48 protein-coding genes (1 of these 48 cut by a window edge) are annotated in these 57,089 nt (G+C 72.1%); 17 read left to right on the forward strand and 31 right to left on the reverse strand.

From position 1 onward, the window contains the following. Both ACF059_RS00790 and ACF059_RS00795 read left to right on the forward strand, forming a co-directional pair. A protein-coding gene (locus ACF059_RS00790) for a DUF742 domain-containing protein (RefSeq protein WP_360894639.1) crosses the window boundary here: on the forward strand, positions 1–40 show its 3' end. Its footprint begins 518 nt before the window's first position; the window shows 40 of its 558 coding nt (coding positions 519–558); its start codon lies beyond the left edge, outside the window; the stop codon is at positions 38–40. Next, positions 21–608: an ATP/GTP-binding protein gene (locus ACF059_RS00795; RefSeq protein ID WP_073911148.1), complete on the forward strand. Its 588-nt coding sequence runs from the start codon at positions 21–23 to the stop codon at positions 606–608. Before ACF059_RS00790 ends, ACF059_RS00795 begins: the two co-directional genes overlap by 20 nt. Positions 609–744: 136 nt before the next feature. Here the strand turns inward: ACF059_RS00795 and ACF059_RS00800 are convergent, their stop codons facing one another. Then, positions 745–945 (reverse strand): acyl-CoA carboxylase subunit epsilon, encoded by a 201-nt coding sequence (locus ACF059_RS00800; protein WP_360894641.1) that lies wholly within the window; start codon positions 943–945, stop codon positions 745–747. Between the two features lie 23 nt (positions 946–968). Continuing rightward, positions 969–2,552 carry an acyl-CoA carboxylase subunit beta gene (locus ACF059_RS00805; RefSeq protein ID WP_361952542.1) on the reverse strand — a complete coding sequence of 528 codons (1,584 nt, stop codon included), beginning with the start codon at positions 2,550–2,552 and terminating at the stop codon, positions 969–971. Between the two features lie 273 nt (positions 2,553–2,825). Between ACF059_RS00805 and ACF059_RS00810 the strand changes: the two genes are divergently transcribed. After that, positions 2,826–3,455 carry a YceI family protein gene (locus ACF059_RS00810; protein WP_392049711.1) on the forward strand — a complete coding sequence of 210 codons (630 nt, stop codon included), beginning with the start codon at positions 2,826–2,828 and terminating at the stop codon, positions 3,453–3,455. 47 nt (positions 3,456–3,502) lie between these two features. Here ACF059_RS00810 and ACF059_RS00815 read toward each other — a convergent pair whose 3' ends face one another. The 6 genes from ACF059_RS00815 to ureA form a co-directional block, all read right to left on the reverse strand. Then, on the reverse strand, positions 3,503–4,861 hold the full coding sequence (locus ACF059_RS00815; protein WP_392049714.1) for a hypothetical protein: 1,359 nt from the start codon (positions 4,859–4,861) through the stop codon (positions 3,503–3,505). A gap of 98 nt (positions 4,862–4,959) precedes the next feature. After that, complete coding sequence (gene cimA / locus ACF059_RS00820) at positions 4,960–6,588, reverse strand: citramalate synthase (RefSeq protein ID WP_392049717.1); 1,629 nt, start codon at positions 6,586–6,588, stop codon at positions 4,960–4,962. Between the two features lie 369 nt (positions 6,589–6,957). Continuing rightward, on the reverse strand, positions 6,958–7,578 hold the full coding sequence (locus tag ACF059_RS00825; RefSeq protein WP_392049720.1) for a TetR/AcrR family transcriptional regulator: 621 nt from the start codon (positions 7,576–7,578) through the stop codon (positions 6,958–6,960). Positions 7,579–7,607: 29 nt separating this feature from the next. Further along, positions 7,608–8,642 (reverse strand): agmatine/peptidylarginine deiminase, encoded by a 1,035-nt coding sequence (locus ACF059_RS00830; protein ID WP_392049723.1) that lies wholly within the window; start codon positions 8,640–8,642, stop codon positions 7,608–7,610. A 25-nt stretch (positions 8,643–8,667) separates the two neighbouring features. Then, positions 8,668–10,410, reverse strand: a complete 1,743-nt coding sequence (locus ACF059_RS00835; protein WP_392049725.1) for an urease subunit alpha — start codon at positions 10,408–10,410, stop codon at positions 8,668–8,670. Further along, positions 10,407–11,117, reverse strand: coding sequence for an urease subunit gamma (gene ureA, locus ACF059_RS00840; protein WP_392049728.1), 711 nt, complete (start codon positions 11,115–11,117; stop codon positions 10,407–10,409). The genes ACF059_RS00835 and ureA overlap by 4 nt, the downstream gene beginning before the upstream one ends. 158 nt (positions 11,118–11,275) lie before the next feature. Here ureA and ACF059_RS00845 point away from each other — a divergent pair, with 158 nt between their 5' ends. After that, positions 11,276–12,709 carry a cytosine permease gene (locus ACF059_RS00845; RefSeq protein ID WP_392049731.1) on the forward strand — a complete coding sequence of 478 codons (1,434 nt, stop codon included), beginning with the start codon at positions 11,276–11,278 and terminating at the stop codon, positions 12,707–12,709. 82 nt (positions 12,710–12,791) lie between these two features. On the opposite strand, the gene ACF059_RS00850 is transcribed toward ACF059_RS00845, so the two are convergent. The 4 genes from ACF059_RS00850 to ACF059_RS00865 form a co-directional block, all read right to left on the reverse strand. Beyond that, the gene (locus ACF059_RS00850; protein ID WP_392049734.1) at positions 12,792–13,877 is read right to left on the reverse strand and encodes a branched-chain amino acid aminotransferase; all 1,086 of its coding nucleotides are present in this window, start codon (positions 13,875–13,877) and stop codon (positions 12,792–12,794) included. 226 nt (positions 13,878–14,103) lie between these two features. Beyond that, positions 14,104–15,144 (reverse strand): 3-isopropylmalate dehydrogenase, encoded by a 1,041-nt coding sequence (locus tag ACF059_RS00855; protein WP_361952515.1) that lies wholly within the window; start codon positions 15,142–15,144, stop codon positions 14,104–14,106. 102 nt (positions 15,145–15,246) lie between these two features. Beyond that, a complete protein-coding gene (locus ACF059_RS00860) occupies positions 15,247–15,375 on the reverse strand; it encodes a hypothetical protein (protein ID WP_361952512.1) in 129 nt (42 codons plus the stop codon). A gap of 260 nt (positions 15,376–15,635) precedes the next feature. Next, positions 15,636–16,529: a LysR family transcriptional regulator gene (locus tag ACF059_RS00865; RefSeq protein ID WP_392049737.1), complete on the reverse strand. Its 894-nt coding sequence runs from the start codon at positions 16,527–16,529 to the stop codon at positions 15,636–15,638. A gap of 100 nt (positions 16,530–16,629) precedes the next feature. Between ACF059_RS00865 and ACF059_RS00870 the strand changes: the two genes are divergently transcribed. Beyond that, a complete protein-coding gene (locus ACF059_RS00870) occupies positions 16,630–17,643 on the forward strand; it encodes an NADP-dependent oxidoreductase (protein ID WP_392049740.1) in 1,014 nt (337 codons plus the stop codon). Between the two features lie 119 nt (positions 17,644–17,762). Next, positions 17,763–19,790 (forward strand): phosphocholine-specific phospholipase C, encoded by a 2,028-nt coding sequence (locus ACF059_RS00875; protein ID WP_392049743.1) that lies wholly within the window; start codon positions 17,763–17,765, stop codon positions 19,788–19,790. A 12-nt stretch (positions 19,791–19,802) separates the two neighbouring features. Here the strand turns inward: ACF059_RS00875 and ACF059_RS00880 are convergent, their stop codons facing one another. Further along, positions 19,803–20,345 carry a GNAT family N-acetyltransferase gene (locus ACF059_RS00880; protein WP_392049746.1) on the reverse strand — a complete coding sequence of 181 codons (543 nt, stop codon included), beginning with the start codon at positions 20,343–20,345 and terminating at the stop codon, positions 19,803–19,805. Positions 20,346–20,456: 111 nt separating this feature from the next. Between ACF059_RS00880 and ACF059_RS00885 the strand changes: the two genes are divergently transcribed. After that, complete coding sequence (locus ACF059_RS00885; RefSeq protein WP_392049749.1) at positions 20,457–21,158, forward strand: nitroreductase family protein; 702 nt, start codon at positions 20,457–20,459, stop codon at positions 21,156–21,158. Between the two features lie 73 nt (positions 21,159–21,231). Here ACF059_RS00885 and pruA read toward each other — a convergent pair whose 3' ends face one another. Together pruA and ACF059_RS00895 are read right to left on the reverse strand one after the other, a co-directional pair. Beyond that, positions 21,232–22,863 carry an L-glutamate gamma-semialdehyde dehydrogenase gene (pruA, locus tag ACF059_RS00890; protein WP_392049752.1) on the reverse strand — a complete coding sequence of 544 codons (1,632 nt, stop codon included), beginning with the start codon at positions 22,861–22,863 and terminating at the stop codon, positions 21,232–21,234. A gap of 31 nt (positions 22,864–22,894) precedes the next feature. Continuing rightward, positions 22,895–23,821, reverse strand: coding sequence for a proline dehydrogenase family protein (locus tag ACF059_RS00895; protein WP_361944978.1), 927 nt, complete (start codon positions 23,819–23,821; stop codon positions 22,895–22,897). A 159-nt stretch (positions 23,822–23,980) separates the two neighbouring features. Here ACF059_RS00895 and ACF059_RS00900 point away from each other — a divergent pair, with 159 nt between their 5' ends. Continuing rightward, positions 23,981–25,231 (forward strand): PucR family transcriptional regulator, encoded by a 1,251-nt coding sequence (locus ACF059_RS00900; RefSeq protein ID WP_392049755.1) that lies wholly within the window; start codon positions 23,981–23,983, stop codon positions 25,229–25,231. A 136-nt stretch (positions 25,232–25,367) separates the two neighbouring features. Here the strand turns inward: ACF059_RS00900 and ACF059_RS00905 are convergent, their stop codons facing one another. After that, entirely contained in the window at positions 25,368–25,949 is a 582-nt protein-coding gene (locus tag ACF059_RS00905; protein ID WP_392049758.1) for a TetR/AcrR family transcriptional regulator, read from the reverse strand. Positions 25,950–26,051: 102 nt separating this feature from the next. Between ACF059_RS00905 and ACF059_RS00910 the strand changes: the two genes are divergently transcribed. Beyond that, positions 26,052–27,608 carry an MFS transporter gene (locus tag ACF059_RS00910; protein ID WP_392049761.1) on the forward strand — a complete coding sequence of 519 codons (1,557 nt, stop codon included), beginning with the start codon at positions 26,052–26,054 and terminating at the stop codon, positions 27,606–27,608. A 98-nt stretch (positions 27,609–27,706) separates the two neighbouring features. Here the strand turns inward: ACF059_RS00910 and serA are convergent, their stop codons facing one another. The 6 genes from serA to ACF059_RS00940 form a co-directional block, all read right to left on the reverse strand. Next, on the reverse strand, positions 27,707–29,296 hold the full coding sequence (gene serA / locus ACF059_RS00915; protein WP_392049763.1) for a phosphoglycerate dehydrogenase: 1,590 nt from the start codon (positions 29,294–29,296) through the stop codon (positions 27,707–27,709). Positions 29,297–29,603: 307 nt separating this feature from the next. Beyond that, entirely contained in the window at positions 29,604–30,605 is a 1,002-nt protein-coding gene (ilvC, locus tag ACF059_RS00920; protein ID WP_360894711.1) for a ketol-acid reductoisomerase, read from the reverse strand. A gap of 127 nt (positions 30,606–30,732) precedes the next feature. Further along, positions 30,733–31,257: an acetolactate synthase small subunit gene (gene ilvN / locus ACF059_RS00925; RefSeq protein ID WP_030857425.1), complete on the reverse strand. Its 525-nt coding sequence runs from the start codon at positions 31,255–31,257 to the stop codon at positions 30,733–30,735. A 31-nt stretch (positions 31,258–31,288) separates the two neighbouring features. Continuing rightward, a complete protein-coding gene (locus ACF059_RS00930) occupies positions 31,289–33,175 on the reverse strand; it encodes an acetolactate synthase large subunit (RefSeq protein WP_366864940.1) in 1,887 nt (628 codons plus the stop codon). Positions 33,176–33,379: 204 nt separating this feature from the next. Continuing rightward, complete coding sequence (locus tag ACF059_RS00935) at positions 33,380–36,286, reverse strand: putative bifunctional diguanylate cyclase/phosphodiesterase (protein WP_392049766.1); 2,907 nt, start codon at positions 36,284–36,286, stop codon at positions 33,380–33,382. 283 nt (positions 36,287–36,569) lie between these two features. Then, positions 36,570–37,517 carry a 2-hydroxyacid dehydrogenase gene (locus ACF059_RS00940; protein ID WP_392049769.1) on the reverse strand — a complete coding sequence of 316 codons (948 nt, stop codon included), beginning with the start codon at positions 37,515–37,517 and terminating at the stop codon, positions 36,570–36,572. A gap of 73 nt (positions 37,518–37,590) precedes the next feature. Here ACF059_RS00940 and ACF059_RS00945 point away from each other — a divergent pair, with 73 nt between their 5' ends. From ACF059_RS00945 to ACF059_RS00955, 3 genes are all read left to right on the forward strand, one after another. Then, complete coding sequence (locus ACF059_RS00945; RefSeq protein WP_366864942.1) at positions 37,591–38,598, forward strand: aldo/keto reductase; 1,008 nt, start codon at positions 37,591–37,593, stop codon at positions 38,596–38,598. A 103-nt stretch (positions 38,599–38,701) separates the two neighbouring features. Further along, a complete protein-coding gene (locus ACF059_RS00950; protein WP_392049773.1) occupies positions 38,702–39,934 on the forward strand; it encodes a PQQ-dependent sugar dehydrogenase in 1,233 nt (410 codons plus the stop codon). Positions 39,935–39,967: 33 nt separating this feature from the next. Next, positions 39,968–40,156 carry a DUF6191 domain-containing protein gene (locus ACF059_RS00955; protein ID WP_366864944.1) on the forward strand — a complete coding sequence of 63 codons (189 nt, stop codon included), beginning with the start codon at positions 39,968–39,970 and terminating at the stop codon, positions 40,154–40,156. On the opposite strand, the gene ACF059_RS00960 is transcribed toward ACF059_RS00955, so the two are convergent. The 6 genes from ACF059_RS00960 to ACF059_RS00985 all read right to left on the reverse strand — a co-directional run bounded on the left by ACF059_RS00960 (position 40,119) and on the right by ACF059_RS00985 (position 47,887). Next, positions 40,119–43,244: an AAA family ATPase gene (locus tag ACF059_RS00960; protein WP_392049776.1), complete on the reverse strand. Its 3,126-nt coding sequence runs from the start codon at positions 43,242–43,244 to the stop codon at positions 40,119–40,121. The two genes, ACF059_RS00955 and ACF059_RS00960, sit on opposite strands and share 38 nt — an antisense overlap. Positions 43,245–43,324: 80 nt before the next feature. Beyond that, the gene (locus ACF059_RS00965) at positions 43,325–43,492 is read right to left on the reverse strand and encodes a hypothetical protein (protein ID WP_361945011.1); all 168 of its coding nucleotides are present in this window, start codon (positions 43,490–43,492) and stop codon (positions 43,325–43,327) included. A gap of 192 nt (positions 43,493–43,684) precedes the next feature. Beyond that, the gene (locus ACF059_RS00970) at positions 43,685–44,260 is read right to left on the reverse strand and encodes a hypothetical protein (protein WP_392049779.1); all 576 of its coding nucleotides are present in this window, start codon (positions 44,258–44,260) and stop codon (positions 43,685–43,687) included. Positions 44,261–44,360: 100 nt separating this feature from the next. Then, positions 44,361–44,915, reverse strand: a complete 555-nt coding sequence (locus tag ACF059_RS00975) for a GNAT family N-acetyltransferase (RefSeq protein WP_392049781.1) — start codon at positions 44,913–44,915, stop codon at positions 44,361–44,363. Positions 44,916–44,954: 39 nt separating this feature from the next. Continuing rightward, positions 44,955–47,201 carry an MMPL family transporter gene (locus ACF059_RS00980; protein WP_392049784.1) on the reverse strand — a complete coding sequence of 749 codons (2,247 nt, stop codon included), beginning with the start codon at positions 47,199–47,201 and terminating at the stop codon, positions 44,955–44,957. 200 nt (positions 47,202–47,401) lie between these two features. After that, positions 47,402–47,887 (reverse strand): signal peptidase I, encoded by a 486-nt coding sequence (locus ACF059_RS00985; RefSeq protein WP_392049787.1) that lies wholly within the window; start codon positions 47,885–47,887, stop codon positions 47,402–47,404. A 53-nt stretch (positions 47,888–47,940) separates the two neighbouring features. Between ACF059_RS00985 and ACF059_RS00990 the strand changes: the two genes are divergently transcribed. Beyond that, entirely contained in the window at positions 47,941–48,747 is an 807-nt protein-coding gene (locus tag ACF059_RS00990) for a GNAT family N-acetyltransferase (RefSeq protein WP_392049790.1), read from the forward strand. A 25-nt stretch (positions 48,748–48,772) separates the two neighbouring features. On the opposite strand, the gene ACF059_RS00995 is transcribed toward ACF059_RS00990, so the two are convergent. Further along, positions 48,773–49,228: a PaaI family thioesterase gene (locus ACF059_RS00995; RefSeq protein ID WP_392049793.1), complete on the reverse strand. Its 456-nt coding sequence runs from the start codon at positions 49,226–49,228 to the stop codon at positions 48,773–48,775. A gap of 157 nt (positions 49,229–49,385) precedes the next feature. Here ACF059_RS00995 and ACF059_RS01000 point away from each other — a divergent pair, with 157 nt between their 5' ends. Next, positions 49,386–49,886, forward strand: a complete 501-nt coding sequence (locus ACF059_RS01000) for a DinB family protein (protein WP_392049796.1) — start codon at positions 49,386–49,388, stop codon at positions 49,884–49,886. Positions 49,887–49,923: 37 nt separating this feature from the next. Here the strand turns inward: ACF059_RS01000 and ACF059_RS01005 are convergent, their stop codons facing one another. Beyond that, entirely contained in the window at positions 49,924–50,658 is a 735-nt protein-coding gene (locus ACF059_RS01005; RefSeq protein ID WP_392049799.1) for a siderophore-interacting protein, read from the reverse strand. A gap of 76 nt (positions 50,659–50,734) precedes the next feature. Here ACF059_RS01005 and ACF059_RS01010 point away from each other — a divergent pair, with 76 nt between their 5' ends. The 3 genes from ACF059_RS01010 (at position 50,735) to ACF059_RS01020 (ending at position 55,512) form a co-directional block, all read left to right on the forward strand. Further along, positions 50,735–52,849, forward strand: a complete 2,115-nt coding sequence (locus tag ACF059_RS01010; RefSeq protein WP_392049802.1) for a penicillin acylase family protein — start codon at positions 50,735–50,737, stop codon at positions 52,847–52,849. Further along, positions 52,846–53,475: a GNAT family N-acetyltransferase gene (locus ACF059_RS01015; RefSeq protein WP_392049804.1), complete on the forward strand. Its 630-nt coding sequence runs from the start codon at positions 52,846–52,848 to the stop codon at positions 53,473–53,475. The genes ACF059_RS01010 and ACF059_RS01015 overlap by 4 nt, the downstream gene beginning before the upstream one ends. A gap of 153 nt (positions 53,476–53,628) precedes the next feature. After that, entirely contained in the window at positions 53,629–55,512 is a 1,884-nt protein-coding gene (locus ACF059_RS01020; RefSeq protein ID WP_392049806.1) for a protein kinase, read from the forward strand. A gap of 84 nt (positions 55,513–55,596) precedes the next feature. Here the strand turns inward: ACF059_RS01020 and gatB are convergent, their stop codons facing one another. Continuing rightward, on the reverse strand, positions 55,597–57,087 hold the full coding sequence (gene gatB / locus ACF059_RS01025; protein ID WP_366865112.1) for an Asp-tRNA(Asn)/Glu-tRNA(Gln) amidotransferase subunit GatB: 1,491 nt from the start codon (positions 57,085–57,087) through the stop codon (positions 55,597–55,599). Positions 57,088–57,089: the final 2 nt, after the last annotated feature.

A 57,089-nucleotide genomic window follows, 5' to 3' on the forward strand; every position in this document is an offset into this window, starting at 1 on the left:
ACTGCTCGAAAGGGTGCTCAGTGGACTTCGCAAGCTCTAACGGCGGAGCGGCTCCCGCCCGCTCCACCACCTCCGCGAAGATCGTGGTGGCGGGCGGCTTCGGCGTGGGCAAGACCACGTTCGTGGGCGCGGTCTCCGAGATCAACCCCCTGCGCACCGAAGCCGTCATGACCAGCGCCTCGGCCGGAATCGACGACCTCACCCACACCGGTGACAAGACGACCACCACGGTCGCCATGGACTTCGGCCGCATCACCCTGGACCAGGACCTGATCCTGTACCTCTTCGGTACGCCGGGCCAGGACCGCTTCTGGTTCATGTGGGACGACCTGGTCCGCGGCGCGATCGGCGCCGTCGTGCTCGTCGACACCCGCCGTCTCGCCGACTGCTTCCCGGCGGTCGACTACTTCGAGAACAGCGGGCTGCCGTTCGTCATCGCCCTCAACGGCTTCGACGGCCACCAGCCGTACACCCCGGAGGAAGTCCGCGAGGCCCTGCAGATCGGCCCGGACGCCCCGATCATCACGACCGACGCCCGCCACCGCGCGGACGCCAAGAGCGCGCTCATCACGCTCGTCGAGCACGCCCTCATGGCGCGCCTGCGGTAGCAGCCGTTCGTATCCGACAGGCCCCTGCGCTCGCGGCGCGGGGGCCTTCGCCGTGGGCGGGGGCCGCGCGCGGCCCGGTACGGCGGAAGGCCCCGCACCCTTGAGGGGTGCGGGGCCTTTCGTGGGCTCGGGGAGCTCAGCCCTGCCAGCTGTGCGGGGCGCGGAAGCCCGGGGTGCGCTCCAGGCGGCGCCAGCCGGCCTGGCGGGGCGTGCGCACCGCGGTCTCCTCGGGCGTGGCGGCGGCGCGGGCGAGCAGGATCGCGGTGATCGCGGCCAGCTCCTCGGGCTCGGCGTTGCCCTTCTCGACGCGCAGCAGGGTGTCAGTGGCGTGGGTCATGGGGTGGCAGGTCTCCTTCGCGGTTACTGCGGCGGGTTGCCGTGCTTGCGGGACGGCAGATCGGCGTGCTTGTTGCGGAGCATCGCGAGGGCGCTGACGAGGACCTCGCGGGTCTCGGCGGGGTCGATGACGTCGTCGACGAGGCCGCGCTCGGCCGCGTAGTACGGGTGCATCAGCTCGGCCTTGTACTCCTTGACCATGCGTACGCGCATGGCCTCGGGGTCCTCGGCGTCCGCGATCTGCTTGCGGAAGATGACGTTGGCCGCACCCTCGGCGCCCATCACGGCGATCTCGTTGGTGGGCCAGGCGTAGGTGAGGTCGGCTCCGATGGACTGGGAGTCCATGACGATGTAGGCGCCGCCGTAGGCCTTGCGCAGGATCAGCGAGATCCGCGGGACGGTGGCGTTGCAGTACGCGTACAGCAGCTTGGCGCCGTGGCGGATGATGCCGCCGTGCTCCTGGTCGACGCCCGGCAGGAAGCCGGGGACGTCCAGCAGCGTGATGATCGGGATGTTGAAGGCGTCGCACATCTGGACGAAGCGCGCGGACTTCTCGGAGGCCTCGATGTCGAGGACGCCGGCGAGGTGGGCGGGCTGGTTGGCGACGATGCCGACGACCTGTCCGTCCATGCGGGCCAGGGCGCAGATGATGTTGCGGGCCCAGCGCTCGTGGATCTCCAGGAAGTCGCCCTCGTCGACGAGCTCCTCGATGACCTTGTGCATGTCGTACGGGCGGTTGCCGTCGGCGGGCACCAGGTCCAGCAGGACCTCGCTGCGGCGGTCCGCCGGGTCGCTCGTCTCGTGGACGGGCGGGTTCTCGCGGTTGTTGGAGGGCAGCATCGAGATGAGGTAGCGGACCTCGGAGATGCAGGTCTCCTCGTCGTCGTACGCGAAGTGCGCGACGCCCGAGGTCTCGGCGTGCACGTCCGCGCCGCCGAGGCCGTTCTGGGTGATCTCCTCGCCGGTCACCGCGCGGACCACGTCCGGGCCGGTGATGAACATCTGCGAGGTCTCCCGGACCATGAACACGAAGTCCGTGAGGGCCGGGGAGTACGCGGCGCCGCCGGCGCACGGGCCCAGCATGACCGAGATCTGCGGGATCACGCCCGAGGCCTTGGTGTTGCGCTGGAAGATGCCGCCGTAGCCGGCGAGGGCGGAGACGCCCTCCTGGATACGGGCGCCGGCGCCGTCGTTCAGGGAGACCAGGGGGGCACCGGCCGCGATGGCCATGTCCATGATCTTGTGGATCTTCGTGGCGTGGGCCTCGCCCAGGGCGCCGCCGAAGATGCGGAAGTCGTGCGCGTAGACGAAGACCGTGCGGCCCTCGACCGTGCCCCAGCCGGTGATGACACCGTCCGTGTAGGGCTTCTTGGCCTCCAGCCCGAATCCGGTCGCCCGGTGGCGGCGGAGCTGTTCGACCTCCTTGAAGGAACCTTCGTCGAGCAGCAGCGCGATGCGCTCGCGGGCGGTCAGCTTGCCCTTGGCGTGCTGGGCCTCGGTCGCGCGGTCACTGGGGCCGCGACGCGCCTGCTCGCGCAGGGAGTGCAGCTCGGCCACGCGCCCGCGGGCGTCCGTCGGCTCGCTCGGGGTCTGGTCCACAACGGTCATGTACCGACCTTACGAAGATCGCCATGAAAAACCTCCGTTCATTCCGCACAGTCTCGGGAGTCTTCCGCTGTCTGGCCCGCACAGTGCCACCCGGAGATGTGAGGACTCCCCCAGAGGCGGCCGTCGTCCTTTGTTGGAGTCCCACAAAGACACCTGACGGCGTGCCTAGATGTTGAAATTTGAACGGAATGGGTCTAGCGTCGTCCTCGTTGAAGTCGTTGAACATTCAACAGAACTGCACACCCCGCGCAGGACACTACCGAGGAGGAAGCCATGGGTCTCTTCACCCGCCGCAGCCAGGACACCACCATCACCAACGCCGCCGCCGACACCGCCGTCGCCACGCTGGAAGTGGACCCGGCGCTCGCCGCCCTCACCGGCGACTACGTCATCGACGCCGCCCACAGCAGCATCGGCTTCACCGTCCGCCACGCCATGGTCACCAACGTCCGCGGCACCTTCGCGGACCACGAGGGCACCCTGCACCTGGACGGCACCGACCCGTCGCGCTCCACGGCCGCGATCGACGTCAAGATCCCCTCGGTCAGCACCGGCATCGCCGACCGCGACGCCCACCTGCTGGGCAGCGACTTCTTCGACGCCGAGCTCTTCCCGCTGATGACCTTCCGCTCCACCGAGGCGCGGCAGCTCGGCGGCGACGCCTACCGCGTCACCGGCGAACTGACGATCAAGGACGTCACGCGTCCGCTCGCCATCGACCTGGAGTTCACGGGTTCCGCCAAGGACGTCTACGGCAACGAGCGCGTCGGCTTCGAGGGCTCCGCCGAGATCCTGCGCTCCGACTGGGGTCTGACGTGGAACGCCGCGCTGGAGGCCGGCGGCGTGATGGTCAGCGACAAGGTGAAGCTGACCTTCGACATCTCCGCCATCAAGCAGGCCTGACCGGCGGACCGGGAGGGGGCCCGAGACCTACGGGCCCCAGGGGGCGGTCAGAAACCGCCCCCGCCGTCGAAGCCTCCGCCGCCGTCGAATCCGCCACCGCCGCCGAAGTCCCCGCCGCCGAAGTCGGACGGGTTGAAATCGGCCCCGGAGACGTCCCCGCCCTCGAAGCCGCTCCCCGGGCCGCCGCCCAGGTCCGAGGCGTAGGCGGGGCTGGACATCATCGAACCGAGCATCGTGCCCATGAGCAGGCCGGGCAGCATGCCGCCGCCGAAGTAGCCGCCGGCCCAGGGACCGTACGCCGGGCCGGCGTCGTAGTAGGGACGCGGTCCGTGCGCGGTGTCGACCGTGCGGACCGCCGGGTCCAGCCCGTCGCGCAGCCGTACCGCGTCCGCCGTGCAGACGGGCACCGTACGGGCCGCCGCGCCGGCCGGAGCCCAGGTGGCGTCCTCGGTGCTCGGCCCGTGGCGCGGGTCGAAGAAACAGGGCGGGCGGCGCTCGGGAACCGGACGCCCCTGACGGCGCGCGTCCAGGCAGGTCAGGGCGTACCGGCCGTCCTCCAGCGCCTGGGTCACGCCCCTGACCTCCTCGGGGTACTGGACCGAGGCCATGATCTGCTTGGCCTTCTCGTACGCGTCGAGCCCCTGCTCGTAGTCCTTGCGCATGAGGTCGTCGGCGCCGGGCTCGCCGGGGTGGAAGTCGAGGCGGTCGAGCTCCTCGCCGAAGGCCGTGATGTCCTCGTCGACCACCACGCGCAGACGCTCGATGGCCTCGCGCCGGGCCTCTTCCTTCTTCTTGCGGTTGCGGCGGACCAGCGCGTACGCGCCGCCGCCGCCGATCGCGGCCACCGCGCCGAGCGTGATCAGGCCGCCGACGGGAGCGCCGCCGTCCGCGCCGGCGCCGTCCCATGAAGCGGGGGCGCCGCCCCTGACCTGGCTCAGCGCCTGGTCCACGAAGTTGTTGAGCTGGGTCACCGGGTCGGGCGCGCCCACCTTCACCGCGTCGGAGAGGTTGCGCACGGCGTCCGGGGCCATGACCGCCCGGTCGGCGCGGGCGCTGAAGCCGTCCCCGAGGCGGATCGCGTAGAGCCCCGTGATGCCGGTCTGGGCGCGGACGGCGCCGAACACCTCGCCCGGCGGGAACTCCGCGGTCGCGGGCAGCACGGCGACGAACACCGGCTTCCCCGCGTCCTTGATCTTCTTCGCGAGCGCGTCCGCCTCGGCCTCGGGCAGCTGCGCCTCGGCTCGGGGGTCGACGTAGACCGGGCCCTCCTTGAGGGCCTGGGCCACGGCTTCGACCCCGGTGGCGGCCGACGCCTGCGGGGCGCCCGCGAGGGCGGCCGCCGACAGGGCCAGCAGCAGACCGGACAGCAATGATCCACAGCGCACGGATATCAGCCTGGTCCTCATAGCCACGACGCTACCCGAACCAGAACTTTCCCGTGTGAGACGGACATAAGGCATCACGTCTCGCCGGACGGGAGCCCGACGGGCCGCAGCCCGGACGGCTACTCGGCCGGTTCGACGCCCGCGTGCAGGAGCCCGTAGGTGTAGGCGTCCTCCAGGGCCTGCCAGGAGGCCGCGATCACGTTCGGCGCCACGCCGACCGTGGACCACTCGCGGACGCCGTCGGTCGTCGCGATCAGCACGCGGGTCGTGGACTCCGTGCCGTGCTTGCCCTCCAGGATGCGGACCTTGTAGTCGACCAGCTCGAACTTGGCCAGCTGCGGGTAGAAGCGCTCCAGGGCGACGCGCAGCGCGCGGTCCAGGGCGTTGACCGGGCCGTTGCCCTCGGCCGTGGCGACGATCCGCTCGCCCTTGGCCCACAGCTTGACCGTGGCCTCGTTGGCGTGGGTGCCGTCGGGGCGGTCCTCGACGATCGCGCGCCAGGACTCGATGCGGAAGTACTTGCGGGCCCGGCCCTCCGCCTCGGCGCGCAGCAGCAGCTCGAAGGAGGCGTCGGCCGCCTCGTAGGTGTAGCCCTGGAGCTCGCGCTCCTTGACCCGCTCCACGACGCGCGAGATCAGCGCGCGGTCCCCGCCGAGCTCGACGCCGAGCTCCTTGCCCTTGAGCTCGATGGAGGCGCGGCCCGCCATGTCGGAGACCAGCATCCGCATGGTGTTGCCGACCCGCTCGGGGTCGATGTGCTGGTAGAGGTCCGGGTCGACCTTGATGGCCGAAGCGTGCAGGCCCGCCTTGTGCGCGAAGGCGGAGACGCCGACGTAGGGCTGGTGCGTGGAGGGCGTGAGGTTCACGACCTCGGCGATCGCGTGCGAGATCCGGGTCATCTCGGCGAGCGCGCCCTCGGGGAGCACCTTGCGTCCGTACTTGATCTCCAGGGCGGCGACGACGGGGAAGAGGTTGGCGTTGCCGACCCGCTCGCCGTAGCCGTTCGCCGTGCACTGGACGTGGGTGGCCCCCGCGTCGACGGCGGCCAGGGTGTTGGCGACGGCGCAGCCGGTGTCGTCCTGGGCGTGGATGCCCAGGCGTGCGCCGGTGTCGGCCAGCACGGTGGCGACGGTCGCCGTCACCTGGGCGGGCAGCATGCCGCCGTTGGTGTCGCAGAGGATGACCACGTCGGCGCCGGCCTCGTGGGCCACGCGTACGACGGACTTCGCGTACTCGGGATTGGCGCGGTAGCCGTCGAAGAAGTGCTCGCAGTCCACGAAGACGCGGCGGCCCTGGGCGACCAGGTGGGAGACGGTGTCGCGGACCATCTCCAGGTTCTCGTCCAGGGTGGTGCGCAGGGCGAGCTCGACGTGGCGGTCGTGGGACTTGGCGACGAGCGTGATCACGGGGGCGCCCGATTCCAGCAGGGCCCGCACCTGCGGGTCCTGGGCCGCGGAGCCGCCGGCCCGGCGGGTCGCGCCGAAGGCGACCAGCTGGGCGTTCTTGAAGTCGATCTCCGCGCGGGCGCGGGCGAAGAACTCGGTGTCGCGGGGGTTGGCGCCGGGCCAGCCGCCCTCGATGAAGCCCACTCCGAAGTCGTCCAGGTGCCGGGCGATCGTCAGCTTGTCCGCGACCGTGAGGTTGATGCCCTCGCGCTGGGCGCCGTCGCGCAGGGTGGTGTCGAAGACGTGGAAGCAGTCGTCCAGGCCGCCGGACAGCACAGTTGCCGCCTCTGGTGTCGTCGTCATGCTGATCTGACTCCTGTCGGATGAGTGGTTCCGGATGTCCGCCTATGGGGGCAGGCAACCGTCACTGCCCCCATCATCGCGCGCAGTGCGCTCCCGGCTGGGATGGGCCGGGAAACGAAAAAACCCCTCGCGGGTAGCGAGAGGTCTGCACGCGGGTCCGAGGCACGGTGGCCGCTTCCGCGAAGTTCTTCCACGGTTCAGCGGCCACGGGGGACCGGCGCGCTGCTGGCGATAATCATGAGCTGAGCAGGCACGGCGGCAGTCTGCCACAGTCCCCGCCCCGGATGGACAGCGATCTCAGCATGCGGGCACGCGCCCGCGCGCACGCCCCCGGCCCGCGCCCCCGCCCCCGTAAGGGCGCGGCCGGCGTCACGAGCGGGGAGTGAGGGATTCGGTGAGGAACTCACGGACGTGGTCGAGGATGGCCTGCCGGTCCACCGTCGGCAGACCGACGGCCAGCTGGATGCTGAACCCGTCCAGCAGGGCCCTCGTACGGGTCGCCACGCGGTCGGGGTCCACCGCCCGGAACTCCCCGCGCGAGACGCCCTCGGCCAGCAGCGCCACCAGGTCGCGGTGCCAGGCGCCCTCGATGGCCGCCTGCCGGTCGCGCTCCTCGGGGCCGGCGTTCTGCGAGCGGTTCCAGACCTCCAGCCACAGCGTCCAGTGCGGGTCGCGGGCCTGCGTGGGCACGTACAGGTCGACGTACGCGCGCAGGCGCTCGGCGACCGGGCCGCGCCGGGCCAGCAGGGCCCGGCGTTCGGCGCCGAGGGCGGCCTCGCTCCACTCCAGTGTCTGCAGCAGGAGCTCGTCCTTGCTGCGGAAGTAGTAGAGGAGGTGGCCGCTGCTCATGCCGACCTCGCGGCCCAGCCCGGCCATGGTCAGGCCGTCCAGACCCCGCTCGGCGATCGTGGCCATGGCGGCGGCGAGTACGGCCTCGCGCGGGGGCGCGTTCCTGCGCGCCGCCCGTACCGGTACTCCACCCGCCGTCATGGCCCCGCTCCTCGTCCGTCCGCCGCAGGTCAGACCTTCGGCTGCTGCTGGGTGATGCAATGAATACCGCCACCCCCGGCGAAAATCGTACGTGCGTCGACGAGCGTCACGGTCCGCTCGGGGAACAGACCGCGGAAGATCTCGGCGGCCTCCTCGTCGCGCGGGTCGTCGAAGGAGCACAGCACGACGCCGCCGTTGCACAGGTAGTGGTTGATGTAGGAGTAGTCCACCCACTCCCCGTCCTCCTCCAGCACGGTCGGCGCGGGGATCTCCACGACCTCCAGCCGCCGGCCCCGCGCGTCGGTGGACGCGCGCAGGATCGCCGCGATGGTCTTGCAGCGCTCGTGGTCCGGGTGGGCCGGGTCGGGCTGGGTGTGCACCATGACGACGCCGGGGCGGGCGAAGGCGGCGACGATGTCGACGTGCCCCTGGGTGCCGTAGGTGCCGTAGTCCCCGGCCAGGCCGTACGGCAGCCAGATCGCCTTGGTCGTGCCGAGGTGGGCGTGGATCTCGGCCTCGACCTGCTCGCGGGTCCAGCCGGGGTTGCGGCCCTTGCCCAGCTGCACGGTGTCGGTGAGCAGGACGGTGCCCTCGCCGTCGACGTGCAGGGCGCCGCCCTCGTTGACGAGTGCGGTGCTGAACGTACGGGTGCCGACCACGTCCGAAACGTGCCGGGCGATCTTGGAGTCGTGGTCCCAGCGGGCCCACTCCTGTGCGCCCCAGCCGTTGAAGGTCCAGTCGACGGCCGCGAGCTCCCCGGCGTCGTTGGTGACGAAGGTCGGGCCGATGTCGCGCATCCAGGCGTCGTCGAGCTCCCGCTCGACGATCTCCACGTCGTCGCCGACGAGCCCGCGGGCGCTGTCCGCGTCACCGGGCGAGACGACGAGGGTCACGGGCTCGTACGCGCGCACCGCGCGGGCGACGGCGCCCCAGGCCCTGCGCGCCTCGGCGAGCTCCTGCTCGGTGGTGAAGGTGGGGTTCGGGCTGGGCCAGGCCATCCAGGTGCGCTCGTGGGGCGTCCACTCGGCGGGCATCCGGAAGCCGTGGTCGGCGGGCTTGGGCATGAAGGGTCCTTACGGGGGTGCTGGCCTACAGGAAGTACAGGCGGTTCAGGGACACCGCATCGGCGGCTTCGGAGCGCAGCGGTTCCCCGTCGAGGGAGACGAGTCCGCTGCGCGCGTCCACATCGACCGCGCCCACCCGGGAGTTCAGGAGCAGGTCCCGGGGGCCGATCCCGCGGGTGCCGCGGACGGCGACGCGCCGCCTGCGGGTGGGCATCTCATCGCTGCCGAGGGCCGCCGCGGCGGCCGAGACGAAGGCGACGGAGATGTCGGCGGCGGTGGCCCCGTACGAGCCGAACTGCGGGCCGAGCACCAGGGGTTCGCAGGTGTCGGTGGCCGCGTTGGGGTCGCCGGTAACCCCGTACGCCGGGAAGCCGGACTTGAGGACCAGCTGCGGCTTGGCGCCGAAGAACTGCGGGCGCCACAGCACGATGTCGGCGAGCTTGCCGACCTCGATGGAGCCGATCTCGTGCGCCAGGCCGTGGGCGATGGCCGGGTTGATGGTCAACTTGGCCATGTAGCGCAGGACGCGGGCGTTGTCGTCGCCCTCGCCGTCGCCGGCCAGCGGGCCCAGCTCGCCCTTCATCTTGGCGGCCATGGCGAAGGTGCGCCGGATGGTCTCGCCCGCGCGGCCCATGCCCTGGGCGTCGGAGGAGGTGATGCCGATCGCGCCCAGGTCGTGCAGCACGTCCTCGGCGCCCATGGTGCCGGCGCGGATCCGGTCGCGGGCCATGGCGGCGTCGCCGGGAAGGTCCGGCTTGAGGTCGTGGACGGAGACGATCATGCCGTAGTGCTCGGCGACGGCGTCCCGGCCGAAGGGCAGGGTGGGGTTGGTGGAGGAGCCGATGACGTTCGGCACGCCCGCCATCTTGAGCACGTTGGGCACGTGCCCGCCGCCGCAGCCCTCGATGTGGAAGGCGTGGATGGTGCGGCCGTCCAGGACGCGCAGGGTGTCCTCGACGGAGAGGCACTCGTTCAGGCCGTCGCTGTGCAGGGCGACCTGTACGTCGTGCTCCTCGGCCACGCGCAGGGCGGTGTCCAGGGCGCGGGTGTGCGCGCCCATGTCCTCGTGGACCTTGAAGCCGGAGGCACCGCCCTCGGCCAGGGCCTCGACGAGGGGCGCGGCGTCCGAGGACGAGCCGCGCGCGAGGAAGCCGATGTTGACGGGCCAGGCGTCGAAGGCGTTGAAGGCGTGCTTCAGCGCCCACGGGGAGTTCACGCCGACGCCCCAGACCGGGCCGAACTCCTGGCCGATGACCGTGGTGACGCCCGCGGCGAGCGAGGCCTCCATGATGCGCGGCGAGAGCAGGTGGACGTGGGTGTCGACGGCGCCGGCGGTGGCGATCAGGCCTTCGCCGGAGACGATGGAGGTGCCGGTTCCGACGACGACGTCGACCCCGTCGAGGGTGTCGGGGTTGCCGGCCCGGCCGATCGCGTGGATCCGGCCCCCGCGGATGCCGATCGAGACCTTGCGGATGCCGAGGACGGCGTCGATGACCAGCACGTTGCTGATGACGACGTCACAGGTCTCGCGGACGGCGGCGGCCTTCAGGTGCAGGCCGTCGCGGGCGGTCTTGCCGAAGCCGGCGAGAAACTCGTCGCCGGGTTTCTGGGCGTCGTGCTCCACCCGGACGGTGAGCCCGCTGTCGCCGAGCCGCACCCGGTCCCCGGCGCGGGGGCCGAAGACGGAGGCGTACTCGTGCGGGTCGATGTGCCGGCTGCCGGGGGCGCAGTGCGCGCTGTGGTCGTGGTGGGGGGTCTGGCGGCTCACGCCTGTGCTCCTTCGCTGCCGGTGTCGCCCACGCCGAGGTAGCCGCAGGCCGCCGCGCGGCGCAGGGCCTCGTCCTTGGCCCCGGGGGCGTCGAGGGGTCCGTCGACCAGGCCCGCGAAACCGATGGCGATCCGGTCGCCGCCGATGGGGACGAGGCCGACCTCGCCCTCGCCGTGCGGGTCGAACCGGACGGACGAGCCCGCCGGAACGCACAGCCTCATGCCGTAGGCGGCGGCGCGGTCGAAGTCGAGGCGGGGGTTCGCCTCGAAGAAGTGGAAGTGGGAGGTGACGCTCACCGGCACGGGGGCCGTGTTGCGCACGCGCAGGCGCAGCTGTGGCTCCGGCTGGGGCGCTCCGGGGCCGGGCAGGACCGCGCCGGGGGCGTCCTCGCCGAGGCTCGCGGCTCCCCGGATCGGGGAGGAGACGACCGCGAGGCGGGAACCGTCGTCGAAGACGGCCTCCACGTGCACCTCGGCGACCACGTCCGCCACGCCGGGCAGTACGTCGTCGGGGCCCAGCACGCTGCGGGCCTCCTCGATCGCCTCGGCCAGCCGCTTGCCGTCGCGTGCGGCCTCGCAGACGGTGTCCGCGATCAGCGCGGTGGCCTCGGGGACGTTGAGCCTCAGGCCCCGGGCCCGGCGGGCCCTGGCCAGTTCTGCCGCACTGCGCAGCAGCAGCCGGTCGCGCTCCGTAGGGGTCAGCCGCACGGCGATCCACCACCTTTTGCCTCGATGGGTTAGAGCATCACTCTAACTCTTCATTTCCTCGCAAGGAATCATTGACCTGGGACCAGGGCTTGGGTCACATTGAGTGTCGCTCAAACACTTGTGCAACCACCCCCCGCCCTGCCCAAGGGAGTCCCCCCATGCCCATCGAACAGCGCGGAGTCGACACCATCCCCGAAGAGGAGCGGACGAGCGGTCCCCGTGACCTGATCTCGATCCTCCTCGGCTCCAACCTCTGCCTCGGCGTGATCGTCTTCGGCTGGCTGCCCCCGTCCTTCGGGCTGGGCCTGTGGCCCTCCGTCACCGCCATCGTCACCGGCACCCTCGTCGGGATCGCCTTCACCGCGCCGCTGGCGCTGGTGTCGCTGCGGACCGCCACCAACCTGTCCACCTCCAGCGGCGCCCAGTTCGGCGTCCGCGGCCGCCTCGTCGGCTCGGTGGTCGGCCTGCTGCTCTCGCTGGGCTACACGGCCCTGACCCTGTGGATCGGCGGCGACGTCATGGTCGGCGTCCTGTCGCGCCTCACCGGGCTGCCGGACACCGGCGTCTCGCGGGCCGTGATGTACGGCGTACTCGCCGCGTGCACCGTCGTCGGGGCCGTCTTCGGCTACCGGCTGCTGCTGCGCATGAGCAAGGTGCTCTCCGTCGGCATGGTGGCCCTGCTCGCCGTCGGCCTCTTCGCCTACTCCGGCGACTTCACCACCGCCGCCCCGCCGGACACCGCGTACTTGCTCGGCTCCTTCTGGCCGACCTGGCTGCTCGCGGCCGTCGCCGCGGGCCTGAGCGGCCCCGTCGCCTTCATCACCCTGCTCGGCGACTACACGCGCTACATCTCCCCCCGCAGGCACGGCTCCCGCAAGGTGCTCTGGGCCACCGGTTTCGGCCTGCTCATCGGCCTGCTGATCCCGCAGCTCTTCGGCACGTACACCGCGCTCGCGGCGAAGGCCGGCGCCGACTACGCCGGGCCGCTCGTCGAGGCCGCGCCCTTCTGGTACCTGGTTCCGCTGCTCGCCGCCGCCGCGGCCGGCTCGGTGGGCAACGCCGGGCTGATGCTCTACTCCATGGGCCTGGACCTGGACGCGATCGTGCCCCGGGCCACCCGCACCACGGCCACCCTGGTCGCCGCCGCCGTCGCCACCGCCTTCGTCTTCATCGGCTCCTTCGAGTGGGACGTGCAGTCCGCGATGACCTCGTTCGTGCTGCTGCTGACCGCCATCGGCACCCCGTGGGCCGTGATCACCCTCATCGGCTACGTGCGCTGCCGCGGGCAGTACGACGCCGACGCCCTCCAGGTCTTCAACCGCCGCTCGGTGGGCGGGGTCTACTGGTACCGCGGCGGCTGGAACCTCGCCGCCACCGCCTCCTGGGCGATCGGCGCCGGCATCGGCCTGCTCGCCGTGACCACCCCGTTCTACGAGGGACCGCTGCTCGCCCTCACCGGCGGCGTTGACTGTTCCTTCGTCCTGTCCGGCCTGGCGGGCGGGCTGGTCTACCTGGCCCTCACGGCCCGTACCGCCCCGGCCGCCGTCCCGGTCGCCGCGCAGGACCCGCAGCCCTCGGCCGCGTCCGCCTGACCGGCCCGTACGCGAGAAGGGCCCGCCTCCCGATGGGGAGGCGGGCCCTTCTCGATGTCCGCTTGCGCCAGCCGGCCTGAGCTCAGCCGAGCTGGTGCATCCAGCCGTGGTGGTCGGCGGAGTGGCCGGTCTGGAGCTCCAGGAGCGCCTTGCGCAGCCGCATGGTCACCTGGCCGGGCGTGCCGTCGCCCTGGGTCCAGTTGGCGCGCTCGGACTTGACCGAGCCGACCGGGGTGATCACGGCGGCGGTGCCACAGGCGAAGACCTCGGTGAGGGTGCCGTTCGCGTTGTCCCGCTCCCAGTCCTCGGTGGTGATCCGGCCCTCCTCGGCGGTGTAGCCGAGGTCGCGGGCGATGGTGAGGAGGGAGTCACGGGTGATGCCGGGCAGCAGCGAGCCGGTGAGCTCCGGGGTGACGATGCGGTCGCCGTACACGAAGTACAGGTTCATGCCGCCCATCTCCTCGATCCAGCGGTGCTCGACGGCGTCGAGCCAGACCACCTGGTCGCAGCCGTGCGAGGCGGCCTGGGCCTGGGCGACGAGCGAGGCCGCGTAGTTGCCGCCGGTCTTGGCCGCACCGGTGCCGCCCTTGACGGCGCGCACGTACTCCTCGGAGAGCCAGACGGAGACGGGCTTGACGCCGCCGGGGAAGTACGCGCCCGCGGGCGAGGCGATCACGATGAAGAGGAACTCGTTGGCGGGACGGACGCCGAGGCCGACCTCGGAGGCGAACATGAACGGCCGCAGGTACAGGGAGGCCTCGCCGGAGTCCGGCACCCAGGCGCGGTCCTGCTTGATGAGCGCGTCGCAGGCCTCGATGAACAGCTCGGTCGGCAGCTCCGGCATCGCCATGCGGCGCGCGGAGGTCTGGAAGCGCTCGGCGTTGGCCTGCGGGCGGAAGGTGGCCACGGTGCCGTCGGGCTGGCGGTACGCCTTGAGTCCCTCGAAGATCGTCTGCGCGTAGTGCAGCGTCATGTTCGCGGGGTCCATCGACAGCGGCGCGTACGGGACCAGCTCGGCGTCGTGCCAGCCGCGGCCCTCCGTCCACTTGATCGTCACCATGTGGTCGGTGAAGTGGCGGCCGAAGCCGGGGCTGGCCAGGATCGCCTCGCGCTCCGCATCGGACAGCGGGTTCGAGGAGGGCTTGAGCTCGATCGTGGGCGTCGTCATGAGTGCTTGTCCTTCACCGGTTGTGTATGGCGGACCGCGCTCACGGCGTACTAGGACGTCCGAGCTTCCCCGCATTCCGCGGCCTCGCGTTCGATTATCGCCCGCGGGCAGGCTTCGGAGAAGCGGGGAGAGCGGCCCAGGGAGATGGTGGCACCCGGGGGCCGCACAGGAGAAGCCGCCGGGTCCCATTGTGACCCGGCGGCTTCCTGAGGGTGGAGCTGCCGGGTCAGCCGGCTACGCGAGCGGCGAGCGCGTCACCGATCTCGTCGGTGGAGCGGAAGGTGCCGTCGCGCTCGGCCAGGTCGGCGCTGACCGCGTCCTCGATGCGGACGGCCTGGGCCTCGTAGCCCAGGTGGCGCAGCAGGAGGGCGACGGAGAGGATCGTCGCCGTCGGGTCGGCCTTGCCGGTGCCGGCGATGTCCGGGGCCGAGCCGTGGACGGGCTCGAACATGGACGGGAAGGCGCCGGTCGGGTTGATGTTCCCGGAGGCGGCCAGGCCGATTCCGCCGGTCACGGCGGCGGCCAGGTCGGTGAGGATGTCACCGAAGAGGTTGTCCGTCACGATGACGTCGAAGCGCTCGGGCTGCGTGACGAAGAAGATCGTCGCGGCGTCGACGTGCAGGTAGTCGGTGGTGACCTCGGGGTACTCCTGGCCGACCTTGTCGAAGATGTTCTTCCACAGGTGGCCCGCGTACACGAGGACGTTGTTCTTGTGGACCAGGGTCAGCTTCTTGCGGGGGCGGGCGTTGGCCCGCTCGTACGCGTCGCGGACCACGCGCTCCACGCCGTACGCGGTGTTGACGCTGACCTCGGTGGCCACCTCGGCGGGGGTGCCGGTGCGCAGGCTGCCGCCGTTGCCCGTGTACGGGCCCTCGGTGCCCTCGCGGACCACGACGAAGTCGATCTCCGGACGGCCGGCCAGCGGGGTGGCCGTGTTCGGGAACAGCTTCGACGGGCGCAGGTTGATGAAGTGGTCGAAGGCGAAGCGGAGTTTCAGCAGCAGGCCGCGCTCCAGCACGCCGGACGGGACCGAGGGATCGCCGATGGCGCCCAGCAGGATCGCGTCGTGGTGCTTGAGGGCTTCGAGCTCCGCGTCCGGGAGGGTCTCACCGGTGCGGTGCCAGCGCTGGGCGCCGAGATCGTAGGGCTTGGTCTCCAGCTTCACATCCTGGGGCAGGACCGCGGTAAGGACCTTGAGTCCCTGAGCCACGACTTCCTGGCCGATGCCATCACCGGGGATCACTGCGAGATTGATGCTGGTCGACATGGCGGAACCGTACTCCGTGTCCCAGCCCTCAGACATTCTGCGTCCACCATCTGGACGCAGAATGCCGGGCCGGCGCTGGTCGCTGTGCTGTCGCGGCGCTGGTCAGTGGCCGGTCGCCCCGCCGTTGTCACGGCGGTCCAGGGCCCGCTGGAGGGCTGCGGCGGCGTTCTTGCGGTCGGCGGCCGAGGCGGAGGTGTGACGGACGCGGCGGGGGGAGGTGACTGCGTTCATGGTGATCGACTCCTTGAGATCACGGCGTGGCGGGGCCACGGATGAGGGGTTCCTTCAAGGCGCCGGAAGAGGCGGGGAGCAGTGCGCCGCAGGGGTTGCCTGCCAGGGGCGCGCGCTCTCGACCGCCATTCGCCGGATCGGCGAGACGTTCGGCTCCTACAAAGCTAGGGCAGGTCCCGCTGTATGTCTCGGCAATTACTCGGACTTCCTACTATCTGAGACGCGCACCCCCTCGACGAGGCTCGCCGAGGGGCTCCGTTTCAGCCCTTCTGCGAGCGGAGTTCCCTGATCAGGGCCCTGACGGCGAGACCTCGGGCCAACTCCGGCGTGGTGACGTATCCCACCTGTCTCACCGGCCCCCGGGGGCCCAGATCGGTGATGTCGACCGCCTCGGTCGCCTCCCGCAGGGACAGCTCGGGCATGATCGCCATGCCGAGTCCGCGGCCGACCATGGTCAGCACCATCGCGTCGTCCTCCGCCTTCACGGTCGCCCGCGGGATCCAGTCCTGGGCCCGCCACCAGGAGCGGGTGTAGGAGCCGCAGTTCTCGTCCCAGTCCATCAGGGGCAGCGCCCTCGGGTCCGGATGCCCGGCGGGGTGCACCAGGCGGTACGCCTCCTCGGTGAGCACCCCGCTCAGCAGGCCGGGCAGCGCCCCCTCGGCCGCGCCCAGCGTGGCGATGCCCAGATCGGCCCGGCCCGCGGCCACCTCCCCGGCCGCCCCGGCGCCGATCTCGCGCACCACCCGGACCTCGGGGCGGACGCCGGGGTGCCGGGCGGTGAGCCGCTCCAGGGCGGGCGGGAGCAGGTGCAGGGCCGCGCTGCGGAAGGCGGCGATCCGCAGCACGCCCTCCACCGCGTCCCCGCCCAGGTCCCCGCCCTGCGTCCGGGCCGCGCCCCGCACCTCCGCGCCCATGACCTCGTACAGGCGCAGGATCCGGCGGGCGTGGCCGACCGCCCGCTCCCCCGCCCGGGTGGGGCGGGCCCCGGTCCTGCCGCGCTCGAAGAGCACCGCGCCGAGCTTGGCCTCGCTGCCGCGCACCGAGTGCGAGACGGCCGACTGGGTGAGGCCGAGCCCGGCGGCCGCGGCGGAGAAGCCGCCGCTGTCGGCGACGGCGACCAGGATGCGCAGTTCCTGGGGGAGAAGATCGGACACGGGGCCCCCACCTCGTTCCATGAGCGCCGCTCATGCCACGGCGGCTTCCATGAACCCAACCCCCTGCCCGGCCCCGGGATTCCTTCCTAGCGTCGGAGCCATGAACCGGAACACCGCATACGCCGTCCACCAGAGCGCCCGCCCCACCGGCCTGCCCTCCCCCACCGACTTCACCTACGTCACCCACCCGGTCCCCGAACCGGCGCCGGGCACCGCCCTCGTGGCGAACCTGCTGCTCTCCGTGGACCCCTACCACCGGGGGTTGATGGACGGCGGCGAGGGCGGCTTCGAGCTGAACGCCCCGCTGGAGGGCCGCTCGGTGGGCCGCGTCATCGCCTCCCGCGACCCGGGCCTGGCCGAGGGCGACCTGGTCTTCCACCGCGAGGGCTGGCGCACGCACGCGCTCGTCACCCTCGGCGTGGGCGGCACCCGCAAGCTGCGGGGCCACGAGGGCGTCCCGCTGGAGGCCTACCTCTCCGTCCTCGGCGGCACCGGCCTGACCGCGTACGCGGCCCTGACCCGGACGGCGGGGCTGCGGCCGGGCGAGGACCTCTACGTCTCCGCCGCCGCGGGCGGGGTCGGCACGGCCACCGGGCACATCGCCCGGCTGCTCGGCGCCCGCCGGATCATCGGCAGCGCGGGCTCGGCGGCCAAGGTCCGCCACCTCACCGAGGTGCTCGGCTTCGACGCGGCCTTCGACTACCACGACGGGCCGGTCGGCGAGCAGCTCGCGAAGGCCGCGCCCGGGGGCATCGACGTCTACGTGGACAACGTCGGCGGCGACCACCTGGAGGGCGCCATCGACGTGCTGCGCGAGTACGGGCGGATCGCCTGGGTCGGCGCCGTCTCCACCTACAACGGCGACCGCTCCCCCGCGGCGCCCCGCAACCTCTTCGAGGTCGTCCACAAGTCGCTGCGCCTGGAAGGGGTATTGGTTCGCCATCACACCAATCTGCAGGACGAGCTGGAGGACTTCCTCGTCCCTCATCTGCGCAGCGGCCGGATCGGTACCGACACCACCGTTGTGCAGGGGTTCGACCGCACGGTGGACGCCTTCCTCGGCCTGTTCCGAGGAGAGAACCTCGGCAAGATGCTCGTGCGGATCGACGGCTGACGCCGGCCCGCCGGAAGTTCACCGAACTCTTACCGCACGGATGTAGACCTTTGAGCCGGACCCCGTCACTCTTGCCGTCAATGTGCCAGCGGGGCACGTGAGTTGGAGGTGAGGGGCCAGTGAAGCCGATCAGCCGCAGAGGTTTCGTGGGAATCGGGGCCGGGCTGGTGGCGGGGGCGGCCCTGCCCGCGGCCCAGCCGGCGACGGCGGCCGCGGCCGCCGCGACCGGCACCATCACCGACGTCAGGCACGTGGTGATCCTGATGCAGGAGAACCGCAGCTTCGACCACTACTTCGGCAGGCTGAAGGGCGTCCGCGGGTTCGGCGACCGCGCCGCCGGCAACCTCCCGGGCGGCTGGGGCATGTTCAACCAGCCCAACTGGGGCGGCCGCCAGTACCCGTGGAAGCTCAGCGCCACCCCGCCGGCCGGCGGCGTGGACGGCGAGACCCTGGCCCAGTGCAACGGCGACCTCCCGCACAGCTGGACCTCGCAGCACGCGGCCTGGAACAAGGGCCGGATGGACAACTGGGTCACCGGAGTCGGCAACACCCGCACGCTCGGCTATCTGGACCGGGGCGACATCCCCTTCCACTACGGCCTCGCCGACCACTACACGATCTGTGACGCCTACTTCTGCTCCACCCTCAGCGCGACCGGCCCGAACCGCACCTTCCTGTGGAGCGGCAAGATCGACGCCTCCAGCAAGGACGGCGGCGACGAGTCCGGGCTGACCTGGGAGACGTACGCGGAGGCCCTCCAGCGGGCCGGCATGAGCTGGAAGGTCTACCAGAACGCCCAGGACAACTACGGGGACAACGGCCTGGCCTACTTCAAGAAGTTCACGGACGCGGCCCCCGGCAACCCGCTGTGGGACCGGGGCATGGGCTCGGTGCCCAAGGTCACCGGCTCCACCCCCGACGACATCGCGGCCGCCATCCGCGCCGACGTCCTCGCCGGCACCCTCCCCCAGGTGTCCTGGGTCGTGGCCAGCGAGGCCTTCTCCGAGCACCCCTACGCCCCGCCCGGTGACGGCGCGCACTTCGTGGACCTGGTCTACCGCGCGCTCGCCGCCGACCCCGAGGTCTTCGACTCCACGGTCCTCTTCCTCAACTACGACGAGAACGACGGCTTCTTCGACCACGTGCCGCCGCCGGTCGCCCCGCCCGGCACCCCGGGCGAGTACATCGACGGCACCCCGATCGGCCTCGGCTTCCGCGTGCCGATGCTGGTGCTGTCCCCGTGGACCCGAGGGGGCTGGGTGAGCTCTGAGGTCTTCGACCACACCTCGGTGCTGCGCTTCATGGAGACCTGGACGGCGGCCCTCGGCACCCCCGCCACCTGCCCGAACATCAGCGCCTGGCGCCGCAAGGTGACCGGCGACCTCACCGGCGTCTTCGACTTCGCCCACCCGGTCTACGGGGTCCCCGGGGGCCTGCCGTCCACCGCCAAGGTGATCGGCCAGGCGACCTGCGCCCCGCTCCCCAACCCGGCGCCGCAGGACAACGCCCTCCCGGCGCAGGAGCCCGGCACCCGCCCGGCGCGCGCCCTTCCCTACCAGGTGAACGGCAACCTGGACCGGTTCGAGTTCGGGGCGGCCGGCAAGATCCTGGCCTGGTTCTCGATGACCAACCAGGGCGCGCAGGCGAAGCAGGCGGCGCACTTCTCGATCCACCCCCACCAGTACCGGGACACGGCGGCCTGGCAGTACACGGTCGACGCGGGCGCCTCGGCCTCCGACTACTTCAACATCGGCCTCGGCAGCGGCTCCGGCAAGTACGACATCTCGATGCACGGCCCGAACCGCTTCCTGCGGCGCTTCCTCGGCGACGCGACGAAGCCCGGCAAGTCCCTGGAGGTAGCGGCCCGCTTCGCGGTGGAGCCCGGCACCGGCAAGACGGCGATCTGGTTCAAGCTGACGAACGCCTCCTCCGCCGCCGTCACCTTCACGATCCGCTCGAACGCCTACCGCACGGACGGGCCGTGGACCTACACGGTCCCGGCGAACTCCTCGCGCGAGGACTACTTCAACGCCGTGGCCTACAGCAACGGCTGGTACGACTTCACGATCCTGGCCGACTCCGACGGCACCTGGTCGCGCCGCTACACGGGCCACATCGAGACGGGCGCCGCCAGCGTCTCCGGCTAGCCCCGGCGACCCCTACAGCACGTCCCCGTCCCGCCAGTCGAAGTCGAGCCGCCCGGCCGGGTCCAGCCGGATCCCGCCGGGCGGCACCCACACGTAGGTGGACCCCTCCTCCTCGGGGAGCGGGACGGGCCCCGCGGGCGAGAGCGCGCCGATCCGCCCGCCCCACACCCGCCACCCGCGGCCGCGGTACAGCCCGGCCCCGTCCTCGGACGCCGACAGCGCGCCGAGGACGTACGCCCGGTCGACGATCGCCTCCAGCCCGGCCATGACGAGCCCGCCGAGCCCCCGGCGCCGCCGGTCCTCCCGTACGGCCACGGCCTCCACGTAGCCGGTGCGCAGGGCCCGGCCCCCGTGGACGACCCTGCGCTGCACGAGGCTGCCGTGCGCGACGAGCTCACCGTCCTCCCGGACCAGGGCGTGCATCCCGCCCAGCGCGTGCTCGAAGTCCTCTTCGGAGAAGTCCCCGTCGAAGGCGGCGTCGAGCAGGCCGCGGATCTCGCGCAGCTCCTGCCCGGTCAGCTCCGCGGTGTGGGCGGTGCGGATGCGCTCGTTCATGCCCCGAACCTACCCCGGGCCCGCATTGCGGACGCCGAACCGCCCTCCACCGGCCGGAATCGTCCGACGGGGCTCTGGCGGTCTGGACCAATGCGTCGGCACAATCGCGCCATGTCGACCGATACCCCGCAGTGGACCCCGATCCACGGCCAGCCCTACCGTCCCGCCGCCTACCGGCCGCAGCGCATGCCGCAGCCCGAATCCCTCGCGCGCGCCGCCGAGTTGCGGGCGCGGATGGACGAGCGGCGGACCGTACGCCACTTCTCCCCCGACCCGGTGCCCGAGCAGGTGGTCCGCGACGCCATCGCGTGCGCCGCGACCGCCCCCTCCGGCGCCCACCAGCAGCCCTGGACCTTCGTCCTGGTCAAGGACCCGGCCATCCGGCGACAGATCCGCGCCGCCGCCGAACAGGAGGAGCAGATCTCCTACGACGGCCGCCTCGGCGACGAGTGGCTCGCCGCCCTGCGCCCCATCGGCACGGACGCGGTCAAGACCCACCTCACGGACGCCCCGGCCCTCATCGTGGTCTTCCAGCAGCGCTACTGGCTGGGCCCGGACGGCACCAAGCACAAGCACTACTACGTCGACGAGTCGGTCGGCATCGCGGTGGGCATGCTCCTGTCCGCCCTGCACCTGTCGGGCCTGGCCGCCCTGATCCACACCCCGAGCCCGATGCGCTTCCTCGGCCAGGTCCTGGCCCGCCCCGAGAACGAGAAGGCCTTCGCGGTGATCCCGGTCGGCTACCCGTCACCCGACTGCGAGGTCCCCGACCTGATCCGCAAATCCCTGGACCAGGTCATGGTCGAGGTCTAGGCGCGGCAATGGAAACCGCCCCCGCTCCGGGCTTGGGGGTACCGGAACGGGGGCGGGGTTCTGCGGGGCTGGGTCAGCCCATGTGGGGGTAGCCGTACTCGGTCGGCGCGACCAGGGTCTCCTTGATGGAGCGGGTCGAGGTCCAGCGCTGCAGGTTGGTCGCGGCGCCCGCCTTGTCGTTCGTGCCCGAGGCGCGGCCGCCGCCGAAGGGCTGCTGGCCGACCACGGCGCCGGTCGACTTGTCGTTGATGTAGAAGTTGCCCGCCGCGAAGCGGAGCTTCTCCATCGCGTGCGCGGCCGCGTACCGGTCCGCCGCGATGATCGAGCCGGTCAGGGCGTACGCCGAGACGGACTCCATCTGCTCCAGCATCGCGTCGAAGTCGGCGTCCTCGTAGACGTGCACGGCGAGGATCGGGCCGAAGTACTCGGTCGTGAAGACCTCGTTCTCCGGGTCGGTGCACGCGATGACGGTCGGGCGGACGAAGTAGCCCTCCGAGTCGTCGTACGTGCCGCCCGCGATGATCTCGCAGGTCGGGTCGGCCTTCGCGCGGTCGATGGCGGCCTTGTTCTTGGCGAAGGAGCGCTCGTCGATGACGGCGCCGATGAAGTTGCCCAGGTCGCGGACGTCACCCATGGTGATGCCGTCGACCTCGGCCGCGAAGGCCTCCTTGAAGCCGTCGTTCCAGATCGAGGCCGGGATGTAGGCGCGCGAGGACGCCGAGCACTTCTGGCCCTGGAACTCGAAGGAGCCGCGGGTCAGCGCGGTCTTCAGGATCGCGCGGTCCGCGGACGGGTGCGCGACGACGAAGTCCTTGCCGCCGGTCTCGCCGACCAGGCGCGGGTAGGACTTGTACTTCTCGATGTTGTTGCCGACCGTCTTCCACAGGTACTGGAAGGTCTTGGTCGAGCCGGTGAAGTGGATGCCGGCCAGCTCGGGGTGGTTCAGGGCCACCTCGGAGACGGCGATGCCGTCGCCGGTCACCAGGTTGATGACGCCCTTCGGCAGACCGGCCTCCTCCAGGAGCTCCATCAGGAGGACCGCGGAGTGGGTCTGCGTCGGGGAGGGCTTCCACAGGACCACGTTGCCCATGAGGGCGGGGGCGGTCGGCAGGTTGCCGGCGATGGCCGTGAAGTTGAACGGCGTGATCGCGTAGACGAAGCCTTCGAGCGGGCGGTGGTCGCTGCGGTTCCACACGCCGGCGGAGTTCGCGACCGGCTGCTCGGCCAGGATCTGGCGGGCGAAGTGGACGTTGAAGCGCCAGAAGTCGACGAGCTCGCACGGGCAGTCGATCTCGGCCTGCTGCGCGGTCTTCGACTGGCCCAGCATGGTGGAGGCGGCGAGCTTCTCGCGCCACGGGCCGGCCAGCAGCTCGGCGGCGCGCAGGATGATCGCGGCGCGGTCGTCGAAGGACATGGAGCGCCAGGCGGGGGCGGCGGCCAGGGCGGCGTCGATGGCCTCCTGGGCGTCGGCCTCGGTGGCGTTGGCGTAGGTGCCGAGCACGGACTTGTGGTCGTGCGGCTGGACCACGTCGAAGCGCTCGCCGCCGCCCATCCGCTTGACGCCGTTGATCGTCATCGGAAGGTCGATCGGGTTCTCGGACAGCTGCTTGAGCTGCGTTTCGAGACGCGCGCGCTCCGGGCTGCCGGGGGCGTACGAGTGGACCGGCTCGTTGACCGGAGCGGGGACCTGGGTCACAGCATCCATGGGGCTGGTAACTCCTTGACCTGGTTCTTGGCTAGTTCTTGGTGATCATCGAGCGGAGGAAGAAGAGGAGGTTGGCCGGCTTCTCCGCGAGGCGGCGCATGAAGTAGCCGTACCAGTCGGTCCCGTACGCGGTGTAGACGCGCATCCGGTGGCCCTCGGCGGCGAGCCGCAGGTGCTCCTCGCTGCGGATGCCGTACAGCATCTGGAACTCGTACTCGTCCAGTTTGCGCCCGGCCTGGCGGGCGAGCTCCTGGCCGATCGCGATCAGGCGCGGGTCGTGGGACCCGATCATCGGGTAGCCCTCTCCGTCCATCAGGATCTTCATGATCCGGACGTACGCCTTGTCGATCTCGGCCTTGTCCTGGTAGGCGACCTCGGCGGGCTCCTTGTAGGCGCCCTTCACGATGCGGACACGGCTGCCGGCGGCGGCCAGGCGGCGGGCGTCGGCCTCCGTGCGGAAGAGGTACGCCTGGATCACGCAGCCGGTCTGCGGGAAGTCGCGGCGCAGTTCCTCGTGGATCGCGAACATCGAGTCGAGGGTGGTGTGGTCCTCGGCGTCGAGCGTCACGGTCGTGCCGATGGCCGCGGCGGCCTCGACGACCGGGCGGACATTGGCGAGGGCGAGCTCGTGGCCGCCCTCCAGCGCCTGGCCGAACATCGACAGCTTCACCGACATCTCGGCGCGCTCGCCGAGACCGAGCTCCGCGAGGCGCTCGATGAGCTGGAGGTAGGCGTCGCGGGCGGCGTGGGACTGCTCCACCTCGGTGATGTCCTCGCCCACGACGTCGAGGGTGACCTCGAGGCCGTTGCGCGTCAGCTCCTCCACGATCGGGATGACCTGGTCCACCGTCTCACCGGGGATGAATCGGTTCACCACGGGCTTGGTCACCGGGGCGGCAGAGACGATACGGCGCATCTTGTCGCTGCGCGAAGCGGCGAGGATCACGGGACCCAGCACGGGGCACCTCCAGCGGGTGGCAGAAGAAAAGCTCAAGTAAAACCACCGTGAAACCTAAGGATCGCTTTGATCCTCTGCCATCGACAGCTGTCACGCATCCGTGTCCCGGATCTCATACATCTGTCTGAAGAGCCGGTGCGGGGGTGGGAGAATGGCCGGGTGAAGGGCGATTACCAGGACCTGGTGGACGAGATCTCGGCGCTGCTCGGCGCCCCCGCGACACTGGAGAACCGGGACTTCCGGCTGATCGCCTTCGGCGCGCACGACAGCGACGACGACCTCGCGATGGATCCGGTACGGACCCGCTCGATCCTGACCCGCCAGTCGACGGCGGCCGTGCGGTCCTGGTTCGAGGGCTTCGGCATCGCCCGCGCGACCGGGCCCGTCCGGATCCCGGCGGCGCCCGACGCGGGGGTGTTCCGGGGCCGGATCTGCCTGCCCGTGCGCTACCGCGGCATCGTGCAGGGCTACGTGTGGCTCCTCGACCAGGAGCCCGGCACGCCCGGCCCCGGACCGGCGGCGCTGGACGCGGCCATGGAGGTGGCCCAGCGGATCGGGGTCCTGCTCGCCGAGGAGGCCAAGGCGGGGGCCGATCTGTCGCGGGAGTTCCTGGCGGTGCTGACGGCGGGGCGCGGCTGGCAGCGGGACATGGCGGTGGCCGCGCTGCGGGTCGCCCTGGGCCCGGGCGCGGACGGCCCGCACGCGGTCGTGTGCGTGGCGCCGTGGCCCGGGGAGGCTCCGGCGTCGGTCCCCGGAGCGGCGGCCGTGTGCGTGGTCCCCCGTGGGGCCGGGGGCGGCGCCCACCCGGGCGGCGCTCTGCCGGGGGGCGACGGGGACCTGGCGGTGCTGCTGCGGATCCGCTCGACGGACGCGCTGGCCCCGGCCCTGGCGGCGGTGTCCCGGCTGCTCCCGCGCACGGCGGACGCGTCCGGCGCGGCGGCCGGCGCGAGCACCGGTTCGGCCGGCGCGGCCGGTTCGGCCGGTCTCGCCGCCCACCGGACGACCGCCGGCGTCGGGGACCCGGTACGGGGCCTCGGGGAGCTGCCCGCCGCCTGGGGGCAGGCCGTCGCCGCGGCCCGGGCGGCCGTCGCGCAGCCCCGGTTCGGCCCGGTCGCCCAGTGGTCGGCGATCGGCCCGTACCGGCTGCTGGCGACCCTCGCCTCCGAACCGGTCGACGACCCGGCCGCCCGCGCCCTCCTGACGCCGGCTCACCGCGAACTCGCACGTACGGCCGAGGTGTTCCTGGACTGCGCAGGCCAGGCGGGCCGCGCGGCGGCGGCCCTGGGCATCCACCGCCAGACCCTCTACTACCGCCTCGCCCGCGTGGAACAGCTGACGGGCCTCGATCTGGACGAGGGCGAGGACCGACTCCTGCTCCACATGGCCCTCAAGGCCGCCCGCCTGGCCTGATCCCCTGTCGGCTGCGCCGCCCGGAGGCCGCGATCCGGGCACGGACGTCCCGATGCACCCGACGGACCAACGGCGTTCAGGCGCCCGGCCGCTACTCCAGCGCGGCGCTTCCGGCTCCGCTTGTCGTACCGCGGGCTTACCGCTCCGCGGGACGCGTCATCGCCTCGGCGGCCCGGCGCATGCCCTCGGTGAACTCCTCCGCGGTGGCGGCCGACTCCGGATCGAAGAGCCACTGGATCATCAGGCCGTTCAGGAGCGCCTGGTAGAAGGAGCCCAGCGTGCGCACGTCCCGGTCGTCGAGCTGATCCTCCGGCGTGCCGGTCAGCATCGAGATCAGGCCCCGGCGCCCCTCGGCCTGCGAGGCGGCGAGCAACTTGCGCAGCTCCGGCCGCTGGTCGCGGCCCAGCGCCACCTCCAGGCTGGCCGCCCAGACCGGCCCCGACTTCTCGTGCTGCGCCAGGACGCCCTCCCACAGCGCGCGGAAGCGCTCCAGTGAGCCGCCCTCCCCCGCCAGGCCCGACTGGAAGCCCTCGCCCCATTCCTCGATCAGACCGATGAAGGCCTGGGTGAGCAGGGCGTCCTTGGAGCCGTAGTGGTAGCCGATGGAGGCCAGGTTGGTTCCCGAGGCGCTGACGATGTCGCGCGCGGTCGTGCGCACGAACCCCTTCTCGACCAGGCACTTCTTGGCACCTTCGAGCAGATCTTCACGATGTCCCATACCGACACGTTAGCAAGACAGCCGTCCCAGACAACCGTTTGGGACGGCCGTTTTATACAGACGTCATAGACAAACGTTTAAGACGTCTGTACATTCCTTCCCATGACGAACCCCGCCGCCCCAGCGCGACTCGCCGGCCGCCGTGAATGGACCGCCTTCACCGTCCTGCTGCTGCCTCTGCTCCTGGTCTCGATGGACGTCTCCGTCCTCTACTTCGCCATCCCGGCCATCACCGACGAGCTCCAGCCGAGCGCCACCCAGCAGCTCTGGATCTTCGACAGTTACGCCTTCGCCCTCTCCGGCCTGCTGATCACCATGGGCTCGCTCGGCGACCGGATCGGCCGCCGCAAGCTGCTGCTGATCGGCGCCACCGCCTTCGGCCTCGCCTCGATCGGCGCCGGCTGTGCCACCAGCGCCGAGATGCTCATCGCGGCCCGCGTGCTGCTCGGCATCGGCGGCGCCACCCTGATGCCGTCCACGCTCGCCCTCGTCCGCAACCTCTTCCAGGACGCGGCGCAGCGCGGCCGGGCCATCGCCCTCTGGTCCGGGGCCATGACCGGCGGCATCGCCCTCGGCTCGGTCCTGAGCGGTGTGATGCTGAACCACTTCGCCTGGGGCTCCGTCTTCCTCATCAACGTGCCCGCGATGCTGCTCCTGCTGGTCCTGGTCCCCGTGCTGGTACCGGAGTTCAAGGACCCGGCCCCGGGCCGCTTCGACCTGCTGGGCGTCCCGCTGTCCATGGCCGCCGTGCTGCCGGTCGTCTACGGCCTGAAGGAGATCGCCGCCGAGGGCTTCGAGCCCCTCTACCTGGTCTGCGTCACCGTCGGCCTGGCCTTCGGGTACGTCTTCGTCCGCCGCCAGCGCGGCCGCGACGACGCCATGGTGAGCCGGGCGCTGTTCCGGGGCCGCGGATTCGGTGCGGGCATCGGCCTGAACACGATCGCCGCCTTCGCGATGATGGGCTCGGCCTACTTCACCACCCAGTACCTCCAGTCGGTGCTCGGCATGGGCCCCCTGGAAGCCGCCCTGTGGAGCCTCGCCCCCTCGCTCGTCATCGGCGCGGCCGCTCCGCTCGGCGCGGCCCTGGCCCAGAGGGTGGACCGGGCCTACGTGATCGCCGGCGGGTTCGCCCTCGCCGCCGCCGGGTTCGCCCTGGTGGGCCTGGTCGGGACGGACTCGCTGTGGCTGCTGCTGACCGGCGCCGGGGTGCTGGCCTCGGGCATCGTCACCGTGATGTCCCTGGTGTCCGACATGGCGCTGGCCTCGGCCCCCGCCGAGAAGGCCGGTTCCGCCGCCTCCCTGCTGGAGACCGGCCAGGAGTTCGGCGGGGCCCTCGGCATGGCCCTGCTGGGCAGCCTGAGCACCGCCGTCTACCGCAGCGACCTGGCGGACTCCGAGCCCGCGGTACGGGAGACCCTGGGCGGGGCCGTCGCCACGGCCCACCAGCTCGGCGGGGCGGCGGGCGAGCAGGTGCTGGCCGCGGCCCGGGAGGCCTTCGTCCACGGTATGCAGTACGCGGCCTGGGGCGGCACGGCGCTGCTGCTCGGGGCGGCCGTCCTCGCCGCGGCTTCGATGCGGGGGATCGAAGCCCCCGCCCCGCCCCCGGCGGAGCCGGCCGGGGCCGACGAAGCCCCCGTCCGGGAGACGACGTACAGCTGACCGGCGCGCGGCGGCCGACGGAACGCGAAAGGGCCCGGGGATCTCCCCCGGGCCCTTCGCCTATGTCCTGCCGCTCAACCGCTCAGCTGCTCAGCCGCTCAGCCGAGAGCGACGGTGCGCGCCGAGACGGCGCCGATCTCGGCGGCGATGTCCGCGAGGACGTTCGCCGGGACCTCGGCGTCGACGGTGAGGACGGCCAGCGCCTCGCCGTGCTCCTCCGCGCGGGCGACCTGCATGCCCGCGATGTTCAGACCGGCCTCGCCGAGCAGCTGCCCGACCTTGCCGACCACGCCCGGGCGGTCGGTGTAGCGCAGCACGACCATGAAGTCGGCGAGCGCGAGGTCCACGTCGTACTCGCCGACGCCGACGATCTTCTGAAGGTGCTTGGGGCCGGCGAGCGTGCCGGAGACCGAGACCTCCTGACCGTCCGACAGGGTGCCGCGCACGGTGACCACGTTGCGGTGGTCCGGGGACTCCGAGCTGGTGGTCAGGCGCACCTCGACACCGCGCTCCTGCGCGAACAGCGGGGCGTTGACGTAGGAGACCGTCTCGTCGACGACGTCCTCGAAGACACCCTTGAGGGCGGAGAGTTCCAGCACCTTGACGTCGTGCTGGGTGATCTCGCCGCAGACCTCGACGTCGAGGCGGACCGCGACCTCGCCCGCGAGGGCGGTGAAGATGCGGCCGAGCTTCTCGGCGAGCGGCAGGCCCGGACGGACGTCCTCGGCGATGACGCCGCCCTGGACGTTGACCGCGTCGGGCACGAGCTCACCGGCGAGCGCGAGGCGCACCGACTTGGCGACCGAGACACCGGCCTTCTCCTGGGCCTCGTCCGTGGACGCGCCGAGGTGCGGGGTGCAGACGACCTGGTCGAGCTCGAAGAGCGGGGAGTCCGTGCAGGGCTCCTTCGCGTACACGTCGAGGCCGGCGCCGGCGACGCGGCCCTCCTTGATGGCCGAGTACAGCGCGGCCTCGTCCACGATCCCGCCGCGCGCGGCGTTGACGATGCGGACGGACGGCTTCACCTTGTGCAGGGCCTCGTGCCCGATGAGACCGAGGGTCTCGGGGGTCTTGGGCAGGTGCACGGTGATGAAGTCGGCGACCTCCAGGAGCTCGTCCAGCGTCAGCATCTTGACGCCCATCTGGGCGGCGCGCGCGGGCTGTACGTAGGGGTCGTAGGCGACGACCTTCATGCCGAAGGCCGACATGCGCTGGGCGACCAGGACACCGATGCGGCCGAGGCCGACGACGCCGAGGGTCTTCTCGCTGAGCTCGACGCCCGTGTACTTGTTCCGCTTCCACTCACCGTTCTTCAGAGCGGTGTTGGCCTGCGGGATGTTGCGCGCGGTGGCGACGAGCAGACCGCAGGCCAGTTCGGCGGCGGTCACGATGTTCGAGGTCGGGGCGTTGACGACCATCACGCCGGCCTTGGTGGCGGCGGAGACGTCCACGTTGTCCAGTCCGACGCCGGCGCGCGCGACGACCCGCAGCTTCCTGGCCGCGGCGATGGCCTCGGCGTCGACCTTGGTGGCGGATCGCACGAGGATCGCGTCCACGTCGACGATCGCGGGCAGCAGCTCGGCGCGGTCCGCGCCGTTGCAGTGCCGGATCTCGAAGTCGGGGCCGAGCGCCTCCACCGTGGCGGGCGACAGCTCTTCGGCGATGAGTACGACAGGTTTCGAGCTCACGTGGGTCCTCACAAGTCCAGTGCGGACGGCCGTCCCGACGGCCGCAGGCGGTGGAGGGGGTAGCCGCGTGGAAGACGCACGACACTGTGGGCCTGACGCGTATGTGTTGAGCAGTGTAGTGGCGCTGAGCGGCCGGATTTCCGCCTGTACGGAAGGATCACCCGTCCGTGGTTGGCCGGGGTGGACAAGCCATGCCCCGGACGGCCGCATTCCAGGGGCCCGGGACGCCCGGGCCACCGTGGCCCGCGGCGCCCCCGGCGATGCGCGGCGGGGCCGGGACACGACGCCCCGGCCCCCCGTCACACGATCAGCTCTCGTCGTTGTCGACCCAGCTCATCAGCTTGCGCAGCTTCTTGCCGGTGGTCTCCAGCAGGTGCTCCTCGTCGGCCTTCTTGTACTCGTTGTACTTCGGCAGACCGGCCTTGTACTCGGCCATCCAGGTGTTGGCGAACTCGCCGCTCTGGATCTCCGCGAGGACCTTCTTCATCTCGGCCTTGGTGGCGTCGGTGATGATGCGGGGACCGGTGATGTAGTCGCCCCACTCGGCGGTCTCGGAGACCGACCAGCGCATCTTCTCCAGGCCGCCCTCGTACATGAGGTCCACGATGAGCTTCAGCTCGTGCAGGCACTCGAAGTACGCGATCTCCGGCTGGTAGCCGGCCTCGGTCAGGGTCTCGAAACCGGCCTTGACCAGCGCGGAGGCGCCACCGCAGAGGACGGCCTGCTCACCGAACAGGTCGGTCTCGGTCTCCTCGGTGAAGGTGGTCTTGATGACACCGGCGCGGGTGCCGCCGATGCCGGCGGCGTACGAGAGCGCCAGCGCGAAGGCGTTGCCCGAGTGGTCCTGCTCGACGGCCGCGATGCATGGAACGCCGCGGCCCTCCTCGTACTGACGACGGACCAGGTGGCCCGGGCCCTTCGGGGCGACCAGGGCGACGTCCACGTTGGCCGGGGGCTTGATGAAGCCGTAGCGGACGTTGAAGCCGTGGCCGAAGAAGAGCGCGTCGCCGTCCTTGAGGTGGTCCTTGATGGACTCCTCGTAGATCTCGGCCTGCAGCGGGTCCGGGGTCAGGATCATGATGACGTCGGCCCACTCGGCGGCTTCCGCCACGGGGACGACCGTCAGACCCTGCTCCTCGGCCTTGGCCTTGGACTTCGAGCCCTCCTTCAGGCCGACCTTGACGTCGACGCCGGAGTCACGGAGCGACAGCGCGTGGGCGTGGCCCTGGCTGCCGTAACCGATGACCGCGACCTTGCGGCCCTGGATGATGGACAGGTCGGCGTCGTTCTCGTAGAACAGCTCGGCCACTGGGATATCTCCTTGGTGCGCTGGTGTTGCTCCCACCGTACGGCGGGGAACGGAATCTGAGTTTCTCGGTCTCGCTATGCGAGCTGAGCGTGTCCGGCCGGGTTGCGCGGCCGGTGCGTCGGCGGGGTCAGGCGCTGCGGTCGAGCGCGCGCAGGCTGCGGTCCGTGATGGACCGGCCGCCACGCCCTATGGCGATCGTGCCGGACTGCACGAGCTCCTTGATGCCGAAGGGCTCCAGCATCTTGAGCATCGCGCCGAGCTTGTCGGCGCCGCCGGTGGCCTCGATGGTGACGGCCTCCGGGGAGACGTCGACCGTCTTGGCGCGGAACAGCTGGACGATCTCGACGATCTGCGACCGCGTCTCGTTGTCGGCGCGGACCTTCACCAGGACGAGTTCACGCTCGATCGCGTTGTGGGGCTCCAGCTCGACGATCTTGAGCACGTTGACCAGCTTGTTCAGCTGCTTGGTCACCTGCTCCAGCGGGAGGTCCTCGACGTTGACGACGATGGTGATGCGGGAGATGTCGGGGTGCTCGGTGACACCGACCGCGAGCGAGTCGATGTTGAAGCCGCGGCGGGAGAACAGTGCGGCGATCCGGGCGAGGATGCCGGGCGTGTTCTCGACCAGGACGGAGAGCGTGTGCTTGGACATGTGGGGCGTTCTCTCTCTCGGCTCTCTCGGCTCAGTCGTCTTCGTTGTCGCCGAAGTCGGGACGGACGCCCCGGGCTGCCATGACCTCGTCGTTGGAGGTGCCGGCGGCGACCATCGGCCACACCATGGCGTCCTCGTGGACGATGAAGTCGATCACGACGGTACGGTCGTTGATCGCGTTGGCCTCGGCGATGACCCTGTCCAGGTCGGCCGGGTCCTCACAGCGCAGCGCCACGCAGCCCATGGCCTCGGACAGCTTGACGAAGTCCGGGACCCGCGTGCCCTTGCGGGGGGCGGTGGACTCGCCGAGCTGGGAGCCGACCGTGTCGTGGCCGGTGTCGTCGGCGTGCAGGACGGTGTTGGAGTACCGCTGGTTGTAGAACAGGGTCTGCCACTGGCGGACCATGCCCAGCGCACCGTTGTTGATGATCGCGACCTTGATCGGGATGTTGTTCAGCGCGCAGGTGACCAGTTCCTGATTGGTCATCTGGAAACAGCCGTCGCCGTCGATCGCCCAGACCGTGCGCTCCGGCATGCCGACCTTGGCGCCCATCGCGGCCGGGACCGCGTAGCCCATGGTTCCGGCGCCGCCGGAGTTCAGCCAGGTGCGGGGCTCCTCGTACTTGACGAAGTGCGAGGCCCACATCTGGTGCTGGCCGACGCCCGCCGCGAAGATCGTGCCCTTCGGCGCGAGCGCGCCGATGCGCTCGATGACCTGCTGGGGCGAGAGGCTGCCGTCCTCGGGCAGGTCGTAGCCCAGCGGGTAGGTCTCGCGCCAGCGGCTGAGGTCGTTCCACCAGGCGGTGTAGTCGCCCGCGTTGCCCTCGGTGTGCTCGGCCTGGACGGCCTGGATCAGGTCGGCGATGACCTCGCGGGCGTCGCCGACGATCGGGACGTCGACCGCGCGGTTCTTGCCGATCTCGGCCGGGTCGATGTCCGCGTGGATGATCTTGGCGAAGGGGGCGAAGCTGTCCAGCTTGCCGGTGACCCGGTCGTCGAAGCGGGTGCCGAGGGCGATCAGCAGGTCCGACTTCTGCAGGGCGGTGACGCCGGTGACGCTGCCGTGCATGCCGGGCATGCCGACGTGCAGCGGGTGGCTGTCGGGGAAGGAGCCGAGGGCCATCAGGGTGGTGCAGACCGGGACGCCGGTCAGCTCGGCCAGGACCTTCAGCTCGGCGGTCGCGCCGGACTTCATGACGCCGCCGCCGACGTACAGCACCGGGCGCTTGGCCTGGCAGATGAGCTTGGCGGCCTCGCGGATCTGCTTGGCGTGCGGCTTGGTGACCGGCCGGTAACCGGGGAGGTCCTGCGCGGGCGGCCACGAGAAGGTGGTCTTCGCCTGCAGGGCGTCCTTGGCGATGTCGACCAGGACCGGGCCCGGGCGGCCGGTGGAGGCGATGTGGAAGGCCTCGGCGATCGTCCGCGGGATGTCCTCGGCCTTGGTGACCAGGAAGTTGTGCTTGGTGATCGGCATCGTGATGCCGACGATGTCCGCCTCCTGGAAGGCGTCGGTACCGATCGCCTTGGAGGAGACCTGGCCGGTGATCGCGACGAGCGGGACGGAGTCCATGTGCGCGTCGGCGATGGGGGTGACCAGGTTGGTCGCGCCCGGGCCGGAGGTCGCCATGCAGACGCCGACCTTGCCGGTGGCCTGGGCGTAGCCGGTGGCGGCGTGCCCGGCGCCCTGTTCGTGGCGGACCAGGATGTGACGGACCTTCTTGGAGTCCATCATCGGGTCGTACGCGGGGAGGATGGCACCTCCCGGAATCCCGAAGACGGTGTCGCACCCCACCTCTTCGAGAGAGCGGATGAGGGACTGCGCACCCGTGACGTGCTCAACTGCGGCGGACTGATGTCCGCCGGAACGGGGCCGCGGCTGCGGATGGTGGGCCCCGGTGGCCTGCTCGGTCATCGGCATTCTCTTCTCGAAGCTGAGGGTTTTACGCGGATTCGACTCTGTGCCAGTGCAACAAAAAACCCCTCGTGCCGGGAGGCAAGCGAGGGGAGCGCGTCGGGTGTGTGGAGCGGGGACATGCTGGCCCCAGCTTCAGCCGACGCGCTTTCCAAGTACGAGAATTCGGGTGCGCATGGCACTGACCCTCCCTCCGGCGGGAGGGTGATGTCAAGTAGGTGGGACGGGCGTCTCATTATGTGAGCCTCTACGGATGGCCATCGAGCCCCCGGGGGAACCGCCTGCCAGAGCGGGCTGGGCCGCTCCACCCGGTACTGGGAACGTACCGCGCACCAGCGCGCGCCGCAGCCTGTACTCGTCGAGCGGTCCGGAAAACGCCACTCCCTGGCCGTGGGTGCAGCCCATCGCACGCAGGGCCGTCACCTGTTCGGGGAGGTCCACACCGTCGGCCACCGACTGCATGCCCAGGTCGTTTGCGATCCGCAAGAGCCCTGCGGTGATCTTGTGCAGGCGGGCCGACTCGACCACCCCCTCCACCAGGCCACGGTCCAGTTTGAGCATGTCCACGGGGAGGCGGCGCAGGGCGCTGATGGCCGCGTAACCGCTGCCGAAACCGTCCAGGGCGATGCCCACCCCGAGCCGGTGCAGGCCGGTCAGGCGGCGCTCCAGGTCGTCGAAGGGCACTCGAGGGTCGGATACGGCGAGCTCCAGCACCAGCGCCCCGGAGGGCAGCCCGTGCCGGGTCAGCAGGGCCTCCACGGAGCCGAGCGGCATGGCGCCGTCCAGGAGCCGCTGGGCGGTCATCCGTACGGCCACGGGCACGGCGTGCCCCGCCCGGTGCCGGTCGGCGGCCTGCTGCACGGCCTCCTCCAGCAGCCAGCGCCCCAGCTCGGCGACGCGGGCGGGGGAACCGCCGGCGAAGCCGGACAGGGTCTCGGGGCCCGCGGGGCCGGAGCCGCCCTCGCTGTATTCGGCGACCCGGAGGAACTCGGCCGGGGTGAAGAGGATCCCCTGGGCCGAGCGCCAGCGGGCCTGCGCCACGACGGCCGAGATCTCGCCGGTGGCCAGCGAGACCACGGGCTGGTGCAGCAGCGCGAACTCGCCCTCGTGCAGTGCGGTCCGCAGCCGGCCCGCCAGCTCGGCCTTCCGGACGAGCTCCGCCTTCATCTGGGGGGCGTACAGCTCGACGCGGTCCTTGCCGCCCGCCTTGGCCCGGTACATCGCCAGGTCCGCGTTGCGCATCAGGTCCGAAGGGGTGACGCCCTGGTCGGCGAAGGCGACACCGATGCTGGCCGCCACCCGCACCTCGCTGCCGCCGATCCGGTACGGCTGGGAGAGGGTGGTGCGCAGCCGGTCCGCGATCTCGCGCACCTGGTACTCGCGGGCGCTGCGGTCGCGGTTCCCGTCGCCCAGGATCAGCGCGGCGAACTCGTCGCCGCCGAGGCGGGCGGCGGTGTCCCCGGCGCGGACCGAGTCCTGGAGCCGGCGCGCGGCTTCGATGAGCAGCTCGTCGCCGGCCTGGTGGCCGATGGTGTCGTTGACCGCCTTGAAGCCGTCGAGGTCGATGAAGAGCACGGCGGTGCTGTGGTCACCGGCGCGGCGGCCGGTCAGGGCCTGGCGGACGCGGCGGGTGAACAGGGCCCGGTTCGGCAGGTCGGTCAGCGGGTCGTGTTCGGCGCTGTACTGGAGCTGGGCCTGGAGCCTGACGCGTTCTGTGACGTCGCGGCTGTTGAGGATGAGCCCGCCCTGGTGGCGGTTGACGGTGGATTCCACGTTGAGCCAGTCACCGCCGCCCGACTTGAAGCGGCACTCGATGCGGGTGGTGGGCTCCTCGGTCGGCGGCGCGGCCAGGAAGCGGCGTACCTCGTGGACCACCCGGCCCAGGTCGTCCGGGTGGATCAGGGTGGCGAGCTCGGTGCCGACCAGCTCCTCCGCCTCGCGTCCGTAGACCCCGGCGGCGGCGGGGCTGACGTAGCGCAGGGTCCCGGTGGGCGCGGCGATCATGATGACGTCGCTGGAGCCCTGGACCAGGGAGCGGAAGTGGTTCTCCTTCTGGGCCAGCTCCTGGGTCAGCGCGATGTTGTCCAGGAGCATGATGCCCTGCCGGATGACCAGCGCCAGCACGACCGTGCAGCCGGTGAAGACGACCGTCCGGTCGACCTTCCTGGCGTCCACGACGTTCCAGAGGATGCCGAGCGTGCACACCGCGGCCGCGAGGTACGGGGTGAGCGCGGGCAGCGAGCCGGTGATCGGGCGACTGTGCACCCGCTCCGGCCGCGGGCGCCCGGCCGACTCCGGGCCCGGATGCGCGCGCTTGGCGCCCCAGGGCGCGTACGCGAGCAGGAGCGAGCCCGCGAACCAGCCCGCGTCCAGCAGCTGTCCGGACTGGTACTCGGCGCTCAGCAGGGGCGAGGTGAACAGGGCGTCGCTGAGCACGGTCAGGGCCAGCGCGGCGATGGCGGTGTTGACGGCGGAGCGGTTGTTGTCGCTCCGCCGGAAGTGCAGGACCAGGACCATCGACACGAGCGCGATGTCCAGGAGCGGATAGGCGAGGGAGAGCGCGGCGCGTGGCACGCCGTCGGGGTCGCCGGTCTGGGCGCTGCGCGCCGCCTGGGCCAGGGCCACGCTCCAGGACAGGGTGAACAGGGAGCCTGCGATGAGCCAGGAGTCGAGCCCCAGGCACACCCAGCCGGCGCGGGTGACCGGGCGTTTGGCGAGGACCAGCAGCCCGACGATGGCGGGCGGGGCGAAGCAGAGGTAGGCGAAGTCGGCGAGCGAGAGCTTCGGCACGCTCTCGCCGAGGATGACCTCGTACCAGCCCCAGACGGCGTTTCCGGTGGCGCCCATGAGGGAGGAGAAGGCGAAGAGCAGCCAGGCGGGGCGCTCACGGCTGTCGATCGCCCGCGCGTAGGAGTAGCAGGAGACCGCGGCGAGTACGCCGGCCGCGCTGAGTCCGAAATCGCCCATGACCGCTGCGACTTCCTTCGACCCCCAGTTGAGTGCGGCGCCGACGGCGTATCCGCCACAGACCAGTGCGAGCAGGAGCTGCATCGCCAGGCCCCCGCCGCCGCCGGAGACGGACGGCCGGTTCAAGAGCGCCGTCCCCTGGGCATTCACCGGTCCCCCTCGCCGGCGGGCTCCGGCGCAGCCCAGTCCCGGCAGCGTCGCCTCCGGCGGCCTTGCCGCAGCGGATCCATCGTCCATTGGCCGTGCATCGCCCGTCGCCCCCCAAAGTGTCCGATCACTCCCCAGCGCCAGACGTTCGTGGCGCAGCCCCTTCTTCCGGACGATACACCACTTTCGTCACTCAGGGACATAGTTGCTCTACGCTCCGTTACTGATAGGGGAGTTGTGTCCACCGAACGCATCCGTGTGACTGCGGAGCGTGCGCGAGGACGCCTTATTCGGTGACCAACACCGTGTGCTCCACGGGGTCCCCGGCGGCGAACCGCGTGAGCTGGCGCACCAGCAGACGCTTGGCCCGCGGCTCGAACGCCGAGCTGCTGCCGCCCACATGAGGCGTGATCAGGACATTCGGAGCATGCCAGAGCGGGTGGCCGGCGGGCAGCGGTTCCGGGTCGGTGACGTCGAGCGCCGCGCGCAGGCGGCCCGACTCCACTTCGGCCAGCAGGGATTCGGTGTCGACGACGGGTCCGCGCGCCACGTTGACCAGCAGGGCGCCGTCCTTCATCCGGCTCAGGAAGCCGGCGTCCACCAGGCCCCGGGTGGCCTCGGTCAGCGGGGTCACGAGGATCACCACGTCGGCGTCCGGCAGGAGCCGGGGAAGGTCGCCGAGGGCGTGGACGGGTCCGCGCGCGCCGGTGCGCGCCGTACGGGCCACGCGCGTGATCCGCTCGCACTCGAAGGGCACCAGCCGGTCCTCGATGGCGGAGCCGATGGATCCGTAGCCGATGATCAGAACGGATTTGTCGGCGAGTGCGTCGTAGAAACCGGAGCGCCACTCCTCGCGGTCCTGGCCGCGCACCATGCCCGGGATGCCGCGCAGGGAGGCGAGGGTCAGGGCGAGGGCGAGCTCGGCGGTGCTGGCCGTGTGCACGCCGACGGCGTTGCACAGCCGTACGCCGGGACGCAAGTGGCCGAGGCCGCCCAGGACGTGGTCGATGCCGGCGGTGAGGGTCTGGACGACCCGGACGGCGGGCATGGCGGCCAGCGGACGCACGGTGACCTCGGGGGACTTCATGTAGGGGGTCACGTAGAAGACGCAGTCCGCGGGATCCGCCGGGAAGGCGTCCTCGCCGTCCCAGAGGCGGTAGCGGAAGGAGTCGGGGAGGCCGTCGATCTCCTCGGCCGGGAACGGAAGCCAGACGTCCGGGGTCATTGCAGTCATGATCGCGAGGCTATGCCAAGGCTTCTTGATCAAGCCGTTAGTTTGTTGGCCGGAGCGGGAGGAGGACGCAGGCGTGGAGCGCAGGTCGATCGGGGCGGGGGCGCTGACCGTGGGCGCCGTCGGCCTCGGCTGTATGCCGATGAGCTGGGCGTACGCGCCTTCGCGGCGCAGCGGGCAGGAGTCGCTGGCCGCCGTGCACACGGCGCTGGACCTGGGGTCGAACCTGCTGGACACGGCCGATGTGTACGGGCCCTACACCAATGAGCTGCTGCTGGGCCGGGTGCTGCGGGAGCGGCGCTCGGAGGCGTTCGTCTCGGCGAAGGGGGGCCTGCGGGCGGGCGAACAGCACGTGGTGGCCGACGGGCGGCCCGGCTACATGCGGCGGGCCTGCGACGCGTCGCTTCGGCGGCTGCGGACCGACGTCATAGACCTCTACCAGCTGCACCGGGTGGATCCGGAGGTTCCGGTCGAGGAGACCTGGGGCGCCATGGCGGAGCTGGTGGCCGCGGGGAAGGTGAGGGCGCTGGGCTTCTGCGCGCTGGGCGCCGGGGCCGGTCCGGGCGCGGGGCGTCGCGGGGACCGGGCGTACGGGACGACCCTGCGGCACCTGGAGCGGGCGCAGCAGGTGTTCCCGGTGAGCGCGGTGCAGGCGGAGCTGTCGGTGTGGTCGCCGCAGGCGGCGTGGCAGTTGCTGCCGTGGTGTGCGGCGCGCGGGGTCGGCTTCCTGGCGGCGATGCCGCTGGGCAGCGGGTTCCTCACGGGGACGCTCACTCCGGGCGAGGGGTTCGAGTCGCAGGACGTACGGGCCCGCCATCCGCGTTTCACGGCGGAGGCGATGGCCTCGAACCAGGTGCTGGTGGCGCAGCTGCGGCGGGTGGCGCGGCGGCACGGGCCGGAGGTGACGGCCGCGCAGGTGGCGCTGGCGTGGGTGCTGGCGCAGGGCCCGCAGGTGGTGCCGGTGCCCGGGGCGGACCGGGCGCACTGGGCCGCGGAGAACGCGCGTGCGGCGCAGGTGCGGCTCACGGCCGGGGACCTGGCGGAGATCGCCTCCCTGCCGGGTGCGGTGGGAGCCTGGGACTGACCGCAACCACTCGATCGAGTGTACGAGCGGTGGAACTTCGGGGACTGCCGGGTCTGTTGAATCAGATGACGGGCACGATCGGAGGACCGGAAGGAGCAGGGCGATGCGATACGGACGTTCTCCCGCGCGGGTGGGGTACGAGGCTCTGGGCACGCGGGGCCGGGGCGTGGTGGCGGCGGTGGCGCTGGCCGGGTGCGGTGCGCTGCTGGCGGCGGGATGCTCGCCTTCGGGCGCCCCCGGCGCCGGGGGGAGCTCGCCACCGGGCACGGGCGCGGCCGGCTCCGGGTCGGCGGGCGCGACGGCGAGGGCGTCCGCCTCGCCGGAGGCCACCGGCCCGCCGGCCAAGGGGGCGGTGACGGTCACCGGCGAGGTCGCCAAGGGCCTGGAATCGCCGTGGGGCGTGGCCCCGCTGCCCGGCGGCGATCTGCTGGTCGCCTCGCGGGACAAGGGGACGATCAGCCGCATCGCGGCGGGCTCGGGCGCGGTGACGCAGATCGGCAAGGTTCCGGGGGTGGCTCCGGGCGGAGAGGGCGGGCTCCTGGGCCTCGCGCTGTCGCCCTCGTTCGCCTCCGACCGGCTGGTGTACGTGTACTTCACGACCGAGTCCGACAACCGCATCGCCCGGCTGCGCTATGACGAGAACAGACCGGCCGGTCAGCAACTGGGCGCGCCCGACACCGTGTTCCGGGGCATCCCCAAGGGCCTGGTGCACAACGGCGGGCGGATCGCCTTCGGTCCGGACAAGATGCTCTATGCGGGGACGGGTGAGACCGGCGACCGGGGCCTGGCGCAGGACAGGAAGTCGCTGGGCGGCAAGATCCTGCGGATGACTCCGGACGGGGATCCGGCGCCCGGCAATCCGGAGGCCGATTCCGTCGTCTACTCCTTCGGGCACCGCAATGTGCAGGGCCTCACCTGGGACCAGGACGGACGGCTGTGGGCGGCCGAGTTCGGCCAGAACACGTGGGACGAGCTGAATCTGATCGAGCCCGGAGCGAACTACGGCTGGCCCGAGGCCGAGGGGAAGGCGGGAAGACCGGGCATGCGGGATCCGGTGGCCGTGTGGAAGACCGACGAGGCCTCGCCGAGCGGGATCGCCTGGGCCCAGGGGTCGGTGTGGATGGCCGGGCTGAAGGGCGAGCGGCTGTGGCGGATCCCGCTGGCCGGGGCGCAGCCGGTGGCGGAGCCCGAAGCGTTCCTGGAGGGGAAGTACGGCCGCCTGCGCACGGTGGTGCCGCTCGGCGGGGACGCCTTGCTGCTGGTCACGAGCGAGACGGATGGGCGCGGGTCGCCGGAAGCGGGCGACGACAGGATCCTGACACTGACGGTGCGATAGCCGACGGAGCTCCGCAGGGGCAGGGAAGGCGCGGTGGACGCGGTGTTCAACATGATCGAGGAGCTGTTCAGTCCGGGGCGCCGGCACACGGACGAGGAGAGGAAGCGGCTGGAGCTGTCCCGGACCGACGTCGATGACAACGATCCGGGACGGGGCCCGATAGACCTCGCGTCGGGCAGGGTGCTCATACGCCTGGCCGAGCAGCCTCCGGTCGCGCACTGACCGGGGCGGGTTGACCGACCGGACCGGACGGGCTGACCGGGGCGGGCGGGGCGAAGAGCCGTAGTCGGTGGGCGAGGGCGGCTGCTTCGCCGCGGCCGGTGACGCCCAGCTTCGCCAGGATGTTGGAGACGTGCACGCTCGCCGTCTTCGGGGAGATGAAGAGCTCCTCGGCGATCTTGCGGTTGGTGCTGCCCGCGGCGACCAGGCGCAGCACGTCCCGCTCGCGGCTGGTCAGGCCGAGGGCCTCGACCGGGTCGGTCCGCGGTCCGGACGGGGCCGGGGAGGCCTCGGCGGCGGTGAGCGGGAGCCGGGCGCGCTGCGCGAGCAGGGCCAGGTCCTCCCGCAGCCGGCGGGCGCCGATCCGGTCGGCCGTGGCGTAGGCCTCGCGGAGCAGGACGGCCGCGGGCTCCCGCTCGCAGCCGGCGGCCAGCAGCGCCTCGGCGAGCCGGTGGCGGGCCCGGGCCAGGAGGTACGGGCGCTCCAGCGGGCGGACGGCCTCCTCGACGGCCGCCCAGTCGGCGACGGTGTCCCGGGCTTCGGCCCGGAGCAGCTCGGCCCGCAGGTAGGCGGCGTGGGCGCACCACACCGGGACCGGGGTGCTGAGGGCGTCGGCGGCGGTGCGAAGCAGGTCCAGGGCTGCGGCCCGGCCGGCGTCGGCGGCCGGGAGGCCCCGTGCGTCCGCCTCGGCGGAGGCGGAGGCGAGCAGCAGCGGCCAGGCGTAGCGGTGGTGCCCCAGCGGGAACCCGTAGGCGACGGCGGCGGCCGTCTCGGCGCGGACGTCGGCGATCCGGCCCTCCCCCGCGGCGAGCCCGATCGCGAGGCGGAACAGCGGTATCCGGTGCTGGGGCTGGGTCTCGTGGGCGCCGAAGTGGGCGTGGGCGGCGGCGAGCTGGTGGGCCGCTTCGGTCAACTCGCCCCGGGCCAGCGCCAGGTAGGCCAGGCGTGCGGCGGCCGAGCCGCGGGGGGCGGCGCTCTGGCCGACGAGCAGGGTGCGCCGGGCGGCCTCGGCCGCCTCGTCCCAGCGGCCGAGGCTGCACAGGCTCTCGGCCATGTTCCCGCAGACCCACGCCTCGGTGTCCAGCAGCCGGGAGTTCCTGCCCAGTTCAGCCCCTTGTTCGGCCAGTTCCACGGCTTCGCGGGACCGGCCCAGGCTTTCCAACTGAGAGGTGAGATTGATATGTGCACGACCCGCCAGCATGGCGAGCCCGAGTTCCGTGGCCCGTTCCCGGACCGCGTGCATCTCGGCGAGACCCCCGTCCACGTCACCGAAGTCGGTGCGCAGACAGCCCACGGCGACCCGGGCGTTGAGCTCGGTCTCCTCGGCGCCGACCATGCGCGCGTACTCGACGGCGCGTTCGGCGGCGTCGAGGTTGCCGGGGCCCGGCTTGTGGAGCAGGCCCCAGTTCGCCGCCTTGGCGAGGACCTCGGCGTGCACCTGGGACGGGGGCAGCCCCCGGACGAGGTCCTGCGCCTTGGCTATCTCCTCCCAGCCGTCGCCGCGGCCGAGGCCGGCGACGAGCCGGGAGCGCTCGGTCCAGAACCAGGCGGCCCGCAGCGGGTCGCCGTCCTCCTCCAGCAGGCGCAGCGCTGTCTTCGTGATCTTCAGGGCGCGTTCCGGTTCGCCGCCGTAGCGTGCCGCGACGGTCGCCTCGGCCAGCAGGTCGAGCCGCTGGAGCGGGGCCGGGGCGGGGGCGCGGCCGCCGTCGTCCGCCGGGCCGCAGGTCAGGGGCGGGTACACCTCGGTGTAGTCCGCCGGGCGAAGCGCCTCGCGGACCTCCTCCGGGGCGCTGTCCCACAGGTCCATGGCCCGCTCCAGCAGGCGCAGCTGCTCGGAGTAGGCGTGACGGCGGCGGGCCGCCACCGAGGCGGCCAGGACGACGGGCAGCGCCCTGGCCGGGTCGTTGGCCTGGTACCAGTAGCTGGCCAGCCGGATGATCCGCTCGCCCGCGCGGATCAGCGAGCCGTCGGCCTCCACGGCCTCGGCGTAGTGGCGGTTGACGCGGGCCCGCTCGCCGGGCAGCAGGTCGTCGCTGACGGCCTCGCGGACGAGGGAGTGCCGGAAGCGGTAGCCGTCGCCGTCGGGTGTGGCGATGAGGATGTTGGCTCCGACCGCGGCCCTGAGCGCCTGGATCAACTCGTCCTCGGTGAGCCCGGCGACGGCGCGCAGCAGCGGGTACTCCACGGTGGAGCCACCCTCGGCCACGATGCGCACCAGGCGCTGCGTCTCCTCGGGCAGGACCTCGACGCGGACGAGGAGCAGGTCGCGCAGGGATTCGGTGAGTCCGGTGCGGCAGCCGCTCTCCCGGGAGGCGACGAGTTCCTCGACGAAGAAGGCGTTGCCGTCGGACCGGTCGAAGACGGAGTCGACGAAGTCCTCGTCGGGCTGCGCGGCGAGGATGCCGACGAGCTGGCGGCGCACCTCCGCCCGGTTGAAGCGGGACAGCTCGATGCGCTGGACGGTGCGGAGCCGTTCGAGCTCGGCGAGGAGCGGGCGCAGCGGGTGGCGGCGGTGGACGTCGTCGGCCCGGTAGGTGGCGACGACGACGAGCCGGCCGCTGGCCAGGGTGCGGTAGAGATAGGAGAGCAGGTGCCGGGTGGAGGTGTCCGCCCAGTGGAGGTCTTCCAGGACGAGGACGACGGTGCGGTCGCGGGCGAGCCGCTCCAGCATCCGGGCCGTCAGTTCGAAGAGCCGGGCGGTGCTCTCCTCGTCGTGCGGGCCGCGCGGGGTGTCGCCGAGCTCGGGGAGGATCCGGGCGAGTTCGTCCTCCTGGCCGGCGGCAGCAGCCGCCAACTCCTCGGGGAGCAGCCGGTGCAGGGTGCGCAGAGCAGTCGAAAAGGGGGCGAAGGGAAGTCCCTCCGCCCCGATCTCCACACAGCCTCCGACGGCGACGACGGCGCCGCGGCGGTCCACCTCGCCGAGGAACTCCTCGGTGAGACGGGTCTTGCCGACCCCGGCTTCTCCCCCGATGAGCATCGCCTGCGGTTCACCGCGGGCGGCGCGGGTCAGCGCGTCGGTGAGTACGGCCAGTTCGTCGGCGCGGCCCACGAACACCGGACTGACAGATCTCGTCTCCACGTCGGCGAGCATCGCACAGTGGTCTGGCCGGGGGGCACTGGTGGCCGGGACTCTTCTCATCACGCGTCAGCTCACCCGGGCCGCGGCGCGGATCACGCGGCGCGGGCGAAGCGGCCGCGGTGCACGGTCACCGACCCTTCGGGTTCCTGGTTTCGCGAGGAGGCGCGGCGGGCCTTCCGGGCCTCGCGCACCAGGCGGTACGTGTCGGCCTTGCGGGCGAGGTCGGCGTTGCGGGCGGCTGCGATCTCGTGCTGGAACATCTCGTACTCCCTGGTCGGCGTTGCCTGGACACCTCGTTCGGTGTGCTTCCAGCTTCGCGTCCCAGGGGGCGGCGCCACATCGGGCGCATGCCGCATCTGTCGGGGGCAGGGGGCCTTAGGGCGGGGGCCGAGGGAGCCTCCCCGCTCTAAGGCCCCCCGGCGGCCGGCCTAAGGAGGTGCCGCGGATGCGTCCTAGCCCGCTGCCTTCGGGATGGTGAGGAGCAGGTCGAAGTACATGAGGACGAAGAGCAGTACGCCGAGGGCGCCCAGGGCGATACCCGCCCAGGAGACGGACCGGACCCAGGTGGGGAGGGTGCGCTCGGGGGTGCTGAAGGCCGGCAGGGCCAGCACGAAGGTGGCGATGATCAGGGCGAGGGCGGAGAAGACGCCGTTCACCATGGCGGTGGCGTGCCACGGGTCGGCGAACTGGGCGGCGATCTGGGCGTTGGCGTCTGCGCCCTGGCTCAGTTCCAGCCGGCCGGTGACGCTCGCGCGCTCGGACACGATGCCGGCGACCCAGCTCCCGCTGAGGGCGACCAGACCCAGGCCGGCCGCGACGATCGCGGAGGCCGCCGAGCCGACGTAACCGGGCTCCGCCGCCTCGGCCTCGTCCTGGTCCTCGGCGAGCTCGTCGTCGTCCAGTTCCTCGCCGGTGAGCTCGACGTCGGTCGGGTCCCCGGCGGGCTGGTCGTGCTCGGTCTTGGCCAGGTCGGCCGGCGCGGTCTCCGCCTCGGGGGCGTTCGGGGCGGGGGTCTTGGTGGTGTCCATGCGGGGCACCGTAGGCGTCTTGTCTGAGAGTCTTCTGAGAATCCGCCGCTCCCGCCGAGGTCGTGTGCCGCGCCGTGGCCGGCGCGGCGCGGGACCGGGCTCAGGCCGACGTGGCGGCGGCCCACTCGGGGGCGAGGATCGACCAGACCTCGGTGTCCTGGCGGACGCCGCGGTGGAGGTGGTTCTGCCGCAGGACGCCCTCGCGGGTCATCCCCAGGCGCTCGGCGACGGCGAGGCTCTTCTTGTTGGCGCTGGCGGCGTGCCACTCGACGCGGTGCATGCCGCGCTCGCCAAAGGCGTAGTCGATCAGGACGCGGCAGGCCTTGGTCACCAGGCCCCGGCCGGCCGCGGCGGGCTCCAGCCAGCAGCCGATCTCACAGTTGCCGGTGGCGGCGTCGAAGGCGGGGAAGAGGACCCCGCCCACGAGGGTGCCGTCGAGGCGGATGCCGAAGAACCGCGCGCCGTCCTCGCCGGCCTTCACCGCGTACGTGGCGAGCAGGGCCCGGGCGGACTCGACGTCCGGGGAGCGGTCCGGGAAGGAGACGTACTGGCCGATGAAGGCGCGTCCGCGTTCGATGTGCGCGAAGAACTCCTCGGCGTGCCGCGCCTCCAGCGGGAACAGCCGAGCGTCATCGGTCAGCGGTATCGAGAACATGCGGGTCTTCCTTCGGTCTCGTGCGGCGCTGTCGCCGGATCACCGGGAGGCCGTCGCCGGCTCGGCGCCGTCCTCGCTCGCGGCCGTCAGGCCGGGCCGCTGTGCCGGAAGTTTCGCATGCGCGAGGTTGTCCGGGGGCTCGATGCTGATCCGGGGCAGCCGCCGGTCGAGCCAGGCGGGCAGCCACCAGTTGGCGCCGCCGAGCAGGTGCATCAGGGCCGGGACCAGGAGGGTGCGCAGCACGAAGGCGTCCAGGGCCACGGCCGCGGCGAGCGCGATGCCGAACATCGCGATGATCCGGTCGCCGCTGAGGACGAAGGCGAGGAAGACCGAGATCATGATCACGGCCGCCGAGTTGATGACCCGGCTGGTCTCGGCGAGGCCGACGCGTACGGCCCGCTGGTTGTCGCCCGTCGCCAGCCACTCCTCGTACATCCGGCTGACGAGGAAGACCTGGTAGTCCATCGACAGGCCGAAGAGGACGGACACCATGATCACGGGCAGGAAGGGTTCCACGGGCCCGGCGCTGCCCAGGCCCAGCAGCTCGCTCCCCCAGCCCCACTGGAAGACCGCGACGACGACCCCGAAGGAGGAGGCCACCGCGGCGACGTTCATGACCGCCGCCTTGAGCGGGATGCCGAGGGACCGGAAGGCCAGCAGCAGGAGCACGCAGCCCAGGGCGATGACCACGCCGACGAACAGCGGCAGCTTGCCGATGATGACCTCGGCGAAGTCGTCGTAGGCGGCCGTCACGCCGCCGACGTGGACCTCCATGGAGTTGCCGTGTCCGGCGCGCGGGATGACGTCCTGGCGCAGCGTGTCGACGAGTTCGCTGGTGGCCCGGGACTGCGGGGCCGAGTCGGGCACGACGGTCAGGAAGGCGGTGTCCCCGCTGCGGTTGAAGACGGCGGGACCGGTGGAGGCGACGCCCTCCGTCGTACGGAGCGCCTGGGCCAGCCCGTCGACGGCGAGGCGGTCACCGGCGCCGTCCAGGCGGGCGACGACGGTGAGCGGGCCGTTGGTACCGGGGCCGAACCCCTGCGCCAGCAGGTCGTAGGCCTTGCGGGTCGTGGAGGTGGCCGGGTTGTTGCCCTGGTCGGAGGTGCCGAGGTGGAGGGAGAGCGTGGGCAGGGCCAGCACCAGCATGACGACGGTGGCGGCGGCCCCGAGCAGCTTGGGGTGCCGCTCGACGAAGACGGACCAGCGGGCGGCGAAGCCGGAGGCCCGCTCGGGCTGCGGTCCCTCGGCGGCGAGCGTGCGGCGCTCGCGCCGCGAGAGGGCGCGCGGACCGATGTACGACAGGAGGGCGGGCAGCAGCGTGAGGGAGGCGGCGACCGTCAGGACCACCGTCACGCAGGCGGCTATCGCCACGCCGTCCAGGAAGTCCAGCCGCAGCACCAGCATGCCGAGGAGTGCGATGCAGACGGTGGCGCCGGCGAAGACGACGGCGCGGCCGGTGGTGGCGACGGCGTTCGCGGCCGCCTCCTCGACGGGCAGTCCCCGCGCGAGGCCCTTGCGGTGCCGGGTGACGATGAACAGCGCGTAGTCGATGCCGACGCCGAGCCCGATGAGGGTGCCGAGCATCGGGGCGAAGTCGGCGACCGGCATCGCGTGCCCGAGCAGGGTGATGCCGAAGTAGGCGGTGCCCACGCTGACCAGGGCGGTCGCGATGGGCAGCAGGCTCGCGGCGAGCGAGCCGAAGGCGAGGAAGAGCACCAGGGCGGCGACGGCGACGCCGATGACCTCGGCGAGGTGGGCGGTGGGAGCCTCGGTGAGCTGGATGGCGCGCCCGCCCAGTTCGACCTGCAGTCCGCCGGCCTCGGTGTCCGGGTTCTTCGCCTCGGCGACGACCGCCCTGGCCTGGGCCCTGGGCACGGAGTCGGCCTGCCGGTCGAAGGTGACCACGGCGTAGGCGGTGCGCCCGTCGGGGCTGATCTGCGCGGCGCTCTCGGGGCCGGGACCGTAGGGGCCGGCGACCGATCCGACGCCGGGGAGCTCGGCGACGGCGTCGAGCGCGCGGGTCATGCGCTGCTCGATGTCGGGGGTGCGCGCGCTCTGGTGGTCGGGGGCCCGCCACACGATGGTGTCGGTGTCGCCGCCCTGGCCGTGGAAGCCCTCGCGCAGGAGGTCGTTGGCCTTGCCGGACTCGGTGCCGGGCACCTCGTAATCGGTGGAGAACGCCGCTCCGGCGGTTGCCGCGGCGACCGCGGTCCCACCGAGTGCGAGGAGCCAGATCAGGACGGCGAGGAGACGGTGGCGCATGCACCACCGTGCGATTACTGCCAACGGACGTGCTCCCTGGTGGTTCGTCTTTACCGGGATCAGCCCGTCGCAAAGAACGTGAACGCGTGAAGACCCGGCCGGCCGCCGGGGGATCACCCCGGGGGATTCGGCCCCACTTGGTCAACGCCGTCACGATCCCAGCGTTTCGTGATCGTTGGCCCCTTTCGTGTGCATCGTCACAGGGGCGGGCGGTGCTATGTTCGTTACACCGGCGCGTGGACCGCGGGCTGGGCGCTGGCCGCGTCCTCGGGCTGGACGTCCGCAGCGGCCTGGGGCTGAGCGTCCGCCGCGCCCTCGGGCTCGTCCGTCCGGTAGCCGGGGATGGAGGGCCACCGGACCGTGAGGACCACCGCGTCCTCCTCCGCGTACCAGGAGTGGTCGACGCCGCGCCCCCAGAGCACGTAGTCCCCCTGCTCGGCGAGGACGACCGTCCGCCCGGGGAACTCCAGCCGGAAGCGTCCGCTGATCAGCACCAGCAGTGCGGTGCGCCGCTCACCGGTGGCCCAGCGGTCCCGCTCGTCGCCCTTCGGGTGGACCCCCCATTTGATCTCCACGTCCTCGCTGTGGCGGGGATCGGCGGGGTCCTTGAAGTGGCCGAGGAGCCAGCCGCGGTCGGCGGCGGCGTCGGGGGTGGCCTTGCCGGTGTAGATGACGCAGTCGCCGGTGCGGGGGGTGGAGTCGTCGTTCACGGGGCGAGGTTAATGCAGTTGTACGACGGCTCGCGCCCTGATGAGCTGCACCGATGACGAAGACGATGACTGCTGATGAGCTGCTGAAGGTCCGCGCCCTGTACGACGCCGAGATGCGCGAGGGCGCGCAGGCGGACGCGGGGCCCGCGCACGTGGAGCGGGTGGGCCCGGTCGTACGCCAGAGCGTGACCGGCCTCGGCTGGCAGGGCGTGCTCTGGTCGGACCTCGACGAGCGGACGGCGGACGCCCAGATCGCGGCGCAGGTGGAGTTCTTCGCGCGGCGCGAGCACTCCGAGTTCGAGTGGAAGCTGTACGACTACGACCGGCCCGCGGACCTCGGCGAGCGGCTGCGGGCGGCGGGCTTCGTCCCCGAGCCGGCCGAAACACTGCTGGTGGCGCCCGCAGCCGACCTCGCGGAGCTGCCGGTGGAGCCGCCGGAGGGGATCACCCTGCGGACGGTGACGGACGAAGCCGGGGTCGACCTGATGATGGAGGTGCACGCCGCGGCCTTCGGGACGGAGCGGCCGCGGATCCGGGAGCACCTGCTGAGCGCCCTGCGGGACGAGCCGGAGACCATCGCGGCCGTGCTCGCGATGGCGGGTGACACCCCGGTGAGCGCGGCCCGGATGGAGATGCGGCCGGGGGCTTCCTTCGCGGGCCTCTGGGGCGGCGGCACGGTCCCGCAATGGCGGGGCAGGGGGATCTACCGGCTGCTGGTCGCCCACCGTGCCCGCATCGCGGCCGAGCGGGGCATTGCGTACCTCCAGGTCGACGCGTCGGACGACAGCCGCCCGATCCTGGAGCGGCTGGGCTTCGGGGTCCTGGGCGTGACCGTGCCGTACCTGTGGACCGGGGTCTGAGCCGGGGGTGTTGGCTCCGCGGGCGTCAGCCGGTGGCCGGGAGGATCAGGCACGTGGTCGTGGCGTGGGCGATCAGCTTGCCCCGCTCGTCCACGACCCTGCCCTCGGCCGTCGCGGTGCGGCGCCCGCAGTGGATGACGGTGCCCTCCGCGCTGAGGATCCGCCCGTCGGTCCCGGCGGCCCGCACGTAGTTCACCTTGAGCTCCAGGGTGGTGTAGCCGACCCCGGCGGCAAGGGTGGTGTGCACGGCGCAGCCCATCGCGGTGTCGAGCAGGGTGGCCGCGATGCCGCCGTGGACGGTGCCGAGGGTGTTGGCGAAGTCCGGCTGGGTGTCCACCGAGACGACGCTGCGGCCGTGTTCCACCTCGTCGAAGCGCATGCCGAGCAGCCGGCGCAGCGAAGGGAAGTCCGCGGGCTGCTCGGTCTGCACCCAGCGCATCAGTTCCAGGCCGGACAGGGCGCTGAGTTCCTCGGTCGTCACGGCGTCTCCTCGCGTGGGCGGTCGGGCAGGGACGCGGCGGCGGGCCCCGTCGCCTGCCGCCACAAGGCCGGCGCCTGCTGCCAAACGGCCATTGTGGTGCACGGTGGCCGCCGTGCAAGGGGTTCCCCCACTGGTGATCAACGGGCAGGATCGCCGCATGGAACGCATCAGCCCGCCCCTCACCGGCCAGGAGCGCGAGACCCTACGGGCCTTCCTCGACTACCACCGGGCCACCCTGGCCCTGAAGTGCGAGGGCCTGACCGACGAGCAGCTGCGCTTGGCCTCCATGCCTCCGTCCACCCTGTCCCTGCTGGGTCTGGTCCGGCACATGGCCGAGGTCGAGCGGCACTGGTTCCGGCGCGTCGTGAACGGCGAGGAGCTCCCGCACCGGTGGTCGGACACCCACGACTTCCAGGCCGCCTACGACGCCTCCGGCTCCACCCGCGCCGAGGCCTTCACGGCCTGGGAGGAGGAGGTCGCGCACGCCCGCCGCATCGAGGCCGCCGCCCCCTCCCTGGACGTGACGGCGTACGTGCCGAGCTGGAAGGAGGAGGCCTCCCTGCGGCTGGTGATGCTCCACCTCATCCACGAGTACGCCCGCCACAACGGCCACGCCGACTTCCTCCGCGAGGCGCTCGACGGCGCCACGGGCGCCTAGGCGTGCCGTGATGCCCGGTCCTGCCCCGGCTTCCCCGTTACGCCTCGGCCCGCCAGTAACCCAGCGCGTTCACCCGGTGCTTCGGCAGGCCGAGGTCCTTGCGCAGGTAGCCGCTCAGGGCGCGCGTGGTCGCCGTGTCGCAGGCCAGCCAGACGTACGCCGCCTGCGGGTCCCCGAGGAGCTCCGGCAGCTCGGCCCTGACCCGGTCGGCCAGGGCCGTGCCGCCCCGGGGGACCCGGCGGACGTCGTGCCGGCCCGCTTCCACCCGCAGCGGCAGCTGCGCGTCCGAGGCGTGCTGCGTCTCGAACCAGACGGTCGCCGGTGTCCGCGGGTGCGCGTCCAGCAGCGAGTTGATCGCCGGCAGGGACGCCGGGTCGCCGATGACCAGCAGGCGCTCGGGCGCCGGCGCCGGGGCGGTGAAGCCGGTGCCCTGGACGGTGGCCTCGATCGTGTCGCCCGGCTTCGCGCCGCGCGCCCAGTCGCTGGCGACCCCGTCGTGCAGGGCGAACTCGAAGGAGAACGTGCCCGCGGCCGGATCCGGGTCCACCAGCGTGTAGGCCCGCTGGTGCGGCCGCCCCGCGCCCTCGAACCAGACCCGCACCCACATCGTCGGATGCAGGGACTCCCCGGCCGCGGCCAGCAGCCCGCCGTCCGTGAAGTCGACCCGGCGGTAGTCCGCCGTGACGTCCTGCGCCCCCGTCACCGTGAACGTGAAGTCCTTGCCCCTCATGAGCTTGAGGACCACGCCCTCCCAACCCTTGCCGCCGGCCATGGCCAACCCCTCCCCTGACACCTTTATAGTTAGGCCAGCCTAACCTAATGCGTCTCGGGGGAAGAGTGTGAGCATCGTGAGCAGCGGGACCCAAGCGAGCAACAGCGAGAGCGACGCGTACGAGGTCTATCGCGACCCCTGGGGGATCCCCCACGTCCGCGCCTTCGACGAGCTGCGCCTCGCCTACGCCCAGGGCCGCGTCACCGCCTTCGACCGCGCCTGGCAGATCGAGGTGGAGCGGCACCGCGCCGAGGGCTCCAGCGCCTCCTTCCTCGGCCCCGACTGCGTCCCCTGGGACCGCTTCGCGCGCCAGTGCCGGCTCGCCGACACCGCCCGCCGCTGCTACGAGGCCCTGGACCCGCAGACCGCCGCCTGGGTCCGCGCGTACGTGGACGGGGTCAACGACGGGCTCACGATCGGTGCGGCCCGCGACGAGCGCTTCGCGCGCTCCGGCCTCGCCCCCACCCCCTGGGAGCCGTGGGTTCCGCTCGCCGTCTGGATCGCCACGCACATCCTGTTCGCGGGCTTCGCCACCAAGCTGTGGCGCGAGCGCGTGGCCCGCGCCCTCGGCGACGACGCGGTCACCCTGTTCGCCACGGACGGTCCCGGCACCGCGGGCAGCAACGGCTGGCTCGTGCCGGGCGACCGCACCACCACCGGTGCGGCGATCATCGCGGGCGACCCGCACCGGTTCATCGAGGACCCGGGCGTCTACCAGCAGATACGTCTCTCCTGCCCGGACTACGACGTCGTCGGCCTGGCCGTCCCCGGGGTGCCCGGCCTCGCCCACTTCGGGCACACCGGCGCGGTCGCCTGGGCGATCACCAACGCGATGGCCGACTACCAGGACCTGTACGTGGAGCGGCTGCGCCGGTCCGGCTCCCGCGTGGAGGCACGCGGTCCGGGCGGCCGGTGGGAGCCGGTGCACCGCCACACCGAGACGATCACCGTGGCCGGCGGTGACGACGTCGAGGTGGAGATCCTGGAGACCGCCCGCGGCCCGGTGATCATCCGCGCCGAAGCCGATACCGGCACCACGGACGGTGATGGCGCGCAGACCCTCTCCCTGCGCTACCCGCCCCGCGTCCGCGAGGACCTCGGCTTCGCCGCCCTCCCCGCCCTCCTGCGCGCCCGCACCGTCGCCGACGTCGACCGCGCCCTCGACGGCTGGGCCGAGCCGGTCAACGTCGTCCACGCCGCCGACTCCGCGGGCGGCCTGCTGCACCGCGTCGCGGGCGCCGTACCGCTGCGCCACCGCTCCAACCGGCTGCGCCCCGTGCCCGCCTGGGACCCGCAGCACGCCTGGCAGGGCTGGGCCCCGACCCCCGCCGAGCCCGTGCAGGGCTTCGCCGTGATGGCGAACGCGCGCGGGATCGCCTCCCCCCTCGGCGTGGAGTTCGCGCCGCCGCACCGCGCCGACCGCATCCGCGAGCTGCTCAGCGGCTCCGCGGACTGGTCCCCGCAGGCGATGGCCTGCGTACACGCGGACACCTACCTGGCCTCGGCCGCGCCCCTGCTGGCCCTGCTGCCGGCCTTCGACGGGCTGTCCCCGGCGGCACGGGAGCTGCGCGCCCGGCTGCTGGCCTGGGACCGGCACATGGCGGCCGACAGCGCCGAGGCCACCCTGTTCGCGGCCCTGCGCAGCGCGGTCGTACGCCGGTTCGCCGCCGACCCCGTCTTCGCCGGCCTGTGGGGGGCGCCCACCGGCCCGGAGGTGTTCCACCCCTGGCTGTACCTGGTCCCCCGCATCGGCTACGCCCTCGAAGGCCTGCTCGCCACCCCGCTCCTGCCGGACCTGGACCGCGCCGCGCACGTCCGCGCCGCCCTGGAGGAGACGGCCGCGGCGGGCGCCCCCGACACCCCGTGGTCCCAGGTCCACCGGCTCACCCCCTGGCAGGCGCTGCCCGACCCCGGGGAACCGGCCCCCGACTGGCCCGGCCTCGGCGGCGACCACGACTGCGTGAACGCCACCTCCTCCGTCCCCGGCTTCACCGACCTCACCGCCCGGGCCTCGGCGGCCCGTTACGTCTGGGACCTCGCCCGCCGCGAGGACAGCCTCTGGGCGGTCCCGCTGGGCGCGGACGGCGTCACCGGATCCCCCCACCACCGCGATCAGCTCCCCCTGTGGGCGCGGTGCGAACTCGTCCCCGTCGTCACCGACTGGACCCGGCTCACCAAGGAATCGATATGACCGCCTCCCCCGTCTCCACCGCCACCGGCTCCGGCCGGGAGCCCGTGTACCGCCACCACGTCGAGGGCTTCGGCACGGTCCGCGTCACCCCCGTCGACCCGGCCGCCGACTCCGCCCTGATCCACAGCTGGGTCACGCAGGAGCGGGCCCACTTCTGGGGAATGGGCGGGGCCAGCCGCGAACTGGTCCAGGAGATCTACGAGGACGTGGACCGCCGCACCACCCACCACGCGTTCATGGTCAGCCGCGACGGCGAGCAGGTCGCGCTGTTCCAGACGTACGAGTGCGCCGAGGACCGGGTCAGCGAGTGCTACGAGGTCCAGCCCGGCGACATCGGCGTGCACCTGCTGATCGGCCCGGGCACGGGCGAGCGGGAGCACGGTTTCACCGCGCACCTGATGTCGGCCTTCATCGCGTTCGTGTTCTCCGACCCCACCGTCCGGCGCGTGGTCGTCGAGCCCGACGCCCGCAACGACAAGGCCATCGCCCTCATGGAACGCACCGGCTTCGCCCTCGGCCCCGAGGTCGAGCTCCCGGAGGTCGACCTCCCCGAGGTCTACATCCCGGCCAAGAAGGCCCGCCTCGCGTTCTTCGACGCACCGGCGTCCCTGCGCGGGGCCCGCTGACCGGCGCCGGGGCGGTCCGCCGCCCCGGCCACACGACGGGCGGCGCGGGGTCCGCTCATATCGTCACCCTAAAGGGATCCCGGTGGCCATTGACCGCGCGGCCCTGACGGCTGGAAGCTGATCCCCACTCACATCACTGGCGCTGGGGGGAAATTGACCAGCCAGAACCTGCACATCGGACCGGATTCGGCAGCCGACCGCTATCGCCTGCTCCGGTCGATCGGGCGCGGCGGGGAGGCCGTGCTCTATCTGGCGGAGATCGAGCTCGCCGGCGGATCCGAGCCCGTCGTCGTCAAGGTCCTCGACTCCAAGACGACGATCACGCCCGACGTCTTCGACCGGATCAGCCACAAGTGGAACGAGCAGGCCGAACTGCTGCGGTTCGTCCACCGGCCCGGCGTCGTGGGCGTACGGGAGCACTTTGAGGGGCCGCCGATCCACCGGCCCGGCGAGTCCTCGACCCTGACGGGGCGGGCGCTCGTGCTCGTCATGAACCACGTCGACGGGCTCGACCTGCGCGACTGGCGCGCCGAGCGCACGCTGGCCACCGCCGCCGAGCGGCGCGAGGTGATGCGCACGCTGGAGCAGCTGGCCGAGGTCCTGGACTGGCTGCACTCGGGCAAGGCCACCCCGTCGGGGCGCCAGGTCATCCACGGCGACCTCTCGCCGGGCAACGTGATGGTCGACGCGCACGGCCAGGCCACGCTGGTGGACTTCGGCCTCAGCAAACTGACCGCCGACCACCAGACGGCGGAGGTCTGGTTCACCCCCGGCTACGCGGCCCCCGAGGTCTTCGACGGCAAGCGCACCCCGGGCACGGACCGCTACGCCTTCGGTGCGATCGCGTACTTCATGCTCAGCGGCGAGTCCCCGCCCAACGCGCCGGACCAGCTGGCCCGGGCGATGGCCGCGCTCCCGCAGTTCGCCGTCCTGGACGCCGGGCAGCGGGCCCGGATCACCTCCATCTACGCGGGCGATCCCGCCGAGCGGCCGGTGAGCCTGGCCGGATGGATGAAGGACGTCCGGCACGCGGTGGTGTCCACGACCGCCTCCTCCACCTCGCAGCGGTCCGTGCGGGACGCGGTCCCGGCGCAGCCCGCGACGGCTCCGCCGCTGCCGCCGCCGCCCGCGTACGCCCCGGCGCCACCGACGCCTGCGCACGCCCCGGCTCCCGCGCCCCACCCCGTACCGCAGACCCTGCCGGAGCCCGTCCCGGAGCCCCTGCCGCAGACCCTGCCGGAGCCCGTGCCCGAGCCCGTACAGGAGGCCCTGCCCGCGACGGTGCCCACCGGGTACGGGCCGGCGTACAGCCTGGCACCGGCACCCGCACCCGCACCCGCCTCGGCACCGGCCCCCGAGCGGCCCCGCCCCGGGAAACGGCGGACCGGGCTGGTCCTGGGCGCCATCGCCGCCGTCGTGGTCGTCGCCGGGCTCGCGGTGCTCGGCGTACGGCTGCTCGGCGACCGGGACGAGGGGACCGGCCGGGCGGCGGACCACAAGCAGTCCGCCGACTCCGCTTCCACGGCCGACCCGACGGGAGCGGACTCCCCGGCCCCCTCCCCGTCGCAGAGCGAGAGCGGCGGGAGCGGCGAGGACCCGACCACCGGGCCCGGCGCGACGGCGTCCGCCTCGCCCTCGGGCTTCGCGATCAAGGCCGCCGATCTTACGGTCATGAACCCGGTCGACGGACTGGGCGAGTTCACCGTCGGAGCCGCGAAGATCAACACCAAGCAGTACGGCGCGGCGTTCCTCGCCGAGCTGGGCTGCAACGGCGACGCGATCGCGGAGTTCGACCTCAACCGCGAGTGGAAGTACCTGGACTTCACCGCCGGGATCGAGGACGGCTCCGCCCATGAGAAGGGCCGGGTGAGCGTCTCGCTCGACGGCCAGCCCGCCGCGTTCTCCGAGCTCGTCGCGCTCGGCAAGCCGATCACCAAGAGGGTGGACGTGAACGGGGCCCTGCGCCTGCGCATCAAGGTGGACGCGCAGTGCGACATGGGCAAGGTGGTCATCGCCGCCCCGCAGCTGACGCGCTGAGCCCTGCCGCCGGGGCGGGCCCGGTACGACGAAGGGCGGCCCCGCACCGGATGCCGGTGCGGGGCCGCCCTTCGCGTACGGGCTCTACTCGGAGACGCCCAGGCGCTCCAGGATGAGCTCCTTGACGCGCGCCGCGTCGGCCTGGCCGCGCGTGGTCTTCATGACCGCGCCGACCAGGGCGCCGACCGCCGCGACCTTGCCGCCGCGGATCTTGTCCGCGATGGCGGCGTTGCCCGCGATGGCCTCGTCCACGGCCGCGCCGAGCGCGCCCTCGTCCGAGACGACCTTCAGGCCGCGCTTCTCGACGACCTCGTCCGGGGTGCCCTCGCCGGCGAGGACGCCGTCGATGACCTGGCGGGCCAGCTTGTCGTTGAGCGAACCGTCCGCGACCAGGGCCGCCACCCGGGCGACGTCGGCCGGGGTGATCGGCAGCTCGTCGACGGAGACGCCCTGCTCGTTGGCGCTGCGGGCCAGCTGGCCCATCCACCACTTGCGCGCGGCGGCCGAGTCGGCACCCGCCTCGATCGTGGCGACGATGGAGTCCACCGCGCCCGCGTTGAGGATCGACTGCATGTCGTGCTCGGTGACGCCCCACTCCTCGCGGAGCCGGTTGCGGCGCACGCGCGGCATCTCGGGCAGACCGGCGCGCAGCTCCTCGACCCACTCGCGGGCCGGGGCCACGGGGACCAGGTCGGGCTCCGGGAAGTACCGGTAGTCCTCGGCGTTGTCCTTGATGCGGCCGGCCGTGGTGGAGCCGTCCTCCTCGTGGAAGTGCCGGGTCTCCTGCACGATCGAGCCGCCGCCGCTCAGCACGGCCGCGTGGCGCTGGATCTCGAAGCGGGCCGCGCGCTCGACGGAACGCAGCGAGTTGACGTTCTTCGTCTCGCTGCGGGTGCCGAAGGGCGCCTCGGGGCCGGGGCGCAGCGACAGGTTCACGTCGCAGCGCATCTGGCCCTTGTCCATGCGGGCCTCGGAGACGCCGAGCGCCTTGATGACCTCGCGCAGCTCGGCGACGTACGCCTTGGCGACCTCGGGGGCGCGCTCGCCCGCGCCCTCGATCGGCTTGGTGACGATCTCGATGAGCGGGATGCCGGCGCGGTTGTAGTCCAGCAGGGAGTGGGACGCACCGTGGATACGGCCGGTGGCGCCGCCGACGTGCAGCGACTTGCCGGTGTCCTCCTCCATGTGGGCGCGCTCGATCTCCACGCGGAAGATCTCGCCGTCCTCCAGCTGCACGTCGAGGAAGCCGTTGAAGGCGATCGGCTCGTCGTACTGGGAGGTCTGGAAGTTCTTCGGCATGTCCGGATAGAAGTAGTTCTTCCGGGCGAAGCGGCACCACTCGGCGATCTCGCAGTTCAGCGCGAGACCGATCTTGATGGCGGACTCGACGCCGATCGCGTTGACGACGGGCAGGGAGCCGGGCAGACCGAGGCAGGTGGGGCAGGTCTGCGAGTTGGGCTCGGCGCCCAGCTCGGTGGAACAGCCGCAGAACATCTTGGTCTTGGTGCCGAGCTCGACATGGACCTCAAGGCCCATGACGGGGTCGTACGAGGCGAGAGCGTCCTCGTACGACATCA

Origin of the sequence: Streptomyces sp. NPDC016562 (assembly GCF_043076955.1) — a bacterium.
In the GTDB taxonomy this organism is placed as follows: domain Bacteria; phylum Actinomycetota; class Actinomycetes; order Streptomycetales; family Streptomycetaceae; genus Streptomyces.

Excerpts from the sequence above, each read along its gene's own strand:
- ACF059_RS00800 (WP_360894641.1), bottom strand. The coding sequence starts at position 945 with ATGACCCACGCCACTGACACCCTGCTGCGCGTCGAGAAGGGCAACGCC.
- ACF059_RS00805 (WP_361952542.1), bottom strand. The coding sequence starts at position 2,552 with ATGACCGTTGTGGACCAGACCCCGAGCGAGCCGACGGACGCCCGCGGG.
- ACF059_RS00810 (WP_392049711.1), top strand. The coding sequence starts at position 2,826 with ATGGGTCTCTTCACCCGCCGCAGCCAGGACACCACCATCACCAACGCC.
- ACF059_RS00815 (WP_392049714.1), bottom strand. The coding sequence starts at position 4,861 with ATGAGGACCAGGCTGATATCCGTGCGCTGTGGATCATTGCTGTCCGGT.
- cimA (WP_392049717.1), bottom strand. The coding sequence starts at position 6,588 with ATGACGACGACACCAGAGGCGGCAACTGTGCTGTCCGGCGGCCTGGAC.
- ACF059_RS00825 (WP_392049720.1), bottom strand. The coding sequence starts at position 7,578 with ATGACGGCGGGTGGAGTACCGGTACGGGCGGCGCGCAGGAACGCGCCC.
- ACF059_RS00830 (WP_392049723.1), bottom strand. The coding sequence starts at position 8,642 with ATGCCCAAGCCCGCCGACCACGGCTTCCGGATGCCCGCCGAGTGGACG.
- ACF059_RS00845 (WP_392049731.1), top strand. The coding sequence starts at position 11,276 with ATGCCCATCGAACAGCGCGGAGTCGACACCATCCCCGAAGAGGAGCGG.
- ACF059_RS00850 (WP_392049734.1), bottom strand. The coding sequence starts at position 13,877 with ATGACGACGCCCACGATCGAGCTCAAGCCCTCCTCGAACCCGCTGTCC.
- ACF059_RS00855 (WP_361952515.1), bottom strand. The coding sequence starts at position 15,144 with ATGTCGACCAGCATCAATCTCGCAGTGATCCCCGGTGATGGCATCGGC.
- ACF059_RS00860 (WP_361952512.1), bottom strand. The coding sequence starts at position 15,375 with ATGAACGCAGTCACCTCCCCCCGCCGCGTCCGTCACACCTCCGCCTCG.
- ACF059_RS00870 (WP_392049740.1), top strand. The coding sequence starts at position 16,630 with ATGAACCGGAACACCGCATACGCCGTCCACCAGAGCGCCCGCCCCACC.
- ACF059_RS00880 (WP_392049746.1), bottom strand. The coding sequence starts at position 20,345 with ATGAACGAGCGCATCCGCACCGCCCACACCGCGGAGCTGACCGGGCAG.
- ACF059_RS00885 (WP_392049749.1), top strand. The coding sequence starts at position 20,457 with ATGTCGACCGATACCCCGCAGTGGACCCCGATCCACGGCCAGCCCTAC.
- pruA (WP_392049752.1), bottom strand. The coding sequence starts at position 22,863 with ATGGATGCTGTGACCCAGGTCCCCGCTCCGGTCAACGAGCCGGTCCAC.
- ACF059_RS00905 (WP_392049758.1), bottom strand. The coding sequence starts at position 25,949 with ATGGGACATCGTGAAGATCTGCTCGAAGGTGCCAAGAAGTGCCTGGTC.
- ACF059_RS00910 (WP_392049761.1), top strand. The coding sequence starts at position 26,052 with ATGACGAACCCCGCCGCCCCAGCGCGACTCGCCGGCCGCCGTGAATGG.
- ilvN (WP_030857425.1), bottom strand. The coding sequence starts at position 31,257 with ATGTCCAAGCACACGCTCTCCGTCCTGGTCGAGAACACGCCCGGCATC.
- ACF059_RS00930 (WP_366864940.1), bottom strand. The coding sequence starts at position 33,175 with ATGCCGATGACCGAGCAGGCCACCGGGGCCCACCATCCGCAGCCGCGG.
- ACF059_RS00940 (WP_392049769.1), bottom strand. The coding sequence starts at position 37,517 with ATGACTGCAATGACCCCGGACGTCTGGCTTCCGTTCCCGGCCGAGGAG.
- ACF059_RS00950 (WP_392049773.1), top strand. The coding sequence starts at position 38,702 with ATGCGATACGGACGTTCTCCCGCGCGGGTGGGGTACGAGGCTCTGGGC.
- ACF059_RS00960 (WP_392049776.1), bottom strand. The coding sequence starts at position 43,244 with ATGCTCGCCGACGTGGAGACGAGATCTGTCAGTCCGGTGTTCGTGGGC.
- ACF059_RS00965 (WP_361945011.1), bottom strand. The coding sequence starts at position 43,492 with ATGTTCCAGCACGAGATCGCAGCCGCCCGCAACGCCGACCTCGCCCGC.
- ACF059_RS00970 (WP_392049779.1), bottom strand. The coding sequence starts at position 44,260 with ATGGACACCACCAAGACCCCCGCCCCGAACGCCCCCGAGGCGGAGACC.
- ACF059_RS00975 (WP_392049781.1), bottom strand. The coding sequence starts at position 44,915 with ATGTTCTCGATACCGCTGACCGATGACGCTCGGCTGTTCCCGCTGGAG.
- ACF059_RS00990 (WP_392049790.1), top strand. The coding sequence starts at position 47,941 with ATGACGAAGACGATGACTGCTGATGAGCTGCTGAAGGTCCGCGCCCTG.
- ACF059_RS01000 (WP_392049796.1), top strand. The coding sequence starts at position 49,386 with ATGGAACGCATCAGCCCGCCCCTCACCGGCCAGGAGCGCGAGACCCTA.
- ACF059_RS01005 (WP_392049799.1), bottom strand. The coding sequence starts at position 50,658 with ATGGCCGGCGGCAAGGGTTGGGAGGGCGTGGTCCTCAAGCTCATGAGG.
- ACF059_RS01015 (WP_392049804.1), top strand. The coding sequence starts at position 52,846 with ATGACCGCCTCCCCCGTCTCCACCGCCACCGGCTCCGGCCGGGAGCCC.
- gatB (WP_366865112.1), bottom strand. The coding sequence starts at position 57,087 with ATGTCGTACGAGGACGCTCTCGCCTCGTACGACCCCGTCATGGGCCTT.